The organism is Streptantibioticus silvisoli, from assembly GCF_027947535.2.
Lineage (GTDB): Bacteria > Actinomycetota > Actinomycetes > Streptomycetales > Streptomycetaceae > Streptantibioticus_C > Streptantibioticus_C silvisoli.
This window is the reverse complement of sequence record NZ_JAAGKO020000017.1, coordinates 57672-115342: the sequence shown is the minus strand read 5'-3', so window position 1 is coordinate 115342 and position 57671 is coordinate 57672. Positions and strand designations below refer to the sequence as shown.

Genomic DNA, 57671 nt, shown 5'->3' with positions numbered 1-57671 from the left:
GCTGACCGAGTGCAGCGACATCCAGCCGGTGTAGAGCAGCGGGAAGATGCCGAAGGCGGCGAACAGCAGGAAGAACGGCAGGATGAACAGGTACGGCGAACCCTTGACGTCGAGCCGGTAGAGCCGGCCGCGCCGGGCCCGGCGGCGCGCTTCGGCGCCGTCGGGCCCCGGCGCCGCCCCGGGCGGCCGGGTCGGGGATGCGGTGGTGGAGGCGGTCACCGGGTGGCCCTTCGTGACGTGGTGCGGCGGTGGAGTCGGCGGAACGGGAACGGCGGGCGGCCGAGCGGCGCGGCGGGCGTCAGCCGGTGGTGTCGGTGGTGATCTGCTGGAGGGTGGCCTTCCAGGCGGCGGAGGCGCTCTCGTGCTTCTGCTCCATCAGCAGGACGCCGTTGCCCATGTCGTTGCGGATCACCCCGTCGTACTGGCCGATGGGCGCGGCGGGGATGCGGCGGGCGGCGGCGGAGAAGATCTTGCCGATCGGGGCGCCGGACAGGAAGGCGTTCTTGGCGCCGGAGACCCGCGGGTCGGCGTAGGCGGTGACGTTGGAGGGGAAGTTGCCGACGTCGGGGGTGGAGAAGACGGTGATCTCCTGCTGGGCGCGGGTCAGCCACTGCACGAGGGCCTGGGCCTGCTTGACGTGGTGGCCCTGGGCGGGGACCGTCAGGTAGGAGCCGCCCCAGTCGGAGGCCTGCGGGGCGGTGGCGACGTTCCACACGCCGGCGTTCTTCTTGCCGGAGTCGTTGACGATGTTGGCCATCTGCCAGGCCGGGCAGATGGTGGTCGCGAAGGAGTTGTTCGCGAAGCCGGAGGCCCACTGGGTGGAGAACTGGGCGATGCCGGGGGTCTCGCCGGCCGCCACCGCCTGGCTCGCCAGCTTCCAGGCGGCCTTCACGGAGGGGTTGCTGGCGTAGACGGCCTTGCCGCTCGCGTCGTAGTACTGCGTGGCGCCGCTGCCGACGACGCTGTTGAACAGGCCCTCGCCGCTGTCGAGGAAGTACGTGCCGTGCGGTGCGTGCTGCTGGTATGCGGTGCCGACGGTGTTGACGAAGGTGTCCCAGCTACCGCCCCACAGCTTGGCGACCGCGGCGGGGGAGGTGGGCAGCCCGGCCGCCTTGAACAGCTTGGTGTTGTAGCAGACGGCCTCCGGGCCCAGGTCGGTGCCGAGGCCGACCACCGCGCCGCTGCGGGCGGTGCCCTGGGACCACTTGACCGGCGCCCAGTCGGCCTTCGCGACGCCGGGCACCTTGGACAGGTCGGTGAACCGGGAGGCCAGCGTGGTGGTGACCTGGCCCATCCGGGAGACGTCGAACGCCTGGATGTCGTCGGCACCGGAGCCGGCCGCCAGGTGGGCCTGGGTGGCGTTCCAGTAGTTCTGCTCGTTGGCGTTGTTGTCCTCGACGATCTTGATGTCGGGGTGCAGCTTCATGTAGGCGGCGAACAGGTTGGCGCCCTTGGCGTTGTAGCCGAACGTTCCGAAGTCGCCGACCTTGAGGGTGACGGTGCCGCCGGACGACGCGGTGTCGCTGCTGCCGCAGCCGGTGAGCAGGCCCGCGGCCAGCAGGACGGCGGCCGAGGCGGCGGCCAGGACGCGCGGACGGCGGCGCGATCCGGACCTGAGGGGCGATGGGCGCATGGCGGGACTCCTTGGAATGCGGCTCACGGGACAGCTCGGCAACGCGGCGATGCCGACGCTAGGATGGAGGCGGTGGGAGCGCTCCCATCCCGGCGTGTGGTGAAGCGTGGCCGTTTGACCGGGTGATGTCAAGGGAATCGACGGCGAACAATCCGGTGCTACGCCACGGTTCCTGGGCGCGCTTCCAGCGAGTGCCGTACATCCCGACGACCGGCACCACCCGCCGCGGCGACCGCCCGGCAGGGCATGATGGCGGCGACGAGACCCTGGAGGCGATCATGCAGACCCACCGACGGCAGACCGGCCGGCCCACGCTCGAACAGGTCGCCGCCCGGGCCGGCGTCGGGCGCGGCACGGTCTCCCGGGTCATCAACGCCTCGCCGTCGGTCAGCCCGCAGACCCGGGCGGTCGTCGAGCAGGCCATCGCCGAGCTGGGCTACGTGCCCAACCGCGCCGCCCGCGCGCTGGCCGGCAACCGCAACGACGCCATCGCGCTGGTCGTCCCGGAGGCGGAGACCCGGCTGTTCGCGGAGCCGTACTTCTCCGACATCATCCGCGGCGTCGACGCCGCGCTCGCCGACACCGACATGCAGCTGCTGCTGACGCTGAGCCGGACGCCGAAGGAACGCAAACGGCTCACCCAGTTCCTGACCGCGCACCGGGTCGACGGGGTGCTGCTGGTCTCCGTGCACGAGGACGACCCGCTGCCCGACCTGCTGGTCCGCGTCGGCATGCCCGCGGTGCTCGGCGGCCGGCGCTCCGGGCGCGAGTCGGTCAGCTATGTCGACTCCGACAACACCGGCGGCGCCCGGCAGGCCACCGCGCACCTGCTGGCCCCGGGCCGGCGGGCCGTCGCCACCATCACCGGCCCGTCCGACATGTACGTGGCCCGCTGCCGGCTGGACGGCTACCGCGAGGCGATGGCCGCCGCCGGCGCCGCGCCGGACGAGGCGCTGGTCGGCGCCGGGGACTTCACCGAGGAGGGCGGGGCGCTGGCCATGCGCGAACTGCTGCGCCGGCGCCCGGACATCGACGCGGTCTTCGCCGCCTCCGACGTGATGGCGGCCGGCGCGCTGCGCGTGCTGCGCGAGGCCGGCCGCCGGGTGCCCGACGACGTGGCGCTGATCGGCTTCGACGACTCCGTCATCGCCCGGCACACCGACCCGCCGCTGACCAGCGTCCGCCAGCCCATCCAGGACATGGGCCGCACCATGGCCCGCCTGCTGCTGGACCACATCCGCGACGCCACCACGGTCCGCCGCCACGTCATCCTCGACACCCAGCTGGTCCACCGCGCGTCGGCCTGACGGGGGCGCCGACCGGACCGGCCGGCCCCGACACCGGGCGCGGCGCCGCACGAGGACCGCACGTGCGGCGGTGCGCCGGGCGTGCGGTCCGCCGACGGTACGCAGGACGCCGCGGCGGACGCGGCAGGCGGATCAACGGGCGCACACCTCTGGACGCGCGCGGAGGTGACGTCATAGCCTCCGGGCATCCGCAGGGCGAGTGACGACGTCCCGCGGCGCGGGAATGAAACGTTTCATCACCCGGTCCGGCCGGTCCCCGAGCAGTACGCCCCTCCCCCGGCCCCGCCCGACGAGCTACGGAGAACCATGCCCCCGGAAGACGAACTGCGCCGCCGTACCTTCATCCGGACCTCGCTCGCCGCCGCCGCGGTGGCCGGCACCGGGTTCGCAGCCGCCGGGGGCGCGGCGCCGGCCGCGTCGGCGGCCGGGCGCCCGACCGCGGGCCCGGCGCCGGCGCCGTCCGGTCCGTGGGACGCCTTCAACCTCTCCCCCGCGTCCCGCACGGTGCGGCCGGTGGCGGTGCGCACCAGCACCGGCTCGGTGCGGCGCGGCCGTGCACCGCGCGGCGGCGGGGTGGGCACCGTGCGGCTGAGCGGCACGGGCGCCTCGGTCACCCTCGACTTCGGCCAGGAGGTCGGCGGATTCGTCACGCTGGCGTTCGGGGCCGGCACCGGCGCGGACCAGGTGGTCGCGCTGACGTACGCCGAACTGTCGACCTACATCAGCACCACCGCCAGCGACGCGTCCAACGGCGGCACGAACGACGAACCCGCCGTGCGGTACGCGGCCACCCCCGGCGGCACCGTCGACACCCGCACCGACGTCCCGCTGGCGGGCGCGGACCCGGTGGCGTCGGCGAACCCGGCGAGCCAGCTGCGCGGCGGGTTCCGGTACCTGACGGTGGTCAACGACACGTCCGGCACCGTCGAGCTGACCGGGGTGACGCTGGCGGTCGGCTTCGCGCCGAACGCGGCGGACCTGCGGGCGTACCCCAACTACTTCCACTGCGACGACGACCTGCTCAACCGGATCTGGTACGCGGGCGCCTACACCGTGCAGACCAACATCATCGCGGTCGGCCAGGGCAGGACCTGGGGGCCGCCGGCCGTCGGCTGGGACAACTCGGCCCCGGTCGGCGAGGCCGGCACCACAGTGCTGGTGGACGGCGCGAAGCGGGACCGCACCGTGTGGCCGGGGGACCTGGGCATCTCCGTGCTGACCGACTACGTCTCGCTCGGCGACCTGCTGACGGTGCGCAACTCGCTACAGACCCTGTACAACCACCAGGACCCGGCCACCGGCGCGCTGCCCTACGCCGGTCCCGCGGTGGACTTCGTGGGCAACTCCGACACCTATCACCTGTGGACGCTGATCGGCACGGCCGCCTACCTCCAGTTCAGCGGCGACACCGACTGGATGCGCGGGATCTACCCGCAGTACCGCAAGGCGGTCACGTACATCACCGGCAAGATCGCGGCCGACGGACTGCTCGACGTCACCGCGAGCGCGGACTGGGCCCGTACCGACGCCGACGGCAAGAACATCGAGGCCAACGCCATCATGTACCGCGCCCTGCGCACCGCGGGGGCGCCGGCGCGGGCGGCCGGCGACAGCGCGTCGGCGGACGCCTGGGCGGCGCTGGCCGCCACGCTGAAGTCCGCGATCGCGGACGGCGGTTACTGGGACGAGGCGGCCGGGCTGTACCGCGACAAGCCCACCGGGGACGGTGCCGCGCTGTATCCGCAGGACGGGAACGCGCTGGCGGTGTGGTTCGGCCTGGCCGACGACGCGGACCGGGCGCGGACCGTCAGCGCGTCCCTGGCGAAGCGCTGGACGGCGGTGGGCGCGCTCACCCCGGAGAAGGGCGACGGGTCGGTGCACCCCTTCCCCGGCGGCATGGAGGTGCACGCGCACTTCACCGCGGGCCGGGAGGCGACCGCGCTCGACCTGATCCGGCGTGAGTGGGGTTACATGCTCAACGCCCCGCAGGGCACGGCCAGTACGTTCTGGGAGGGCTACCGCAGCGACGGCACCTCGGACTACAGCGGCTCGTACATGAGCGCCTCGCACGGCTGGTCGACCGGGCCGACCTCGGCGCTGACCTTCCACGTCCTGGGCATCGCCCCGGCCGCGGACGGCGGTCCCGGCTGCACGGTGGCCCCGCACCCCGGCGGTCTGCGGTCGGCGCAGGGCCGGCTGACCACGCCGTCGGGCCCGGTCGACGTCTCCTGGCAGGCCGGTCCCGGCGGCCGGTTCGACCTGCGGTTCAGCGCCCCGGCCGCAGTGGTCGGCCAGGTCGAGGTACCGGTGCCGGACGGCGCCGGCCACACCGTGCTGTTCGACGGCGTGCCGGTGTGGGACGGCGCCGGGCGCTCGCACGGCGCGCGGCGCGCGGGCGACCGGGTCCGCTTCGACGTGCGGTCCGGCGGAGCGCACACGGTGAGCGTGCGGACCCGCTGACCCCGCGACGACCGCGCCCCCGGCGGGTTCGCCGGGGGCGCGGTGGGGGTTCGCGGGAGCGCGGGGTTCGCGGTCAGCGGGGCCGGAACGTGGAGTCGCGCACCACGAGTTCGGGTTGCAGCACCACGCGCTGGTGCCGGTGGCGGCCCGCGTCCTCCCCGGACTCCTGGAGCAGCATGTCGGCGGCCATCGTGCCCATGGTGGCGGCCGGCTGGCGCACCGAGGTCAGCGGCACGGTGGCCGCGGCGGCGAACTCGATGTCGTCGTAGCCCACGATGGCCATGTCCCGCGGCACGCTGAGCCCGGCCGCGTACATCGACTGGAGCACGCCGAGCGCCAGCAGGTCGTTGGCGCAGAACACCGCGGTCGGCCGGTCGGCCAGGCCCAGCAGCCGGGCGCCGGCGTCGCGGCCGCCGGCCACGTCGAGCCGCTCGGTGGGGATCTCGCGCAGCGCCGACGGCGGCAGTCCGGCCTCCGCCAGCGACTCCAGCGCCCCCTTGCGGCGGTCGCGGATCTGCTGGAAGCCGGCCGGGCCGCTGATGAACGCGATCGAGCGGTGGCCGCCGTTGAGCAGGTGGCGTACCGCCATCGCGCCGCCGACCACGTCGTCCACCGACACCGAGCACTCGGCGGTGTCGGCCGCCACCCGGTCGACCAGCACGAAGGGGATGCCGTGCCGGCGGAAGGCGTCGAGGTTGCGGCCCGAGGCGTCGGCGGGGGTGATCAGCACGCCGCGCACCCGCTGCTCGGCGAAGAGCGACAGGTATTCGGCCTCCTCCTCGGCGCTCTGCGCGCTGTTGCAGACCATGACCCGCATCCCGGCCCGGCGGGCGGCGCGTTCGGCACCGCCGGCCAGGTCGACGAAGAACGGGTTGCCCATGTCGAGCACGAGCAGCGCCACGATGCGGCTGCGGCCGGCCCGCAACTGCCGGGCGGACTCGCTGCGTACGTACCCCAGCCGGGTTATCACCGACTGCACCCGGGTGCGGGTCTCCTCCGAGACCAGGTCCGGCCTGTTGATGACGTTGGAGACAGTGCCCACCGAGACGCCCGCCTCCAGGGCGACGTCCTTGATCCCCACCATATGTCCCACCTGGGCGGCTCCTGTGCCCTTCGCCGCCGGCCGCTACGGCCGGCGGATCACCATCCTATGAGGTCCGCCGGGGTGTGCCGGACGAGGTGGAAGACCTCGCCCGGCACAGCGGGACGGCGTTCGCGGCCGGCGCCGGTCCGGTCAGAAGTGGAAGTTCGCGATGTTGGACTTGTTGAAGACGGTGGGCTTGCCGAGCACCACGACGCTGTTGGCGCCGATGGTGTACTTGCCCATGTCGCCCGCGGTGAAGGTCTGGCCGGGGGCGCCGCTGATCTGACCGGACGCCAGGGCTATCGCGGCGTACCCGGCGAGGGCGCCGAGCTTGGCCGGGTCCCACAGCTCGAAGGCCTGCACGGTGCCGTTGGCGACGTAGGAGCGCATGTCGTTGGGCTGGCCGAGGCCGGTCAGCTTGACCTTGCCCTTGTACTTCGAACCGCTCAGGTACTGGGCCGCCGCCTTGATGCCGACGGTGGTCGGGGAGATGATCCCCTTCAGGTTCGGGTACTGCTGGAGCAGGCCCTGGGTCTGCTGGAAGGACTGCTGGGCGTCGTCGTTGCCGTACGCGATCTTGACGAGCTTGACGTTCTTGTACTGCGGCTTCTTCAGCTCGTCCTTCATGTAGCCGATCCAGGTGTTCTGGTTGGTGGCCGTCTGCGCCGCCGACAGGATCGCGATCTGCCCCTTGTCGCCGATCTGCTGGGCCATCAGCTGGACCTCGGTGCGGCCCAGGTCGACCGAGCTGGCCTGGGAGATGGCGACGTCGCGGCAGCCGGGGTTGGTGTCGGAGTCGTAGGTGACGACCTTGATGCCGCTCTTGCGCGCCTGGTTCAGGCCGGTGCACAGCGCGCCCGGGTCCTGCGCGGACACCGCGATGGCGCTGACCCGCTGCTGGGTGAGGGAGTTGACGTAGGAGACCTGCCCGGCGGTGTCGGTGCCGCTGCTGGTGCCGACCTCCTTGTACTTCTCCCCCAGCGCCTCGACGGCCTTCTTGCCGCCGTTGTCGGAGGTGGTGAAGTACGGGTTGTTGACCTGCTTGGGCAGGTAGGCGATGGTCAGGCCCTTGCGGGTGGCCGCGTTCGGGTTCGCGGAGGCGGTGTTGCCGGCGGTGGGGGTGCTCTTGGCGACCGAGTTCTTCGTGGTGCCGCCGCACGCCGCGATGCCCAGGGCCATCACGGCGGTGGCGGCTGTCACGGCGGTGACGCGGCGGACGGTGCTGTTTCCGAGGGACATGCGGAGGTTCCTTTCGGTGCCGCGGGGCGCGGCTGAAGGCACGGGGTCGGGCCGGAACGGGCGGGGGTGGACGGCGGGGAGGGTCACGAGGGGGGGGGGGCCGCCGGCGGCGGGTCCTCGGCGGCGTTGCGCCGGGCCCGGGCCTGGGCGACCTGGCGGCCCACCCGCGGTGCCAGCACGGAGATGACCAGCAGGGCGCCGGTGACGACGATCTGGGACTGGGCGGAGACGTTGACCAGGCTCATGACGTTCTGCAGCGCGCCGAGCAGGAAGACGCCGGCGATCGCGCCGCCCAGCGTGCCCTTGCCGCCGTCGAAGTCGACGCCGCCGAGCAGTACGCCGGCGATGACCGACAGCTCCAGGCCGGTGGCGTTGTCGTAGCGGGCGCTGGCGTAGTGCAGGGCCCAGAAGACGCCGGTGAGCGCGGAGACGGTGCCGGTGGCCACGAACATCGACAGCTTCAGGCGCTTGACCCGGATGCCGGCGAAGCGGGCCGCCTGCTGGGAGGCGCCGACCGCGAACAGCGACCGGCCGACCGGGGTGGCGTGCAGCACCAGGACGGCGACCAGGGCCAGCACCGCCCACGGGACGGCGGCGTCCGGGATGAACGTCCCGCCGATCCGGCCGGAGCCGAAGTCCAGGTACTGCTGGGGGAAGTCGGTGACCGAGTTCGACCCGAGCACGATCTGCGCCACGCCGCGGAAGGCGGCCATGGTGCCGATGGTGACCGCCAGCGACGGCAGGCCGAGGCGGGTGACCAGCAGGCCGTTGATCAGCCCGCACACCACGCCCAGCAGCACGCACAGCGGGATGATGACCTGGATGGCCAGGCCGTCGTTCCACAGCGCGCCCATGACCGCGCCGGACAGGCCGGCGGTGGAACCGACCGACAGGTCGATCTCGCCGGCCACCACCAGCGCCGTCATGGGCAGCGCGATCAGCGCGACCGGCAGGGCGTTGCCGATCAGGAACGAGATGTTCAGCGCGTTGCCGAAGTTGTCGACGAAGGAGAACGAGCAGATCAGCAGGACGACCAGCAGCGTGCCGACCGCGGTGTCCCAGCGGATCGCGCCGGACAGCCGCGGCCCGGGGCGGCGCGATCCGGTGGCGGGGGCGGCGGGGGGCTTGACGGTGGTGTCAGGCATGGCGGGCACTCCTTGTCTCTGCGGCCCTCTTGCGCAGCAGGTCGGCGACCCGGAGTGCGACGACCCGGTCGACGGCGATGGCGAGCAGCAGCAGGAAGCCGTCGATGGCCTGCACCCACACCGAGCTGACCCCGATCGAGGGCAGCACGCTGTTGATCGAGGTCAGCAGCAGCGCGCCCAGGGCGGCGCCGTAGACGGTGCCGGAGCCGCCGGTGAAGGCGACACCGCCGACCACGACGGCGCTGACGACGGTGAGTTCGTAGCCGGTGCCGGTGCCGGAGTCGACGTTGCCGAACCGGGCCAGGTACAGCGCGCCGGCCAGTCCGGCGAGCGCGCCGCAGACCACGTACGCGGTGAGGATGCGGCGGCGGACCGGCACACCGGCCAGCCGGGCGGCCTCGGGGTTGGAGCCGAGGGCGTACAGGTCGCGGCCGCCGCGGTAGGCGCGCAGGTAGTAGGCGACGCAGACCAGGACGGCGGCGGTCAGCAGCGCCAGGTAGGGGATGACGGACAGGCCGTCGTGCCCGAACCCGGCGAAGCCGGACGGCAGTTGGCTCGCGGTGATCTGCCGGGAGCCGACCCAGACGGAGTCCAGGCCGCGGATGATGTAGAGGGTGCCCAGGGTGACCACCAGCGCGGGCACCCGGCCGAGGCTGACCAGCAGCCCGTTGACCGCGCCGAGCGCGGCGCCGAGCAGGACCGCGAGCACCACCGCGACCAGCGGGTTGCCGCCGCCGCTGAGGTAGTCGCCGGCCGCGAACGCCGAGATGCCGAGGGTCGATCCGACCGACAGGTCGACGTTGCGGGTGATCACCACCATGGCCTGGCCCACCGCGACCAGCACCAGGATGGTGGCGTTGAGCAGCAGGTCCTTGATGCCCTGCTGGGACAGGAAGTCGGAGTTGTCGAGCTGGGTGGCCAGCAGCATCACCACCAGCACCGCGCCGATGGCCAGTTCGCGGACCTTCAGCACGGTGTCGAGCAGCTTGCGCGAGCCGCTGCCCCCGGCCGGGCGGGCCCGGTGTTCCTGATCGGTGGTCACCGTCATGCCGCGCTCCTTCCGCGACCGGTGGCCGCCGCCATCACCGATTCCTCGGTGGCCTCGGCCCGGGTCAGGTCGGCGGCGAGCCGTCCCTCGTGCATCACCAGGACCCGGTCGGCCATGGCGAGGACCTCCGGCAGGTCGGAGGAGATCATCAGCACCGCCACGCCGTCGGCGGCGAGCTGCGACAGCAGCCGGTGCACCTCGGCCTTGGTGCCGACGTCGATGCCGCGGGTGGGTTCGTCGACGATCAGCACTCCGGGGTCGGTGGCCAGCCACTTGGCCAGGACGACCTTCTGCTGGTTGCCGCCGGACAGCGTGCTGACCGCGTCGGCCAGCCGGGCGTACTTCACCTGGAGGCGGACCGCCCAGTCGACGGCCCGGCTGCGTTCGGCGCCGCGCCGCATCACCCCGGCGCGGGAGGTGCTCGCGAAGCCGGTGAGGTTGATGTTGCGTTCGATGGACATGTCCATCACCAGGCCCTCGGCACGGCGGTCCTCCGGCACCAGGGCGAGCCCGGCGGCCATGGCCAGGCTGGGGGCGCCGGGGGGCAGCGGCCGGCCGTCGACCTCGACCTCGCCGCCGTCCCAGCGGTCGACGCCGAAGACCGCGCGGGCGACCTCGCTGCGGCCGGCGCCCACCAGTCCGGCCAGGCCGACGATCTCACCGTGCCGTACGTCGAAGGAGACGTCGGTGAAGACCCCTTCGCGGGTCAGCCGGCGCACGCTGAGCGCGACGCCGCCGATCTTCGCGTCCTGCTTGGGGTACAGCTCGTCCAGGTCGCGGCCGACCATCCGGCGCACCAGGTCGTCCTCGGTGAGGCCGTCGACCGGTTCGCTGGCGATCAGCGCGCCGTCGCGCAAGGTGGTGACCCGCTGGCACAGGGCGAAGACCTCGTCGAGCCGGTGCGAGATGAACAGCACGGCCGCGCCCTGTTCGCGCAGCGCCCGCACGACGCCGAACAGCCGGGCGACCTCGCTGCCGGTCAGGGCGGCGGTCGGCTCGTCCATCACCAGCACGCGGGCGTCGAACGACAGCGCCTTGGCGATCTCGACCAGTTGCTGGTCGGCTATGGACAGGCCGCGGGCGGGCTGGTCGGGTTCGAGGGCGACGCCGAGGCGGCGGAAGAGGTCGGCGGCGGCCTGCCGCACGGCGCGGTGGTCGACCCGGCCGAACGAGCGGCGCGGCTGGCGGCCGACGAAGATGTTCTCGGCGACGGACAGGTCGGGAAAGAGCGTGGGTTCCTGGTAGATGACGGCGACTCCGGCGTCGCGCGCGTCGGCCGGGCCGTGGAACTCGACCGGTTCGCCGTCCAGCAGTACGACGCCGGTGTCCGGGCGGTGGACGCCGGCCAGCGTCTTGATCAGCGTGGACTTCCCGGCGCCGTTCTCGCCCGCCAGGGCGTGTGCCTCGCCCGCGTGCAGCCGCAGTGACACCCCGCGCAGGGCGTGGACGGCTCCGAAGGACTTGCTCACCCCCTCGAGAGCGAGGACCGGAGGAGTCTCCGGTGCGGCCTGGGTCATGGGGCTCTCCTGGGTTTGACGGCAGGGAGTGAAATGTTTCAATGGGATTGCGGGGAAGTTAGCCGCGCCAGAAGTGAGCGTCAAGGGGTTGCTTCGCGGCAGTTGGGGACGATCCGCCGGTCCGCGGCGGCCGGTCGGCGCCAAGCCCCGGCGCCAGCAGCGTCGTCGGCCTCGGTTCCCCGCTCTGACACGATTCAGTAACGGCGGTGGTGGCGGGGCCTCCCGGCCCGGGGTACCGGCTCCCACGTGGTGCCGGTGCCGGGGCGGTCGCGCTGAATTGATTCACCGCCGGTGCGGGCCGCCCTCTTGACGGACCCTTGGGCCTTGGTTACGGTCCCGAGGAACCATGAAACGATTCACTCACTGGCCGGCGCTCCGCAGGACCCGCCCGCCGGGCCGCGGACTCAGAGGTGGACATGGCTGACCTTGCTGCCGTGAAGGCGGCGCTGACGTCGCAGGTGATCGAGACGCCGTCGTGGGGGTACGGCAACTCCGGCACCCGCTTCAAGGTGTTCTCGCAGGCCGGGGTACCCCGGGACCCGTACGAGAAGCTGGACGACGCGGCCCAGGTGCACGCGGCGACCGGAGTGGCGCCGAAGGTCGCGCTGCACATCCCGTGGGACCGGGTCGACGACTACGCCGCGCTGGCGCGGTACGCCCGGGACCGCGGTCTGGTGCTGGGCGCGATCAACGCGAACGTCTTCCAGGACGACGACTTCAAGCTGGGCTCGGTCACCCACCCCGACCCCGGGGTGCGCCGCAAGGCGGTCGGCCACCTGCTGGAATGCGTCGACATCATGGACGCCACCGGCTCGCGGGACCTGAAGCTGTGGTTCTCCGACGGCACCAACTACCCGGGCCAGGACGACATCACCGCCCGGCAGGACCGGCTGGCGGAGGCGCTCGGGGAGGTCTACGCCCGGCTCGGCGACGACCAGCGCATCCTGCTGGAGTACAAGCTGTTCGAGCCGGCCTTCTACACCACCGACGTGCCGGACTGGGGGACGTCGTACGCGCACTGCCTGCGCCTGGGCCCCCGGGCCCAGGTGGTGGTCGACACCGGCCACCACGCGCCGGGCACCAACATCGAGTTCATCGTGGCGTTCCTGCTGCGCGAGGGGAAGCTCGGCGGTTTCGACTTCAACTCCCGCTTCTACGCCGACGACGACCTGATGGTGGGCGCCGCCGACCCCTTCCAGCTGTTCCGCATCCTGCACGAGGTCGCCAAGAACGGTGGCTTCGACCCGGCGACCGGGGTGGCGTTCATGCTGGACCAGTGCCACAACATCGAGGCGAAGATCCCGGCGGTCATCCGCTCGGTGATGAACGTCCAGGAGGCCACCGCCAAGGCGCTGCTGGTCGACCTCGACGCACTGCGCGCGGCGCAGCGTGACGGGGACGTGCTCACCGCCAACGCGGTCCTGATGGACGCCTACAACACCGACGTGCGCCCGCTGCTGGCCGAACTGCGCGGGGAACTCGGCCTGCCCGCCGACCCGGTGGCCGGCTACCGGGCCTCCGGCTGGCAGGAGCGGATCGTCGCCGAGCGGGTGGGCGGCTCCCAGGCCGGCTGGGGCGCCTGACCCGGCACGCGGCGGCCCGCGGCGCTTGCAGCCGTTCACCGCACGCACCGGCCCGCGGCGCTTGCAGCCGTTCACCGCACGCGGCGGCCGGCGGGGGCACGGGATTCCGGTGCCTTCGCCGGGCCGGCCGTCCGGTGCCGGGTGGGTGCCGTCGGCGGCGGTGCCGATGGGTTCGGCCGGTGCCGGTCCCGGTGCCGATGGGTTCCGCCGGTGGCACCGGTGCCGGTGCCGTCCGGTGCCACCGGTGCCGGTGCCGTCCGGCGGTGCCGACCGGTCCCGCCGACCGGTGCCGGGCGCACCGGCGCCGCGGTGTTCCGCCGTAGCCCGGCCTCCTCGACCGTTTTCGCCGGGGTCCTGGCCGATCCCGACCGGCCCTGGCTGATCCCGAACGATCCCGACCGCCCCCGACCGGTTCCGTCCGTTTCCGCCCGACTTCCGCTTCCGAGCGACCAGAAGGACTCGCCATGGCCTCCGCCACCCCGCCCGACGTCACCGCGCTGCTGGAGCGCGCGCACCGGCTCGGCTCCGATCCGCGCAACACCAACTACGCGGGCGGCAACGCGTCCGCCAAGGCCGTCGCCGCCGACCCGGTCACCGGGGGCACCACGGAGCTGATGTGGGTCAAGGGCTCCGGCGGTGACCTGGGCACCCTGACCGAGGCGGGGCTCGCGGTGCTGCGGCTGGACCGGGTGCGGGCGCTGCGCGCGGTCTACCCGGGCGTCGAGCGTGAGGACGAGATGGTCGCCGCCTTCGACTTCTGCCTGCACGGCCGGGGCGGCGCGGCGCCGTCGATCGACACCGCGATGCACGCGCTGGTCGACGCGGCGCACGTCGACCACCTGCACCCCGACTCCGGCATCGCGCTGGCCTGCGCGGCCGACGGCGAGGCGCTGACCAAGGAGTGCTTCGGCGAGCGGGTGGTGTGGGTGCCGTGGCGCCGCCCGGGGTTCCAGCTCGGCCTGGACATCGCCGCGGTCAAGGAGGAGAACCCTCGGGCGATCGGCGTCGTCCTCGGCGGGCACGGCATCACCGCCTGGGGCGCGACCAGCCAGGAGTGCGAACGCAACGCGCTCGACATGATCCGTACCGCGGAGGAGTTCCTGGCCCGGCGCGGCCGGCCGCAGCCGTTCGGGCCGCCGCTGGAGGGCTACGGGCCGCTGCCGCGCGAGGAGCGCCTGGAGCGGGCGGCGGCGCTGGCGCCGGTGATCCGCGGGCTGGCCTCGCAGGACCTGCGGCAGATCGGCCACTTCACCGACGCGCCGGCGGTGCTGGACTTCCTGGCCGCCGCCCAGCACCCCCGGCTGGCCGCGCTCGGCACCTCCTGCCCCGACCACTTCCTGCGTACCAAGGTCCGCCCGCTGGTGCTGGACCTGCCGCCGGCCACGCCGCTGGAGCGCGTGGTGGAACGGCTGCGGGAGCTGCACGCCGCCTACCGCGAGGAGTACGCGGCCTACTACGCCCGGCACGCGGACGACGCCACGCCCGCCATGCGCGGCGCCGACCCGGCGATCGTGCTGGTGCCCGGGGTCGGGATGTTCTCGTTCGGCAAGGACAAGCAGACCGCGCGGGTCGCGGGCGAGTTCTACCTCAACGCGATCAACGTGATGCGCGGCGCCGAGTCCGTCTCGACCTACGCGCCGATCGAGGAGCGGGAGAAGTTCCGCATCGAGTACTGGGCGCTGGAGGAGGCCAAGCTGCGGCGGATGCCGAAGCCGAAGCCGCTGGCCACCCGGGTGGCGCTGGTGACCGGTGCCGGCTCGGGCATCGGGCGGGCCATCGCGCACCGGCTGGCCGCCGAGGGCGCGGTCGTGGTGGTCGCCGACCTCGACGCGGACAGCGCGCAGCGGGTCGCCGCCGAGCTGGGCGGTCCGGACACCGCGGTCGCGGTGACCGCCGACGTCACCTCCGAGGAGCAGATCGAGGCGGCGTTGAAGGCCGCGGCGCTGGCCTTCGGCGGGGTGGACCTGGTGGTCAACAACGCCGGCATCTCCATCTCCAAGCCGCTGCTGGAGACCACGGCCCGCGACTGGGACCTCCAGCACGCCATCATGGCCCGCGGCTCCTTCCTGGTCTCCCGCGAGGCGGCCCGCATGATGGGCGCGCAGGGCCTGGGCGGCGACATCGTCTACATCACGTCCAAGAACGGCGTCTTCGCCGGGCCCAACAACATCGCCTACGGCGCCACCAAGGCCGACCAGGCGCACCAGGTGCGGCTGCTGGCGGCCGAGTTGGGCCCCCAGGGGATCAGGGTCAACGGCGTCAACCCCGACGGTGTGGTGCGCGGCTCGGGGATCTTCGCCGGCGGCTGGGGCGCGCAGCGCGCGGCGGTCTACGGCGTGCAGGAGGAGAAGCTGGGCGAGTTCTACGCGCAGCGGACCCTGCTCAAGCGCGAGGTGCTCCCGGAGCACGTGGCGGCGGCGGTCTTCGCACTGACCGGCGGCGACCTCAGCCACACCACCGGACTGCACATCCCGGTCGACGCGGGCGTGGCCGCGGCGTTCCTGCGCTGACGATCCCGGGCCGGCGCGGGAACGCGGGGGCGGGTGCCGGTGCCGGGTCCTCTCCGGTGCCGGGTCCTCTCCGGTGCCGGGTGGCCTCCGGTGACGGGTGGCCTCCGGTGCCGGTCGCCTTCGGCCGCCTTCGGCTTCGGCCGTCGTCGGCCGTCGTCGGCCGTCCCCGGCTTCGACCGCACGCCGGTGCGGCTGGTCGGGCCACGTCCCGCCGCACCGGTTTCCGCCCCTCCGGCCGGGGCCACCCCGCACCGGTTTCCGTCCTCACCCGGGGTCCGCCTCGCACCGGCGTCCGCCCCTCCGGCCGGGGGCACCCCGCAACCGGCGCCCCTTCCTCCGTCCGAACTCCACCCCCGCACCGGTCCCCTCCCTCCGGGGCCCGCCCCACTCCCCCGGGGTCCGCCCCCTCCGTCCCGCCGCCGGACCCGTTCCGCGGCGCAACCGCCGAGGTGTCCCGTCGTGACGTCGTCCGCCCGCTCCTCCGTCTCCCCCGCCGGGTCCGCGTTCGCGGCGGCGGACCTCGGCGCCACCAGTGGCCGCGTCGTGCTGGGCCGGGTGGGCGCCGGCACGCTGGACCTCGTCGAGGCGCACCGGTTCGCCAACACCCCGGTGCGGCTGCCCGGCGGTCTGCACTGGGACATCCTCGCCCTGCACCAGGGCGTGCTGGACGGCCTGCGCGAGGTGGCCCGGCTGGGCGGCGCGGACTCGGTGGGGATCGACAGCTGGGCGGTGGACCACGGGCTGCTGGACGCGGACGGCGAACTGCTCGGCAACCCCCGGCACTACCGCGATCAACGCTTCGAGGGCGCGGTCGGCGCGGTCCTGGACGTGGTCCCGGCGGCGGAGCTGTACCGGGTCACCGGGCTCCAGCACCTGCCGTTCAACACCGTCTTCCAGCTGGCCGCCGCCCGCGGAACGGCCCAACTGGCCGCCGCGCGCCGGATGTTGCTCATCCCCGACCTGCTCGTGCACTGGCTGACCGGTTCGGTCGGCGCCGAGGCGACGAACGCCTCGACCACCGGGCTGTTCGACGCCGCCGCGGGCACCTGGTCCGGGGAGCTGCTGGAACGCCTCGGCGTCGCGCGCGACCTGCTGCCCCCGCTGCGCTTCCCCGGCGACCCGGCCGGCACGCTGCTGCCCGACGTCGCCGCGTACACCGGCCTGCCGCCGGCGACCCCGGTGGTGACCGTGGCGTCGCACGACACCGCCTCCGCGGTCGCGGCGGTGCCCGCGACCGGGCCCGGCTTCGGCTACATCTCCTGCGGCACCTGGTCGCTGGCCGGGCTGGAGCTGGACGCCCCGGTGCTGACCGAGCAGTCGCGGGCCGCGAACTTCACCAACGAGCGCGGCGTCGACGGCACGATCCGCTACCTGCGCAACACCATGGGGCTGTGGCTGCTGTCGGAGTCGCAGCGGACCTGGGCCGCGGCGGGGCGGCCGGTGGAGCTGGGGACACTGCTGCGCGAGGCGGCCGCGGCACGCCCGTTCGCCGCCCTGATCGATCCGGACGCCCCCGAGTTCCTGCCGCCCGGTGACATCCCGGCCCGGATCGCGGACTTCTGCGTGCGCACCGGCCAACGGCCCCCGGCGGACCGGGGGGCGCTGGTGCGCTGCGTGCTGGAGAGCCTGGCGCTGGCCCACCGCGCCACGCTGCGCCGGGCGGCGGAGCTGGCCGGCCGCGACCTCGACCGCGTGCACCTCGTCGGGGGCGGCAGCCGCAACGAGCTGCTGTGCCGGCTGACCGCCGACGCGACCGGCCTGCCGGTGATCGCCGGCCCCACCGAGGCGACCGCGCTGGGCAACATCCTGGTCCAGGCGCGGGCGCACGGCCTGGTCCGCGACCTGCCCGCGATGCGCTCGCTGGTCGCCGCCACCCAGCCGCTGCGGCGGTACGAGCCGGGCGGCGACCGGAGCGCCTGGCGGTCGGCCGCCGCCCGGGTCGGCCTGGCCTGAGCCCGGCCGCCCGGGACTCCACCGCCCGCCCGCCGAACGCACCAGTTCCCCCGCCGAACGCCTACGGCGGGGGAACCGGGCGGCCTCACGACCGCGTTGCGCGCGACGACGACATCGGCGGTGGCGAGCCCGTACGGGCGCCGTCCGCCCTACCGGTGTCCGGCCGGGTGCACGGTGACCGTGTGGCGGCCGGGGCCGAGGTCCGGCAGCAGCAGGCGGCCGTCGTCGAGGCGGGCACCGCGGACGGCGGCCCGGGTTCCGTCCCAGGCGGTCCGGCCGTCGAGGCGGACGGTGAACCGCTGCCCGGCCGCCGGGACCGGCACCGCGACCGTGCCGGTCGTACCGTGCGGGGCGTCGACGTCCAGCGTGAACGCGCCCGAGCCGGGGTTGTCCCAGCTGACCGTCAACGGACCGTGCGGCGTGGGCAGTCGGCCCTGCGCCCAGGCGACCGTGCCGGGGTGGGGAGTGACCTGCCAGGTGGTGAAGCCGGGCGCCGTCGGCTCGGCTCCGAGCAGGTCGCGGGTCAGCGCCGGCAGCACGCCGGTCGACCAGCCGTGCGCCATGCTGGTGTATGCCTGCTCGTAGGGCGTGCCGTCGGGGCCGATGCCCTCCCAGTTCGTGGTCCCGGGGTCGTGGGCGTCCATCCATCCGTAGGTCCGCTTGATCTGGTCGACGGCCGAATCGGCCTGGCCGCTGCGGAACCTGGCGACCAGTTCGGGGTAGGAGGTGAAGGCGTAGACCCGTTTCGAGGCGTCGGCGAAGATCGTGTCGTTGTCCATGAAGGCGTTGCCGTAGGGCAGCTTGGTGGTGGCGTCCAGGTGGGCCAGCGCCGAGGCGGCGCGGGTCGGGTCGGCCACTCCGGCGGTGATGGCGATGGAGTTGCCGTCCTGGGCGTGCCGCACGTCGCCGGTGGCGCTGTCGAGGTAGGCGCCGGCCGAGGCGTCCCACAGGTGGGCGTTGATCGCGTCCGCCACGCTCCGGGCGCGGGCCGTCCAGCGGTCGGCGTCGGCGGTGTGGCCGAGCCAACCGGCCAGCGCCGCCGCGTCGTTGAGCGCCTGGACGTAGTTGGCGTTGTAGTAGGTGATCTGTCCCGAGCGCGGCAGGAAGGCGTAGTCGCCGTACCCGGACGTGCCGTTGAGGCCCTTGTTGAGCAGGCCGTCGCCGTCGGTGACACTGGGATACCAGGAGTCGAGCAGCTTGCCGAGCGCCGGGTAGTAGCGGGTGGCGTAGTCGTGGTCCCCGGTGTGCAGCAGGTAGTCCCAGCTGCACGTCACCCACCACAGCGGATAGTCGAACAGCGGCAGGGTGTAGCCGTTGATGGAGGCCGGCGGGATCCAGCCGTCGTCGCGCTGGTGGTCGGCGAGGTCGGCCAGCACGTCGCGGGCGGCGGCCGAGGCGTCGGGGTGGGTGAGGTAGAGCGTGCGGGCCGAGACGGCCAGGTCGCCGACGTAGGGGTCGCGGTCGCGCTTGGCGCCGTCGTGCAGGACGAGCTTGCCGTCCAGCGTGGGCGAGTCCGCGCCGCGCGGGTCGACGTCGTCGGTGCGGAAGGTGTCGGTGACCAGCTCGTTGGTGTAGGCGGCGCCGTACCAGTACCGGTTGAGGTCGTCGTCGCTGGACAGGAACCAGCCGGCGAAGGTGTCGGGCGTGCCGAGGTAGCCGGTGAAGTCCAGCGACACGGTGTCGACGGCGACCTTGCCCCAGGCCCGTGCGGCGGGGGCGTCGGCGGCGAGGGCGTCCAGGGTGATCCGCAGGTAGCGGAAGCCGTGCAGCCCGTCGGCGTAGACCTGGTTCCCGCCGCTCCGGTAGCCGCGCCGGTCGTCGGTCCAGGTGGCCCCGGCGGACGGCACGGCGAACTGGTCGGTGCCCTGCCCCTGGCCGCCCGACTGGTCCGAACGGGTGAAGTCGGAGCGGTCGGTGAGGTACTCCAGCGTCTCGGAGAACGCCAGCCGCACCCCGGGGTTGCCGCTGGAGGCCCAGGCGAAGCGCACGGTGGGGAATCCGACGACCACCTGGCCGAAGTCCACCAGCACGCCGGGCGCCGCGACCGGGTCGACGACGCCGGGGTAGACCTCGTTGACGCGGGTGAACTCCCCCGCGGACGTCTGCTGGTCGCCGGTGACCGTGATGCGCACCCGGGTGGTGGAGACCGGCGAGGCGAACGGCACCGGCCGCTGCACGTCGCTGTTGCCGGTGACGGTGGCCGCCGTCCGCCACGCCGTGCCGTCCCAGGTGTCGACGGTGAAGTCGGTCGGCACGCCGTCGGAGCCGGACAGCAGCGTGACGCCGGGCAGGCTGACGGCCTGCGGGGCCGTGATGGTCAGGGTGTCGGGGTAGACGCCGATCGTGTCGTCGTTCCAGAACGTGCCGGGGTCGCCGTCGATGGCGTTCGACGCGTCGTAGGTACGCGGCGTGCCGTCGTCACCGCTGTTCGGCGCGTGCGTGGAGGAGGCCGCGGCGGTGGTGCCCTGCGGCCAGGCGGGCGGCGCGACCGGGGCCGGCCGGGTGAGCACGGTGACGCCGCCGCCGGGCTTCAGCAGCGCGTCGGCGTCGGTCACGTCGCCGGTGGAGCTGACGACCCGCACCGGGCGCACCGTGCGCCCGGCGGGGGCCCGCACGTAGGAGCGCCAGTCCTTGCCGTCCCGCCGGCCGGCCGCGAGCGGCGGCAGCTCGGCGGCGGAGGCGGGCCGCGCCGCGACCGTCCCCAGACCGGTGACGGCCAGGGCCGCGCCGCCGATCCCGGCCTTGAGCACGGCGCGGCGCTCGGGCCCGGTGCCCGCGTTCTCGCTGACCGACATGCGCGGCCTCCTTCTCGACTGGCCTACCGGCCTGGGTGTTTGAAACGATTCATTCCATGAAGGCGAGGTGACGCTATCCGAGCCGTTCCCACCCTGTACAGGGGCGCGCACCGGGAAATCCGGCCGTGCGGCGCCCTGCTGAGCGCCCGCGCGGCGCCTGCCATCGGGACCGGACCGACCGCTGCCCGCAGGGCAACGGCGTCGCGAACCGGTCGACGCGGCACTGACGCGTTGTCAGCGGACGCTGTACGGCTGGCGGTTGACGTGGGCGGCCATCGCGTGCGTGAGCGGTGGACGGGCGCGGTGGCCGGCCGGGGTGCGTCGTGCCGGTCGGCGGGCCGGGTCGGGGGCGGCTTCCGGTGCGGTAAGGCGCGGCGCGGCGAGCGTCGCGGGGGTCGCTTCGGTGCGGGGCGCGGCCGTCGGTTCGGGCGAAATCCCGGCAGCGGGTGCCGTCGGGGCGTTCGGCGGCGCGGCGAGGGGCCGGGTCGGCCGGCGGCGTTCCAGCGGCCGGCGCGACCCGTAGGACACGCCCCGAGGTCGTCGGGGACACCGGCGGCGAGGCGCCGGAAACGGGGGGCCGGGGCGCCGGGCCGCCGGGGGGCGTTCGCCGGCGGAAAGGTGAGGTCGCGCGTGGTCCGTCGGTCCAACAGCCTGGTCGGCGTCTGGGCGGAGGCCCGGCGCCGCGAACAGCGCCAGCGTGAGGCGGAGCACCGCGAGCAGGTGCGGAAGCGGCAGGAGGCCGAGCGGGCGCGGCGGACCGCCGAACGCGAGGCGGCCCGGTCCGACCGGCGGCGGAACACGGCGTACAAGCGGCAGCGGGGGGCCGCGACTGAGCCTGCCGGGCGCCACGCCGCGCGTCACGGCGCCCGGCACCGACGCGGAGGACCGGGCCCGAGCGGTGTCGCCGCTCCGGGCGCCGCGGACCGGGCCGAACGCTTCAGCCGCGGGTCAGGTCCTGGAGGCCGACCACCCGCAGCAGCTCCAGCCGTTCGTAGGATCTACTTCCCGGGCGGGCGGTGTAGACGACCAGCCGCTGGTCGTGCTCCGGGTTCAGCAGCACCTCGCAGTCCAGTTCCAGCAGACCGACGACCGGGTGCAGGAAGCGTTTGGTGTCGGCGCGGCGCACGGCCACGTGGTGGGCGTCCCACAACGCCGCGAACTCCGCGCTGCGGGCCCGGAGCCGGCGTACCAGGTCGGCCAGCCGCACGTCGTCCGGGCGGCCGGCGAACGTGGCGCGCAGATCCGCCACCGCCAGACGGGCGGCCCGGTCACGGTCCTCGGCCGGGAAGAGCTCCCGCACGGCGGGATTCGTGAAGTAGCGCCAGACGATGTTGCGCTCCGCCTCGGGGCGGGCGGACACGTCGCCGTGCAGCGCCTTGGCCATCGCGTTGCGCGCGAGGATGTCGCCGCGGTCGCTCACCACCTGGGCGGGGGTGTCGGTCAGCCGGTCGAGGACGAGCAGCAGGCCGGGGCGGACGTGCTCGGTGATCAGCCGGTCGCGCGGGGGCTCCTCGCCGGCCAGGTGGAACAGGTGGTCCCGTTCGTCGCCGGTCAGCCGCAGCGCGCGGGCGACGGCGGCCAGCATCTGGCGCGACGGGCGCGAGCCCCTGGCCTGTTCCAGCCGGGTGTAGTGGTCGGTGGACATGCCCGCCAGCTGCGCCACCTCTTCACGCCGCAGTCCCGGGGTGCGGCGCCGCGCGCCCTGCGACAACCCCACGTCGGCAGGGGTGAGCCGGGCACGGCAGCGGCGCAGGAAATCGGCCAGTTCGGTTCTGTCCACGCCTCCACCATGCACCGGGACGCCGGGCACATCCAGGGACAGCCCGTCCCCGGACAAGGACGGCTCTCCCGCCGCCGCCCGCACCGCCGCACGCTGGAAACCGGCCCGGCGAACCGGCGGCGCCCGCGCGGGTACGGCGGGCTCCGCGGGTACGGATGGGCTCCGCAGGTACGACGGGCTGCCGCTGGCGCGGAGGGGCCGGACAGCACGGGGCGCGCGGCGCGGAGTGGTCGACCGGCACGGAGGCGTTGTCGCGCATCCCGCGCGGCCTTCCGCACGCCAGCTCCATCCGTGTCCGCGGATGCGCCGGTATTACCGGCTAGCCATACTTTTCACAGGGAACGGGAGATTCCACATGCAGTACCGCACGCTCGGCCGGACCGGCATCAAGGTCAGCCCCTACGCGCTCGGCGCCTTGATGTTCGCCACGTCCGTCGGCAATCCGGACCCCGGTGACTCGGCCCGCATCATTCACAAAGCGCTGGACGCGGGCATCAACCTCATCGACACCGCCGACGCCTACGGCGACTCCGAAGAGGTCGTCGGCAAGGCGCTCAAGGGGCGCCGGGACAACGTCGTCCTCGCCACCAAGGTGAGCCGTCCGATGGGCGACGACCCCAACCAGCAGGGCACCTCGCGGCGCTGGATCGTGACCGCGGTGGAGAATTCGCTGCGCCGCCTTCGGACCGACCACATCGACCTCTACCAGGTCCACCGCCCGGACCCCGCCACGGACGTGGAGGAAACGCTCTCCGCGTTCTCCGACCTGATCCGCAGCGGGAAGGTCCGTGCGATCGGCACGTCCTCGATGCCGGCGTCCGACATCGTCGAAGCCCAGTGGGTCGCCGAGCGGCGCGGACTGGCCCGGTTCCACACCGAGCAGCCGCCGTACTCGCTGCTCAACCGCGGCGCCGAACGCGAGGTGCTGCCGGTCGTCCAGCGCCACGGGATGGGCACGCTGGTGTGGGGCCCGCTGGGGCAGGGGCTGCTCACCGGGCGCGTCCGCAAGGGCCGGCGGAACGAACTCCGCCGCGCCGGCTTCTTCAAGCACCTCAACGACGAGCGCCGCCTCGACACCGTCGAGCGGTTCATCGCGCTCGCCGAGGAGGCGGGCCTGCCGCTGACCCACCTCGCCATGGCGTTCGCGATCACCCATCCCGGCGTGACCAGCGCGATCGCCGGACCGCGCACGATGAGCCACCTCGACGACCTGCTCGCCGGCATCGACGTGGCACTCACCGACGACCTCCTCGACCGGATCGACGCCATCGTCCCGCCGGGCACCGACGTCGGCACGCTCGACCAGGCCTACGTACCGCCCGCCCTCCAGCAGCCGAGCCTCCGCCGCCGCCCCGCCGGCGAACGCACCGCCGCCTGACCCGCCCCCGCCACCGCCACGCCAACCCCGGAGACCGGAGGATCAGGCGCTGCCTCAGGGGGCGGAGGCCCGCACCACCAGGTGGGTCGGAAGGAGCAGGGGGGTGGGCTGTTCGCCGGCCATCAGTGCGATGAGCATCTTGGCCATCTCCTGGCCCAGGGCCTGGACGGGCTGGTGGACGGTCGTGAGCGCGGGCTCCGTGGTCAGGGCGACCGGCAGGTCGTCGAACCCCGCGACGGCCACGTCGCCGGGCACCGACCTGCCGGCCGCCTTGAGCGTGCGTACGGCGCCGGCGGCCATGTTGTCCGACTGGGCGAACACCGCGTCCAGGTCGCCGAACCGTTCGAGCAGCCGCCGCATCGCCTCCGCGCCGCCCGCCTCGGTGAAGTCGGCGGCCTCGGTGCGCGAGCTGTCCAGCCCCGCGACGGCCATGGCCTCCCGGTGGCCCCGGTGGCGTTCCACCCCGGCCCGGGTGTCCTGGCGCCCGGTGATCGCCGCGATCCTGCGGCGGCCGGACGCGATCAGGTGCTCGGTCGCGAGCCTGGCGCCGCCGCGGTTGTCCGCGTCGACGTACCAGGACGGTTCGCCGTGCAGCGGGCGCCCGCCGAGCACCACCGGCAGATCGAGGCGCTGGGCGAGGTGGTGGAGCGGGTCCTCACCGTGCAGCGCGAGGAGCATGATGCCGTCGGCCCGCCGCGAGCGCAGCACCCGTTCCAGCCGCTCACGGCCGCGCTCGGAGTCCGCCAGCAGCAACATCAGCACCAGGTCGGTCTTCTCCAGCGCCGCGTTGATCCCGACGATGACACGGGCGAAGAAGGGGTCCGCGAACAGGCCGGGCTCGTCGTGCGAGACGGCGAGCAGCACGGTGCCGGCCTGGGAGGTGGCCAGCGCCCTGGCCGTGGGGTTGGGCACGTAACCCAGCTCCCGCACCGCCTTGTCCACCGCCTCGCGGGCGGCGCGGCTCACGTCGCGGGTGTTGTTGATCGCCCGGGAGGCCACCGAACGTGAGACCCCGGCCCGCAGCGCGACCTCGTCGAGCGTCGGACGCCGTCCGGTCCGTGCCTCCATCGGCTGTCCGGTCCCTTCTCCCGCTGCCACCGTCGAACCCGCCCGTCCCGGTCGAACCCGCCTGCGCCCGCCACCGTCGGCTCCTCCGCCACGGCGATCACGGTGCTGCCGGCCTCGGCGGGCGCGCCGCCCCCTGACGGCGGGCCCGCCTCGGCCTGCGAGGCATCGTAACTCCGTCGCGGCGGAACCGGAAGCGCTTCCAGTCATATCCGGTACCGGCCCGTCAGCGCGGCGGGCCGCCGGCTCCCACCGCTTCGCCCAGGCGTTGCGCAAACCCTTGACACGTACGCGGCCGGGGTTCACGATCCCCCCAAGTCTCTGCGCCGCACCTCACCGGAAGCGCTTCCAGTCACCGGCTGGAAACGCCTCCTCAGCCCCCCACTCCACCCGCGCGAAGAGGAAGTGACCCGCATGCGACGACGCCTGCGCACCCTGGCCCTGCTCACCGCCGGCGGCCTGGCCGCCATCGGTCTGATGGGCGCCCCGTCCGCCTACGCGGCCGGAAATCCGATCAGTATGACCAACGGGTTCTACGTGGACCCGGGCAACAGCGCCGCGGTGTGGGCCGCGGCCAACCCCGGCGACGGCCGAGCGGCGGCCGTCGCGTCCTCCATCGGCTCGCAGCCGGCGGCCAAGTGGTTCGCCAGCTCCAGCGGCGACACCGGCCAGGAGACCGGCTCCTACGTGGGCGCGGCCGCGGCCAACGACAAGCTGCCGGTGCTCGTCGCCTACAACATCCCCGACCGCGACGTCTGCGCCGGCCAGTCCGCCGGCGGCGCCGCCTCCGACGCCGCCTACGACACCTGGATCGGCGCCTTCGCCGGCGGCATCGCCGCCCGCCCGGCCCTGGTCATCCTCGAACCCGACGCGCTCGCCGACGAGAGCTGCATGAACGCCTCGCAGATCTCCGACCGCGACGGCCTGCTCCAGAACGCCATCACCCAGTTCACCAACCAGGCGCCGAACAGCTGGGTCTACCTGGACGCCGGCAACCCCGGCTGGATCGCGGCCTCGACCATGGCCGACGACCTCAACGCGGCCGGGCTGAGCAAGGCGCACGGCTTCTCGATCAACGTGTCGAACTTCTACACCACCGACCAGAGCGTCGCCTACGGCAACGCGGTCAACGCGGACCTCAGCTCCCGCTACGGCTACACCAAGCCGTTCGTCGTCGACACCAGCCGCAACGGCAACGGCACCAACGGCAGCGAGTGGTGCAACCCGGCCGGCCGCAAGCTCGGTGCCACCGACCAGCAGGGCGGCGGCGCCGAAATGCTGCTGTGGATCAAGAGCCCCGGTGAGTCCGACGGCAACTGCGGCACCGGCCCGAACGACCCGGCCGGCCAGTTCGACCCGCAGCTCGCCTACGACCTCGTCTACGGCTACTGATACGACTACCGACCCGGCGTCCCCGGGACGGCGCCCCGCCGGACGAAGCACCGCGCGAGGCCGCCGACCAGCGGGAGCGAGCGTCCTCCCCGACCATCGCACCGCTCCCGAGGCACCGTTGAACGGCTGATCCGCTGAACGGCTGATCCGCTCAACCGTACGACCCGCCCCGCGCACCCCGGTCATCGCGACGGGTGCGCGGGGCGTCCGGCCGACCGGCCGTCACGTCGAACGGTCGCCGGCGCCTTCGTGCGGAAGGGCCGCCGCGCCGGCCCGGGCGGACCGGCGGCGCAGTGCCCGTTCCAGCAGGACCACGTCCACGATCGCGGCGAGCACCAGGGCGACGACGTTGAGCGTGGCGCTCGCGGTGGTGAGCCAGGCGGCGTCGCTGCCGTCCGGGCGGGTGGCGGGGGTCCAGATGCCGCCGACCGCGGCGATCAGCGGGTAGCCGCCGTAGATCACCACGACCGCCGCGATCCCGGCGGGCAGCGTCAGGGCGATCGCCACCAGGTAGAAGACGGCCTTCTGCTCGACGGCGCCGGCGACGGCGAGGCCGGCGACGACCATCGGGTAGCCGACCTCTGCCAGCCTGCGCGCCCTGCCGTGCATCCCTGGCCTCCCCCGTGCGGCACTTCCCGGTCCCGCCGCCCGATCGCGCCGTCGGCCCCTGCGCCGGCGGGTACGCGGTCCTGGTACGGATCTCCGGACCCTACCCGTTTCGTGCCGGCCGCAGCGTCGGATTCCGGCCCCGGACCGCGCGGGCCGCGTCTCCCACCGCGCGGGGCTCGCTTCCCGCCGCGTGAACGACCGCGGCCGGCCGATCGTGGTCCAGGGTCAGGCGACGGCCTCGTACGCCTTGAGGATGACGTCGGTGACGGCCTTCGGCTGGGAGATCATGATGACGTGTGATCCGTCGATCTCCGTGATGTCGGCCCCGGCGCGGCGGGCCATCGACCGGACCGCGTCGGCCCCGGCGGCCTTGTCCCCGGTGCCGACGGCGGACCAGACCGGCAGTTTCTTCCACGCGGCGGGGCCGTTGACCTCCGCGAAGGCCGAGGCGGCGATGGGGCGCTGCGAGAGGCCGTAGACGTCGGACTGCGCCTGCGACAGGTCGGCCGTGAAGACCTCGCGGAACCTGGCCGGGTCGATGACCACCTCGGTGGCCGTCTCGGACCCCTGACCGGTCGGGTACTGCTCCTCCTGGAGCGCGGACGTCAGAGCGCTGTCCTGGGAGCCGGCGACGATGTCGCCGAGTTTCTCGCCCTCGTCGGGCGCGAAGGCGGCCACGTAGACCAGCCCGGCCACGTTGTCGGTCTGCGGGACGGCGTTCGTGATGACCGCGCCGCCGTAGGAGTGGCCGACGGCCAGCACCCGGCCGGGGGTCTGGTTGATGACGCCGGCCACGTAGGCGGAGTCGGCGGCGACCCCGCGCAGTGGGTTGGCGATGGCTCGCACCGGGACGCCTGCCGCGACGAGGCGTTCGGTGACGGGCGCCCAACTGCCCGCGTCGGCGAACGCGCCATGGATGAGAACTACGGTCAGGTCGTCACTGTGGGAAGCCACGGTAGCTCCTTCGTCGATCGCAAGATGCCGGATTTCATGAGATAAAAGGCGTTTTGCCCCACCGTCGATGCTACGCCCCACCCGGCGGATCCACCGGCCCCGCGAGGGTGACGAGAACTCCCATCCCCGAACGCCGGCAAGGCCGTTGCCCGCGGCTACGAGTTCGCTCCGGGCCACCGCGGGGCCGGCCGGGGCGAGTTCACCCCGGCCCGTCGCAGGACCCGCCGCCTCGATCACAGGGCGCCACCGAGCCGCGAGGGGAGGGGTGGAGCGATTTTCTGTGGCGCGAAAAATTTTCACGCAGCTGAAAATCTGCCCCAAAATGCGGACCCGTCGGACCTCTTGACGCCGCCATAGGTGCCACGTAGGGTCCGATCGCATCACAGCTGTTCACGTCCCTGTAACTAGTTCATGTTTATGAAAGCGACGGGAGTGCCATGACGGCTCGAGGAACTGGCACCGGGCGCCGCCGGATGACGGGCATCGTGGTGGTGAGCGCGCTGTCGGCCGGTCTGCTGGCCGGCTGCGGATCCCACTCCGGGTCGTCGGCCGACAGCACCGGCCCGCTGAAGGTGTGGGTACGCGGCTCGGGGGACTCCCTGAAGGCGTACGACAAGATCTTCGCGGCGTTCACCGCGAAGACCGGTATCAAGGTCCAGCCGTACATGACGCTGACCGACTTCGAGACCAAGCTGTCCGCCTCCGCCTCGGCGCACAGCCTGCCCGACATGGTCATCGACAACGCCTCGCAGCTGGGCGACTTCGAGAGCCAGGGCATCATCCAGAAGGTCGACGCGTCGTCGGTCCCCGGGCTGAGCGCGCTCAGCCCGCAGGCCCTGTCCTCGGTGAAGGACCCCAAGGGAGCCACCTACGCCATCCCGTTCTCCGCGCAGGCCAACGTCCTGCTGGTACGCAAGGACTGGCTGGCGAAGCTGCACCTGAGCCCGCCGAAGACCTGGGCCGACGTGGAACGGGTCGCCAAGGCGTTCACCCGTGACGACCCGGACGCCGACGGCAAGAACGACACGTACGGCATCGACGTGCCGGGGACCACGGCCAACGGCTACATCTCCTGGTGGTGGTCCTCGCTGCTCTGGCAGGCGGGCGGCGACTACGTCAAGAGCGACGGCGGCGGCAAGTACACCGCCACCCTCGACTCGCCGCAGGCGATCAGCGCCGCCCAGGAGTTCGAGAAGCTGGCCTGCACCGACAAGGTCGTCCAGCCCGGCATGCTCAACGACGACACCACGGCCGGCAACAAGGCGTTCCAGACCGGCCTGACGGGCATGTACCTCACCGGTCCCTACGCGTTCGCCACCATGGACGCCAGTCCCGTGAAGGGCAAGTACGTCGCCGTCGCGCCCCCGGCGGGACCGGGCGGATCGCAGACCCTCGCCGAGGGCACCAGCATGTACCTGATGCAGGGCGCCAAGACCGACGAGGCCGAAAAGCTCGCCGGGTTCATGATCACGCCCACAACGCAGCAGCTCGGCATGACCGCCGTGCCGACCGCCACCGTGGTGCGGCTGCCGGTCACCCCCGGCCTCAACGCCGCCACCGCCCACTCCGACGACCCCCGCTGGGGCCTGGCGGCGACCGTCTACCAGAAGGACGGGCACTACGAGTACGACTCGCTGCCCAACTGGACCGCCCTGCGCCAGCTGACGTCCGACGACCTCAACGGCATGATCGCCCAGTGCGCGCCGCCCGCCGCGGCGATGAAGAAGCTGAACTCGCAGTTCCAGGCGGCGCTGGCCGCACAGGGCGTGGCGGGCTAGTCGAAGGATGGCCATGACCACCGAAACCCGCGCGCCCGCGCCGACCCGTACGGTCGCGGCGCCCCGGCGCGGCCGCGGCCGGCGGGCGCTCGTGCCCTGGCTCTACCTCGCGCCGGCCCTGCTGTTCTTCGCCGTCTTCCGCTTCTGGCCCACCGCCTGGGGCATCTACCTCAGCCTGTACAAGGTGCGCCCCTACCTGGGCAACCAGTGGGTCGGCGCGGACAACTTCGTCCGCGCCCTCCACGACCCGGCGCTGCGCTCGGCGGTCTGGCACACCGTGGTGGACGCGCTCGCCACCGTGGTCGGCTCGGCGGTGGCCGGGTTCGCCCTCGCGCTGCTCCTGGAGGGCCCGGCCCGGCTGCTGAAGCTCTTTCGCACCGCGGTGTTCCTGCCGGTGGTCGTCTCCATGGTGGCCATCGCCGAACTGTGGAGCTCACTGCTGTTCCCGGGCCGGTACGGCGCCGCCAACAGCGTGCTGCACCTGGCCGGCGTCGGCCCGCTGCCGTTCCTCAGCAGTCCGCACTCCGCGCTGGTGTCGGTGATCCTGGTCCAGGTGTGGAAGTCCGCCCCCTACGACATGATCATCTTCGTCGCGGGTCTGGCGGGCATCGACCGCGAGCTCTACGAGGCCGCGTCGCTCGACGGGGCCGGGCTGCTCCAGCGGCTGCGCTACGTCACGCTGCCGGCGCTGCGCCCCACCACCACCGTGGTGCTGACGCTCGGGGTGATCCGCGGCATGCGGGTGTTCACCGAGATCTACGTGCTGACCAACGGCGGCCCGAACGGCGCCTCGCAGACCGTCGTGCCCTACGACTACCTCCAGGCGACCACCAACAACGACATCGGGTACGCCGCGGCGATCTCCACCCTGTTCCTGCTCATCACCGTCGCGCTGACCCTCCTGGTGCAGCGGTGGCGCGGCCGAAGGGAGAGCTGAGATGGCACTCGGCGGATCGGCGTCCACCGCTTTGGGGCTGCGTGCGCCGCGCGCCCTGACCGAGGGTCCCGGCGCGCGGCGGGCCGGGCGTGCCGCACGCGTGGTCGTCTGCCTGATCGTGGTGGCCGTGTTCGTGCTGCCGCTGTGGTCGATGATCGCCACCGCCCTCAGCTCCGGCACGTCCCGGCTGGGGCAGATGCAGCTGATCCCGCAGGACTTCGGGCTGGGCAACGTGGAGACCGCGTGGCGCGAGGGGATGGGCAAGGGCCTGTTCAACTCGGCCGTCATGGAGGTCTTCGGGCTCAGCCTCCAGCTCGCGGTCTCCTCGATGGCCGCCTACGCGCTGGCCCGCAAGCGCTTCCGCGGGGCCGCGGCGGTCATGGTGCTGATCATGGCCACGATGATGATGCCGGACGAGGTCATCGCGATTCCGCTGTACCTCATCATCGGCAAGATCCCCCAGCCGTTCGGCGGCGGCACCCTGCTCAACTCCTACGGCGGGCTGATCCTGCCGCTGGTCGGCTGGGCGCTGCCCATCTACATCCTCACCGCGTTCATGCGGCAGATCCCGCTGGAGCTGGAGGAGGCCGCCCGGGTCGACGGCGCCGGGGACGTGTGGATCTTCCTGCGGATCATCGTGCCGCTGTGCAAACCGGCCCTCGCGACCTGCGCGGTCTTCGGTTTCCTGATGATCTGGGACCAGTACCTGCTGCCGCTGCTGGTCGTGCAGTCCCCGTCGCTGGACCCGCTGACGGTCGTGGTGACGTCGCTCCAGTCCAGCGAGGAGCTGGGCGACGGCGTCAAACTGGCCGCCGCCACCATCCTGATGGTGCCCAGCGTCCTGTTCTACCTGTGTCTCCAGCGCCTCTTCGAACGCGGCATGCTCAGCGGCTCGCTCAAGGGCTGACCCCGGTCGCCCCGCCCCGCCCGACGACCCCGAGAGGGAACGCATGAAACCGCCCCGGATAACCGGCGTCACCATCACCCCCGTCGCGGTACTCGACCCACCGCTGCTCAACGCCTCCGGTGTCCACCAGCCCTACCAGTTGCGCGCCGTCATCGAACTGCACACCGACGCCGGGATCACCGGGCTCGGCGAGGCGTACGGCGACGACCCGACGCTGGCCAACCTGCGGGCGGCCGCGCCGGTCCTGGAGGGCCTGAGCGTCTTCGACCTCAACGGCCTGACCGCGCGCACGGCCACCGCCCTGGGCGCCGCGGCCCCCGGCAGCCCCACCGACCTGATCGGCGCGGCCTCCCGCGAGAAGACCATCGCCCAGACCGTCGGCGCCCTGGAGGTGGCCTTCTACGACGCGCAGGGCAAGGCGACCGGCCTGCGGGTGTGCGACGTGCTGGGCGGCGCGGTCCGCGAGGCCGTCCCGTACAGCGCCTACCTGTTCTACCGCTGGGCCCGCCACCCGCAGGGCGCGACCGGCCCGGACTACCCGGACGACGACTTCGGGGAGGCGCTGGACCCGGCGGGCATCGTCGCGCAGGCCAAGCGCCTGGTGGACGTCTACGGCTTCGGCTCGCTCAAGCTCAAGGGCGGCGTCTTCGCCCCCGAGGAGGAGGCCGAGGCGATCGCCGCGCTCCACGAGGCGTTCCCCGGCCGCCCGCTGCGCCTGGACCCCAACGCCAACTGGTCGGTGGAGACCTCGCTGCGCGTCACGCCGCGGCTGGAGGGCCTGCTGGAGTACCTGGAGGACCCGACGGGCGGCAACCCCGGCATGGCGCGGGTCGCCGCGGGCACCTCGCTGCCGCTGGCGACCAACATGTGCGTGACCTCCTTCGCGGAGATCCCGGAGGCCGTCCGGCTCGGCTCGGTCTCCATCGTGCTGTCGGACCACCACTACTGGGGCGGCATGCGGGCCTCGCAACGGCTGGCGGGGCTGTGCGCCACGTTCGGCTGGGGCCTGTCGATGCACTCCAACACCCACCTGGGCATCTCGCTGGCGGCCATGACGCACCTGGCCGCCGCCCTGCCCGAGCTGACCTACGCCTGCGACACCCACTCGGTGTGGCAGCGCGAGGACGTGGTGCGGCCCGGCGCCCTGGTGTGGTCCGAAGGATCGCTCGCCGTGCCGGCCGGCCCCGGCCTCGGTGTCGAGCTGGACCGCGAGGCGCTGGCCCGGCTGCACCAGCAGTACCTGGACTGCGGGATCAGGTCCCGTGACGACGTGAGCGCCATGCGGCTGGCCGATCCCTCCTGGGAGCGCCGCAAGCCGCGCTTTTGACGGGCGCCGGGTGCGGTCCTCGCGGCGGGTGCCGCGGGGACCGCACCGCGCCGTCGTCAGGCGTGCGGGGCGAGCGCCGCCAGGTCCGCGGCGGTCGCCAGGCCCGCGTGGTAGTAGCGCAGCTCGGTCGCCCCGGCCGCACCCAGGTCCGCGCTCCAGGCGGCCAGATCCGCCAGGTCGGCGCCCATCCCCGAGACGATGGACACCGTCGCGGCCACCGCCTGCCCGGCGGTGGCCCGCCCGGCGTACGCGCGGACCGCGTCCAGCCCGGCCTCGGAGCGTTTCTGGCAGGCCAGCACCACCCCGTCCGCCCCGCCGGGGGCGAACAGCGCCCCGGGGGCCACCCCGACGTTGGCGCCGGTGACCAGCGGGTCGGGGTCGGCGTGCAGCAGGACCGGCAGGTCCGGCCGGACCTCGCGGACCGCGGAGAGGGCCGCCTCGCGCAGCCGGTCGGCCGCCGCCACGCGCATCGCGGCGACGGCCCCGGCCACCGCGTCCTCCAGCGGCGGGACGGGCCGCCCGGCGAACAGCTCCTCCAGCCGCCGCCGCACCCCGGCGCGCAGCTCGGGCACGTCCAGGCCGGCGCCGCGGTAGCCGCTCGCGCACGCCGGGCAGAAGCACAGCGACAGCAGCAGCCTGCTGTACGGATCGGGTGCCGCGCCGCCGGTCTTGTCGTGGGCGTGCAGGTGGCCGAAGCCGTACCAGCCGCACGACTCCAGCTCGACGCCCGCCACGTGCGGCTGCCGCGCGGCCTCGGCGGCCAGGGTCGCGCAGTACGCGATCACCTGCTCGGAGGAGATGCACAGCGCCCACGGGTAGGGGTCGCCGAACGCGTTGACCACGGCGTGTGCGGGCAACAGCGTCCCCAGCCGCTGGTTGTGGGCCAGTACGACCCAGGCGTAGACCCGCAGGCCCGCCCGGTCCAGCTCGGCGGCGGCCGCCCCGAAGGACGCGCCGCCGCCGTCCACCTGGACGGGCCGCAGCGCGGCGTCGCGCCAGCGCCGCTCGTCCGGGGGGAAGAAGACGGCCGAGTGCGGGGTCGTCACCACCTTGTGCCGCGGATGGCGCGGGGTCAGGGCGCGCACCGTGTGGTAGGCGGTGGCCAGCACGACCCGGTCGATGCCCAGCCCGGCCAGCAGCGGCGCGCAGTCCGGGTCGCCGACGACGTCCCACGGGTAGAGGTTGGCCCCCTTGAGGGGCGTGGTGGTCATCGGCCGCTCACCCGAGCAGCCGGCGGGCCGCGTCGGCCAGCGCCAGGACGGTGTCCACGTGCTCGGGCGCCGGCTCGGTCAGCGGGGCGCGCACCCCGCCCACCCGGTGTCCGACGGCCCGGGTCGCGGCCTTCACCAGCGACACCGCGTAGCCGGGCCGGCCGGCGCGCAGTTCGACGTAGGGCCGGAAGAAGGTGTCCGTCAACGTGTCGAGGACCGCGGTGTCCTTGTTCTCCAGCGCCTCGTGGAAGGCGAGGGCGAGGTCCGGGGCGAAGCAGAAGACCGCGGAGGAGTACAGGGGGACGCCGATGGCGCGGTACGCCTGCTGGGTCATCTCCGCGGTGGGCATGCCGTTGAAGAAGCGGAAGCCCGGCACGTTGGCGGTGCGCACCGCGCTGACGACGCGCAGCATCAGGTCCAGGTCGCCGAGTCCGTCCTTCAGGCCGACGATGTTGTCCACCGTGGCCAGTTCGGCGACCGTGGCGGGGGCGAGGCGCACCTGGTCGCGCTGGTACAGGATCAGGTCGAGGTCGGTGCTCGCGGCGAGGGCGGAGTAGTGGGCGAACAGCCCGTCCTGGCCGGCGTCCGAGGCGTAGGGGGGCAGGACGAGCAGCCCGTCGGCGCCGGCGCGGCCGGCGGCCTCGGCGTACGCCTGGGCGAGCGCGGTGCCGTAGCCGCAGCCGGCCACCACCGGGACCCGGCCGCCGGCGACGTCGACGGCGGCCGCGACGGCGGTCTCGTACTCCGCCAGCCCGAGGGCGGGGAACTCGCCGGTGCCGCAGGCGGCGAAGACCGCCGCCGGGCCGGACTCCAGCCGGTCCCCGATGTGCCCGCGATAGCCCTCGACGTCCAGCGCTCCGCTGTCGTCGAAGGAGGTGACGGGGAAGAACAGCAGGCCGTCGAGGCGTTCGGCCAAGCGGCGAGCGGCGTGGGGAGGGTGCGTGGACAAGGTGGCGACCTCCGGTCCGTGTTCATCAGGGTGAACACTTTTCATACCAGCGAACATCGCCTACCCTAAGAGCGGTACGAAACGGCAGTCAAGGCCCGTGCTAATCTCATATGTGAATAGACATCCACAGATGAGAATACGTCGGGACCTTCGCGCACACCGGTACGAAACGGCGCCCCGGGAACCGTTCCCCACCCCTCCTCCCCGAGAGAAGCTCCCATGGACGAGTTGGAAGAGCCACAGCAGGTCTCCCCACGGCGGCAGTCCCCGGGGCGCCCGGCCTCCACCTCCTCCTCGTCGGCCGTGAAGTCCGCCGACCGCACGGTGGAACTGCTCGAACTGCTGGCGCGCGTGCGCGACCCGCTGACGCTGAGCGAGATCCACCGGGAACTCGGGTACCCCAAGTCGTCGCTCTTCGTACTGCTGCACACCCTGGTGGCGCGCGGCTGGGTGGAGACCGACCGGCGCGGCACCGGGTACTTCATCGGCCTGCACGCGCTGCTGGTCGGCACCTCCTACCTCGACCGCGACCCGGTCATCCGGGCGGCCACCCGCACGCTGGAGCAGCTGCGCACCGAGGTGAACGAAACCTGCCACCTGGCCAGGCTGGAGGGGCCGGACGTGGTCTACCTGGCCAGCCGGGAGTCGGCGCACCACCTGCGCCTGACCTCCAGGGTCGGGCGCCGGCTGCCGGCCCACGCCACGGCGCTGGGCAAGGCCCTGCTGGCCCGGCGCTCCGACCAGGAGGTGCTGGAGCTGCTGCCCGAGACGCTGGTGCCGCTGACCGCGCACACGATCACCGACCGGGACGCGCTGCTGGCGGAGCTGGCCGAGACCCGCGCCCGCGGCTACTCCGCCGAGCAGGAGCAGAACACCGAGGGGCTGGGCTGCTTCGCGGTGGCGCTGGACCACGGCGGCCCGGTGGTGGACGCCATCAGCTGCTCGGTCCCGCTGGCCCGCCTGAAGGAGGGCGACCACGCGGCCCAGGTCCTCGACGCCGTCCAGCGCCACGCCGGCGAGCTGTGCACGCTGCTGCGGATGGTCTGAGCGCGGCCCGCCGACAGCCGGCGGCGGACCGCGCCGCCGGGTGTGCCGTACCCCGTGCCGCCCGGTCCCTGTGCTCCCCGCGCTCCCGTCCCCCGGCGGGAGCCGGCGAGCCGCGTACGCCTTGAGGAACCCGAAGAGCGAAGGAGAACGAGGACGTGTCACGGATCCTGATCACCGGCGCCGTCGGCGGTGTGGGCACCATCCTGCGGCCCCAGCTGGCCGCCCCCGGGCGCACGCTGCGCCTGCTGGACATCGCGCCGCTCGCCGACCTGCCCGCGATCCCCGCGGCGGCGGCCGGCCGCACCGCGGACGGGGAGGAGTACGTCCAGGCGTCGGTGACGGACGCGGCCGCCATGGAAAAGGCGTGCGAGGGCGTCGACGCGATCATCCACCTGGGCGGCATCTCCGTGGAGGCCCCCTGGGAGCGCATCCACGAGGTCAACATCGGCGGGACCTGCACGGTCTTCGAAGCGGCCCGCCGCACCGGCGTCCCGCGGGTGGTCTTCGCCTCCTCCAACCACGTCGTCGGCTTCCACACGCCCGACGAGTACCCGTTGCCCGAGACCGTGACGCCGCTGCCCGACACCTACTACGGCGTCTCGAAGGTGGCCGGCGAGGCGCTGGGCGCCCTGTACGCGCACCGCTACGGGCTCGACGTGATCTGCGTGCGGATCATGTCCTGCTTCCCCGAACCCGCCAACCCGCGCATGCTCGCCACCTGGCTCTCCCCCGACGACGCGGGCCGGCTGTTCGAGGCCTGCCTGACCGCGGAGAAGCCCGGTTACCGGGTGGTCTACGGCGTGTCCGACAACACGCGCGGCGGGTGGGTCTCCCAGGAGGGCGCCCGCGCACTCGGCTTCGAACCGCGCGACAACGCCGAGGCGTACGCCTCCCAGGTGCGCGAACGCGCCGGCGAGGTCGCCGACGACGATCCCGTCCTGGCCCACCTCGGCGGCCAGTTCTGCTTCCCGAACCTCGACGCCGATCGGCTGGGTGCCTGACATGACCGACTCCGACGCCACCCCCGGCTTCGTCCAGGGCCACGACCCGCGCACCGGCAAGCCCACCGGGCAGCCGGTACCCGTCACCCCGGCGGACGCCGTCGACCGGACCGCGGTCGCCGCCGCGGCCGCCTTCCCGCGCTGGCGCGACACCGCGCCGGCCGCCCGGGCCGCCGCCCTGGAGGCCGTCGCCGACGCCCTCGACGCCCGGGCCGCCGACCTCGTCGCCGTCGCCGACGCCGAGACCGCGCTCGGCGAGGTCAGGCTGACCGGCGAGGTGGCCCGCGCCACCGGCCAACTGCGGCTGTTCGCGCGGCTGTTGCGGGACGGCGGCCACCTGGACGTGGTGATCGACCCGCCGGGCGGCCCGGGCCCCGACCTGCGCCGCACCACCCGTCCCACCGGGCCGGTCGCCGTCTTCTCCGCCTCCAACTTCCCCTTCGCCTTCTCCGTCGCCGGCGGCGACACCGCCTCCGCGCTCGCCGCCGGCTGCCCGGTCGTCGTCAAGGCGCACGAGGCCCACCCGGGCACCTCCGAGCTGACCGCCACCCTCGTCACCCGGGCGCTGGCGCGGGCGGGCGCGCCGGACGGGGTGTTCGCCGTCGTGCACGGCTTCGAGGCCGGCCCCGCCCTGGTGCGGCACCCGGCGATCACGGCCGTCGGCTTCACCGGCTCCTCCCGCGGCGGCCTGGCCCTGTCCGAACTGTGCGCGCGGCGTGCGGTGCCCATCCCCTTCTACGGTGAGCTGGGTTCCGTCAACCCCGTGCTGGTGCTTCCCGGCGCCGCCCGCGGCCGCCGCGACGACGTCGCCACCGGTTACGCCGCCTCCCTCACCCTGGGCGCCGGCCAGTTCTGCACCAACCCGGGCGTGCTGTTCGTCCCCGACGACCAGCCACTGGTCGAGGCGCTCGGCGCGGCGGTCACCCGCAGCGCGGGCGCGCCCATGCTGTCCGAACGCATCCACGCCGGGTACCAGGAGTCCCTCGACCGCCTCGACCGGCGCGCCGACCTCACCCTGCTGGCCCGCGGCGTCCCCGGCGACGGTCCCTGGGCCGCGACGCCCACCGTCTACCGCACCACCGCGGCCGCCGTAGCGGCGGCGCCCGACCTGGTCACCGAGGAGCACTTCGGGCCGATCGGCATCGTCGTCACCGGCGCCGGCCCGGCCGAGGCGGCCGACCTGCTCGATCGGGCCGGCGCCGGCCAGCTCACCGCAACCGTGCAGCTGGACACCGGGGACGCCGACGACCTGGCCCTCGCACGCGACGCGCTGGCCCGGCTCGCCCGGCACGCCGGACGGCTGATCGTCAACGGCTGGCCCACCGGCGTCGCCGTCACGGCCGCCCAGCACCACGGCGGCCCCTACCCGGCCACCACCGCCCCGGCCCACACCTCCGTGGGCGCCACCGCGATCCGCCGCTGGCTCGTGCCCGTCGCCTACCAGGACGTCCCGTCCGAGCTGTTGCCCCCGGAGCTGCGCGACACCACCGTCTGACGCTCGCACCGCACCACCCGACGCCGAAGCCGCCGCTCCCCCGTGGAGCGGCGGCTTCGAGCGTTTGCGGGTGACGACTTCGCCGGTGGGGGTGACGACTTCGCCGGTGGGGGCGTTGGCTTCGCCGCTGGGAGCGGTGGCTTGGCCGTTGGGGCAACCGATCTTTTATTCGCATTCGTGAACACATTTCACCCTTGGGAAACTTTGCCGTTTCATGGCTTACCGGGCCACCGCGTCCGTGTGACCGTATGAAGTGCCCCAGCGCCTGAGGGGCCGTCGGATCCGGCTCCGCGGTGACGCGTCCGCTCCACCTGCCCGGCCGTCACCGCACCGCCTCACCCCCGGACCAGGTCCACTGCCGCGAAGTCCGCCGGCACCCCGGCACCCCTTCGCGGGAGCTCCGCCGCGTCCCCGCCCGGCTCCGCCGTTGCCCTGCTCCGTCCGTACCCGGCTCAGCTGCCCGGCTCAGTCCTTGCCGGGCTCAGTCGTCACCCGAAAGCCGGCTTGTCCGGAGGCCGGCTCGCCCGCGAAAGCCTCCGCTCCGCCGGCGGCCCCACCCGCCGCCACCGCTCCCCACAGATTGGTGAATCCCATGACCACCCGTACGCGCCGGATCAGCCTGCTCGCCACCGCGGCCCTCCTCCCCCTCGGCGTACTGGCGGCGACCGGCGCCAGCGCGGCCACGCCCGCCGCGTCGGGAACCACCATCGCGGTGTCGACCTCCGCCGAACTGACCAGCGCCCTGGCCTCGGTGAAGGCCGGCGACACGATCTCGCTGGCCGGCGGCGTCACCTACTCCGGTGCCTTCGACGCGACCACCAGCGGCACGTCGAGCGCGCCGATCACCCTGACCGGTCCGTCCAGCGCGATCCTCACCAACTCCGACAGCAGCGGCGACCTGGGCACCGGCTACGGCTTCCACCTGGAGGCCGGTTACTGGAACCTGACCGGCTTCAGCGTCGACGACTCGGCCAAGGGCGTCGTGCTCGACGGGGCCGACCACGACGTCCTCGACGGCCTCACCGTCCACGACATCGGCGACGAGGGCATCCACCTGAGGGCGTTCAGCAGTGACGACGTCGTCGAGAACAGCACGGTGCACGACACCGGCCTGAAGGACGCCGGGTACGGCGAGGGCGTCTACATCGGCAGCGCGAAGAGCAACTGGAAGACCTACACCGACGGCAACCCCGACCTCAGCGACGACGACCGGATCACCGGCAACACCTTCGGGCCGAACGTCGCCGCCGAGAACATCGACGCCAAGGAGGCCACCGTCGGCGGGACCATCAGCGGAAACACCTTCAGCGGCAAGGGGGAGAGCGGGGCCAACTCCTCCACCGACGTCGTCGCCGTCAAGGGCAACGACTACACCGTGTCCGGCAACACCATGAGCGACGGCCTGGTCGACGGCTTCGAGGTCGAACAGCTCGTCGACGGCTCCGGCTGCGGCAACGTCTTCACCCAGAACGACATCGACCTCGGCGCGTCCGGCTACGGCTTCAACGTCAAGGACCAGAAGAAGTGCGCCTCCGACCCCAACGTCGTCGGAACGTCCAACACCGTGACCGCGGCGGGCGACGGCGCGGCCTCGATCCCCGAGACGTCGGGCGAGTGACGCCCTGACACATCCGGGCTCGCGTCGTACGTCGCCCCCGGCGCACGGCGGAGCCCGGTGCCGGACGGCGCGTCGGGCCCGCCCCGCATGCGGCGGCGGGCCCACGGGGTAAGGAACAGGCGCGGAGGAACGGCCGGCGACCCCTCGCGCGTTGGTGAGCCGCCCTCGTACGGTACGGGGACGGACGGCACCGTCACGAGCGACCGGCCCGCCGGGCGCGGGCGTTCGGTGCCGCCGCGCGATGGACCGCCCGCCGGGACACCGCCGTCCGAAGCGCTTCAGGCCGACCGGAAGGACGCACAGTGACCGACGACCAGCACGCCCGCCCCACCGCACGACCATCGGCACCGGCCGGGATATCCCGGCGGCTGCTGCTGGGCGCCGCCGCGACCGCCGCGCTGTCCGCCACGGCCGGTACCGCCCAGGCGGCCCCGCGCACCGCGGCGGCCCGATCGCCCCGGGCGGCCGGAGCGGACGCCCGGGCGCTCTATATCGGCACCTACAGCTCCTCCGGCGGGCCCGGCCTCGGGCTGGCCACCTACGACCCGGCCACCGGGGCGGTGACCGGCACCGGTTCGGTCGCGGTGGCCGACCCCTCGTTCCTGGCCGTCGGGAGCGGCGACCTGCTGTACACGGTCAACGAGTACGAGAACACCGTGTCCGCCCTGTCCACCTCGGGCGGCCCGAAGGTGCTCAACAGCAGCGACACCGGCGGCTCCGGCCCCTGCCACCTGACGGTCCACGCGGCCGGCGGCCACCTGCTGACCGCCAACTACGACTCCGGGAGCGTCGCGGTGCACGCCCTGGCCGCCGACGGCACCCTCGGCGACCGCACCGACCTGGTGCAGCACACCGGGTCCGGCCCCGACCCCAGCCGGCAGAGCGGCCCGCACGCCCACATGGTGCTCAACGACCTGGCGGGCTCCTTCGTGCTCGCCATCGACCTGGGCACCGACACCATCTACACCTCCACGCTGGACACCGGCACCGGGAAGCTCACCGCCGTCTCGCAGGCCGCCACCGAGCCCGGCGCGGGCCCCCGGCACGGCGCCTTCCACCCCTCGGGGCGGTACCTGTACGTGGCCAACGAACTCGGCAACACCCTGACGGTGTGCGCCTACGACCCGGCCACCGGACTGGTCACGCCCGGCGCCTCGCTGCCGACGGTGATGCCGGGCGACACCGGCACCGAACGCAACTACCCGGCGGAGGCGGTCGTCTCACCGGACGGCGCCTTCCTCTACGTCTCCAACCGCGGCGACGACAGCATCGCGCGTTTCTCCCTGGACGGCGACGGCGGGCAGCCGACCCTGCTCGACACCGTGCCGGCCGGCGGCGCCTACCCGCGGCACATCGCCCTGGCCCCGGGCGGCGACCTGCTGTTCGCCGCGAACCAGAACTCCGGCACGGTCACCGCCTTCACCCGCGACGCGACCACCGGCGCGCTCACCTCGGCCGGCGCCCCCTTCGCCGCGACCGCGGCCGTCTGCGTCCTGCCCCGCTGATCCCCGCCCCGCCGCCCCGCCGAGCCCCCCGGCTCGGCGGGGCGGCGGCGCGTTCGCCTCCGGTCCCGACGATGCCGCCGCCCCCGGTACGCGCCGGCGGCGCGGACTTCCCCGGTCCGGTTCGCGGGAGGCGGTCCGCTGTCCGGCGAGGCGTTGCTCGGGGATCACAACCGTATGATGTGCCGTCACATAATAGGAAGACAAGGTGAGTCATGAGGGGATGAGGATGACTGTGGAGATTCAGGTACGGATAGCCCGGACGATGGACGGGGACGACCTGCGGGCCGTGCGGCGGCTGATCGAGGCCGAGTACGCGGTGGACTGCGCGCTCACCCCCGTCGAGTCCGACTCACCCACGCTCGGGGTCTCCCACGACCTGCTGACGTTCTTCCTCAGCACCTCCGGGACGTACGCCGTCAACGCGGTCCTCGACCAGGTCAGGAGCTGGCTGCACGAGCGGTCCCAGCGCTACGGCACGCCCCCCGAGACGGACGCCCGGGCCGTCGGACGGGCCGAGAACGCACCGGACGCACCGGACGCACCCGCCTCCAACGCCCCGGCCCCCGCCCCGCGTTCGGCGCCCGCCGCACCGTCGGCCCCTGTCGCGCGATCGGCCCCCGCCGCCCCCGCCACGCGGTCCACCCCCGCGGCGGAACCCCCCGCCGCCCGTACCGCCGGATCGCCGGCCGGCGATGACTGAAGCCCGCGGGGAGCGGCAGGCGATCATCATCAGCGTCGGGCGGTACGCGGCGGGGTCGGGGCTCACCGGCTACGACAGCGTCGACGCGACGGCGCGGCGGCTGACGGAGCTGCTGGAGCAGGACGGCCGACCGTTGTGGGACCGGGTGGTGCGGGTGGTCGACCCCGAGTCGCCGCACGGGATCATCGACACCATCGCGCGGGGGATGCAGGCCGCGCGCGGCGGCGGACGGCTGCTCGTGCACTACATCGGACACGGCGAGGTGCTGACCGTGGGCAGCGGTGAGACCTACAAGTACACCGGTCTGGCCCTCAGCACGTCGCGGACCCGGGCGCCGTGGAGCTTCCTCGCGCTGGACGTCGTGCAGGAGGAGATGCGCGTCCACCACGACTGCGCGCGGGCGCTGGTGCTGGACTGCTGCAACAGCGCGGGCGCCGGGGCGCTCGGGGTGCCGGCGCTGGAGTTCGGGGAGCCGGACGGGCGGCGCGACCCGTTCGGCGCGCGGCCGGCGGCGGACGCCTGGTCGGCCCGCGACCCGAACACCTGCGTGCTGACGGCCGTCTCCCACGGGTCGCGCAGCCAGCTGACCGGCGCGATACGGCCGGACGGCCTCACCGAGTTCAGCGGGCTCATGATCGACGTGCTGGAGAGCGGGATTCCGGGTGCCGGGGCCGTTTTGAACATCCGCGACCTCTACCAGGGGATGAAGGACAGCCCCCAGGGCAAGGACGTGCGGCCGGGCCTGATCCAGCGTGGCCCCTATCCGCTGGACGTCTTCCCCAACCGCGCCGCGCCGGACCACGCCGCCCGCGGCGGTCCGCCGGACACCCGCGAGCAGGACCGGCGGCTGGCCGCGGCCGATCCCAGGGAACTGGTGGCCGCCTGGATGCGCCGCCAGGGACCGCTGGCCGACATCGACACCGACCGGGTCGTCGCCTGCGTGCAGCGGCGCATGGCCGGGGCGCCGGCCGCCCACGTCGCCCACATCGTGCACCTGACGCACGGGTACGAGGAGGGCACCGTCGAGTGGCTGCGCGACACGCTGTCGCGGCCGCTGCTGGGCCGGGACGCGTGGGACAACGGCACCGTCATGCGGGCGCTCGCCGCCCACGGCTGCCCGGACTGCCTGCTGTTCGGCCGCTGGATCGGCGACAGCGTCGTCAAGCACGGCGGCCCCCAGGACGCGCTGCGGCTGATGGCCGGCCGCCGGCACGATCCGCTCTCCCCCGGCCCGGGCGGTGGTGGGACACCGTGACGCCCACCGCCGACAACGCCGCACCGGCGCCCTGCGGCGGCCCGGAACCCGGCCACCCCGGCCCCGGCGCCGGGCACGACGGCCCGGCTCCGGCCCGGCACGACGACCGCGCCCTCGCCGCGGGTGCGGCCACCGCCGGCGACCGCACGCACCCCGCGGTCACGCCCGCGGCGGCGGACCGCACCCACCCCTACGACCCGGCGTATCCGCCCGACGCCACGTACCCGTACGACGCGACGCTGCCCCACGCCCCGACCGGCGGCGGCGGTCCGCGGGCCGACCTCGCGGGTGACGAGGACCTGCGCAACCTGGTGCAGTTCGCGAAGGAGAAGTCCGCCGGCGAACTGGTGGAGTTCGCGGGCGGGTTGCGCGACGGGGTGGGCAGCGGGACGCCGGGACGGGCGCCGGTGGGCGACTGCGAGGGCGCGCTCACCGTGCTGGAGGAGTTCGCCGAGGAGCGGACGCCGCACGAAGTGGCCCTGCTCGTACAGCGGTTGGCGGACGGCGGACAGCCGTACGACGTGCGCGCGGTGCTGGAGGCGGCGGCCCGGCACAAGTCGCCGCAGGAGATCGTGGAGTTGCGCGGCCTGCTGCCGGAGCGGGCGGCGGACCGGCTGGTGGAGCAGTTCACCGCGCACCGCCGGCCGCGTGACGTGGCGGCCCTGCTGCGGGTGCTGGCCGGACCGCGCGACGGCGGCGTGCAGGACGCGCGCCCGTGGGCCGACGCGGTCGCCCACCAGGTGCTGGCGCTCTACGTGGCGGCCGCCGCCCCGTCCGGCACGCGGGCCGGCGCGGCGCCGGACGGGCTGCGCGGGTACCCGGTCGCCCGGCTGCTGATGCTGATGTGGCACCACCGGCTCGACGCCTGGGCGCAGTGGCTGATCGAGCACGCGACGCCGGCGCGGCGGCCGGCGGAGGCGCTGCTGGGGCTGGACGCGGCGCTGGAGGCGTTCCGGCCGGGCGGCCACGCGCTGCCGGACAGCATGTGGGCCCGGCTGGAACCGGAGGATTTCGTCACGTTGCTCGTCCGCACCTGGCCGGACCCCGGTCCCGCCGGGGCGGCCTCGCCCGACCGGGACCGGATTCTCGGCGGCGCGCTGGAGCGCCGGCCCGCCGAGGTGCAGGCGATCCACGCCGGGCTCTCGGGGCGAGCGCCGCACCTGGCCCGGCCGCTGATCGTCCGGATCGCGGCGGCCAAGGAGCCGCGCTACATCACCGAGTTCGCCCGGTGCCTGCCCCGCGAGGACGCCGCCGCCCGCGCGGAGCTGCTGCTGGAGGCGGCCGGCCGGCGCACCGGGGAGGTGCTCGGCGACCTGGTGCAGCGGTGGAAGGGGCAGGTGCGCGACGAGCAGGGCTGGCGCGAGCTGCTGACCGCGATCGCCGGGCGGGCGGCCGGGCCGGTGATCGTGGAGACCGTCCGCGAACTGTGCGACCACAACAACCACGACCTGGCCGCCGACCTGGTGGAGGAGGCCGTCGGCAGTCCCCCGCGGCTCACCGGTTCGGAACTCGCCGACCTCGTCACGCTGGTCAGGCCGCCGCGCCGGCGGGTCAGGACGAACCGCACGGTCGCCCGCTACCTCGGCGACGCCTACCGGACCCGGTCGGCCGGCGCCGTCCTGCTCGTCGACTACGTACAAACGCTGCGCGGCGCCTTCCCGGAAGGCATCCGGGACGTGGACGACGCGGTGGTCAGCATCGGCGTGTCGCGGCCGGTGCGGGAGTACGCGGCCGAACTGGGCCGGCGCGGCGAGCACGGCCACGAGCGGCGGGTGCTGGACCGCGCCCCGGACTGACCCGTGCGCGGGGGCGCCGCGCTACGCCGGGTCCCGCCACGCCGCGGCGGGGCCGTCGTCCAGCGTGCGCAGCTCCTGCTTGTAGCGGCACGACTGCGCGACGCCCAGGTGGTACGCGCCGAGGCCGAGCGCGGCGACGAGGCAGATGCCCGCGGCCTGCGGCAGCAGGAGGTGGCCGCCGGGGCTCCACGAGCCGAGCAGCCGCAGCCCGTACAGGAGGGCGAAGTAGCCGATGAGCCAGCCGGCGCGGCGCTGGTGCAGGCGCCGGCGGACCTCGACGGCGTTGCGCGCGAAGACGAACGCGAGGATCGCCACGCCGAACATGAACGCCAGGGCGACGCTGAGGTTCTTCGTCCCGGCGGCGTAGGCCAGGACCGTGGCGAGGGTGAAGCTCAGCGGCGCGAGGAGCGCGTACGTGCGGCGGAACGGGTTCTCCGCCTCGCCGTCGCCGTCGCCCTGCTGCCAGGTGCGGCGGAAGACGGTGTAGCTGACGGCGGTGTAGGAGTAGACGAACAGCGCGATGACCCCGGTGGCGGAGACGATCGACTCCCAGTCGTGCAGCAGGAGCAGCATCAGCATGCCGAGGGCGAAGTTGGCGATGAGCGCGACGCGCGGTACCTGGCGGCTGCCGTACGTTCGGCTCAGCGACAGCGGTTTGACCAGGCCCTGTTCGGCGGCGGTGCGCAACTCGGCGGCGACGAAGGAGGCGAAGACCAGCGCGGTGGCGAACGGTGAGGCCATCCCGTCGACGAACAGCGCCGCCGCCAGCCACGGCAGCATGCTGCTGCGGGCGATGCTCATGTACGGCGTGTCCATGCCGTGGGCGACGCCGCCGAACGGCAGGTGCCCGATGTAGGCGACCTGGAGGGCGGTGTAGAGGACGGCGGGGATGCCCAGGCCGATCAGGACCGCGCGGCGCAGGTGGCGGGGGTTGGCCTCGCCGGCGTGGTCGATCGGCCCCTGGAAGCCGGTGAAGCCGAAGACCACACCGGCCACCGTGACCGCCTTGAGCACGCTGCCGAGACTGCTGGACGTGCCGCCGTGCGGGGCGGTGTCGAGCGGATTCCAGTGGAATTTGAAGCAGAACAGCAGGACGGCCGTTCCCAGCGGAATGAAGAACTTGGCCACCGTGAAAGCCACGTTGACCTTGGTGACGACCGTGAGACCGAGCCAGTTGATCGAGAAGACCAGGGTCATCACGGCGGCCGCGAGCAGCACTCCGGTCCAGGTGAGCCGGTGGTCGGACGAATCCGGGGTGCTCGTGCACAGCGAGTGCACCTGGGGGCACAGGCCGCGGACGACGGCCGCCGCCTCCGTCGGCATGTTCGCCGCGAACGTGACCACCAGGCCGGCGCCGATGATCGTGCCGACGCTCTTGCCGCTGCTCTCGGTGGGCCAGCGCACCAGGGCGCCGTTGTGCGGGCGCCGGGTGGCCAGCGCGACCATGACCAGGGCCATGCAGCCCAGGGCGGCGGCGCCGATCACCCAGGACACCCACGCCCAGTCGCCGGCCATGTTGAACGCGTCCTGCCCGGCCAGCAGCCAGCCGGAGCCGATCACGCCGCTCATCGCCATGCTGATCAGCCCGAACTGACCGATCAGCGGCCTGCCGCCCCGGCCCGGCGCGGTGCCGTCCGCCGATTCCCCGGCCGCTCTGCTGCCCGCCGCTGTGACCATGCTTCTCCGCAACCCCGTTGAACGCCTGGCCCATTGTGTTTTCCGGAGCTTACGCACCGCAACGCGTTCGGGAGCCTTTACTTCGTCAACCGGCAAAGGGCGCAAGGAATCAACGCAGCGGTGGACGCGAACCGCCGTAATTCTCGCGGGAGTTGCTGTTGCCGGCGGCCGGGAAGCGGGCTGCGGCACCGGTGTTGGAGCTGCCGCTCCCCGCCGGACCCGGCCGCCGCGCTCCCCGGCCGGGGGTCAGTCCAGGGTGAACTTCTGGGCGGCGGAGCCGTTGCAGTCGTAGATCTGGAGCGCGGTACCGTTGCCGGTGGCGCCGGACGGGGAGTCCAGGCAGCGGCCGGACTGCGGGTTGAGCAGGCTTCCGTCGGACTGCTGGCGCCACACCTGGCCGCCGACGCCGTCGCAGTCCCACAGCTGGACCTTCGTGCCGTTCGCCGTGCCGTTGCCGGCGATGTCCATGCAGCGGCCGAGGGTCTCCAGCGAGCCGTCGGCGTTGTGCGTCCAGTGCTGGTCGACGGAGCCGGACTGGCAGCCCCACAGCTGGACGGCGGAGTGGTCGGTGCCGGTGTCGTCGCCGTCGACGTCCACGCACGTGCCGCCCGGGCCGGAGATGGTCGCTCCGGTGATGCCGGAACTGCCGGAGTAGCCGGCCGCCACGATGTTCGCCTGGACGGCGTTGTCGGCCGCGTCGGTGGAGTAGCCGGCCGTCATCACCCCCTCGAAGAACGATCCGGCGGAGGCGTTGCTGTTGTCGCCGCCGGTGCCCAGGACGATGGAGCCCTCCTGCTGCATGGGGGTGTAACCGCCGGTGGGCAGCGCGCCGTTCCACCAGGTGGACAGGCTTCCGGACTGGGCGTTGCCGCCCTTGAGCGCGAAGGCGGTCTGCCCGTTGTTCTTCAGCAGCGCGGTGACGAACGGGCTGGCGTTGCCCTGGTCGGCGGGGTTGTTGCCGCTGCCCTGGAACAGGCCGTTCTCCAGGTCCGCCGCGACCCAGGGGCCGTTGCCGGTGCACGGCGGGAGGTGGCAGCGGGTGCCGATGTAGACCGCGTCCATGTGGCCGTTGCCGGTGTCGGTGATGGTGTGTTCGGCGTTGCCGTAGTCGAAGCAGCAGCCACCGTTGACGTGCGTGCCGCTGGCCACCATGTACATCGACTCCGGCTGGCCGCCGACCGCGACGCCGGCCGCGTCGGTGTGGCGGTACCCGGTGCCGGGGGTGACGAGGACGCCGTAGACGGCGTGGCCGGCGACGGTCATGGGCAGCGCGGAGGCCACCGCGCCGTGGTCGGCCGCGCCGGCGGCGCCCGCGCCTTCGACGGTGAGGTCGTTGTGCCGCGGGGACTGGTCGTAGATCTTGCTGATGACGCAGGTGGTGCCGGCGCAGAAGGTGTCCTGCGCGGCGGCGTCGGCGTAGCCGCCGGGGGCCAGCAGGCCGATGTCGCGGGTGGCGTTGTCCGAGACCCGGGTGACCTGGTACAGGCTGCCGTCGTAGCCGGAGTACAGCGCGCGGACCGTGCTGTTCGCGGCCACGCACGGGGTGCCGGCCGCGGCGTAGATGTCGCACGGCAGGGAGCCGGCGGCCTGGGAGGTGCCGGGCAGGGCGACGAGGGCGCCGACGACCAGGACCAGGCCGGCGCCGAAGGCGAGCAGGCCCCGCAGCCAGCGGTGCCGGGAGCGGGCGGTGAGCGGGGAGGCAGCGGGGGGCGGTGCGGCAGGAACGCGGTTTCCGCGCATGCTGATGTGCTCCTGTGAGGAGTGACCGATGAGGAGTGCGGACCAGGGGGAGCGGGAGGCGGAAGGGCCGGGGAAGGGTCTCGCTACTGCGCCGTGATCGGGCGGACACCCGTGGTCGGGCTCCGGCCGCAGAAGCTACGCACACTGGTCAGCCACGTCAAGGTTCGGTTAGGTTTTTCGCTTCTGACCTGGCACGACGTTGGATTGCGGCGTTTTTCGCCGCATCTGCCCCTGTCCCGGGCGCCGCGCGCCCCCGAACAAAACCGGAGACATCGCATGAACGCAACGCAACCGGGCGCGAGTTGCTGCGCGCCGGGCCGCGGCGGCGGCACCGGGCCGGCCGACGGGTCCGGCGCGGTCCGCCTCCCCCCGGCGCCGGGAACCGCCCCCGGCGGCGCGGACCGTGCGGCGGACGGCCGCGCCGCACCGGCCGGGGGCGAGTCGCACGGGACGCTGGTGCCGCTGCCGGGCGGGACGTTCCTGATGGGCACCCAGGACGCGGAGGGCTTCGCGGAGGACGGCGAGGGGCCGGTGCGGCCGGTGACGCTGCGGCCGTTCTCGATCGACGCGTACGCCGTGAGCAACGAGCGGTTCGCCCGGTTCGTGGCGGACACCGGCCACGTCAGCGAGGCCGAACGCTTCGGCTGGTCCTTCGTGTTCGCCGGCTTCCTGCCCGCCGCGCTGCGGCGCGGCGCGGCCCGGCCGCCGCAGGCGCCGTGGTGGTGCGGGGTCCCCGGCGCCTCGTGGCGGACCCCGTTCGGCCCCGGCAGCGGTCTCGACGGGCTGGCGGACCACCCGGTGGCGCACGTGTCGTGGGCGGACGCCGCCGCCTACTGCCGCTGGGCGGGCGGGCGGCTGCCCACCGAGGCGGAGTGGGAGTACGCGGCGCGCGGCGGCCTCGACCAGCGGCGCTACCCGTGGGGCGACGAGCTGACGCCCGGCGGCGAGCACCGCTGCAACATCTGGCAGGGGCACTTCCCCACGAAGAACACCGCGCTGGACGGCTACCCGGGCACCGCGCCGGTGGACGCCTTCGCACCCAACGGCTTCGGCCTGTTCAACATGGCGGGCAACGTCTGGGAGTGGTGCGCCGACCGGTGGACCACCGACCACACCGCCCGCCGGCGCACCGACCCGGCCGGCCCGGCGAGCGGCGCGAACCGGGTGATGCGCGGCGGGTCCTACCTGTGCCACCGCTCGTACTGCAACCGATACCGGGTGGCCGCCCGCACGTCGAACACCCCGGACAGCACGACGGGCAACCTCGGCTTCCGCTGCGCCCGCGACGCGTGACTCCGCTGCGCCCGCGACGCGTGAGGTGAACGGCGCCGCCGGGCCGTACGGCAGCGGTGCGGCGGGAGCCGGTGCAGTGGCCGAAGCGGTCCGTCGCGGGCGGCGGTCGTGGTGGCCGAAGGCCGGTCCCGGTGGCCGAATATGAACGCGTGTGACGGGAGCGCAACGTGTGTGCGAAGGATCGGCGGGAATCCGCTGCCGCGCACCGCCCCGGTAAAGCGGTTGTGAGCTGCGGTGATGGCGCCGAGGCGGTCCCGGACGCCGGCGGAATTGTTTTTTTCCGGGCCATTGACGAAAAAACTCCGGGCTCCGCATCCTGTCGGCATGCAGCAACACGACGGCCCGCTGGCGCGGCTCCGCAGGGGGCACGAGGAACTCGTGCTGGACCTGTTGCGCAAGCACGGGCCGCTCAGCCGCGGTGAGTTGGGCGCGCGCTGCGGACTGTCGCGCACCACGCTCTACGACATCGTCGCCGCGCTGGTCGCCAACGGCGCGGTGGTGGCGTCGGCTCCGCAGGCCGGCCCGCGGCGGCGCGGCCGGCCGGTGGAGCGCCTCGCCCTCAACCCCGGTGCCGGACAGGCCATCGGCGTCGACTTCGCCCGGCGGGCGGTGCACGTCGCCGCGGTGAACGTGGCGCACGAGGTCGTCGGCACCGCGAGTCACGCGCACGGCCCGGACCTGTCCTGGCCGCAGCGGATCGAACTGGCCGAGCGGCTGATCGGTTCGCTGGCCGGTGACTCGCTGCGGCTGGACGCGCTCAGCGCGATCGGGGTCGGCGTGGTCGGCCCGGTCGCCTGGCAGCCGGCCGACGACATGCCGGGACCGCCGGCGGAACTGGTGCCGTTGCTGCGCCGGAAGTTCGCGGTGCCGGTGCTGGTGGACAACAACACCCGGCTCGCGGCGCTCGCGGAGTCGACGTGGGGCACGGCCGCCGGCGAACAGGACGTGCTGTACCTGCGGTTGTCGCACGGCGTCGGCGGCGGGCTGGTGGTGGGCGGCGCGCTGCACCGCGGCGCGTACGGGCTGTCCGGCGAGTTCGGCCACATCACCGTCGACCCGGACGGCGGACCCTGCGAGTGCGGGGGCACCGGCTGCCTGGAGACGGTGGCGTCGGTCGGCGCGGTGCTGGAGGCCTACCGGGCGGCCGGCGGCGAGGCCGCCGACATCGCCGGGCTCACCGCGGCCGCCCGGGCCGGCGAACCGGTGGCGGCCGGTGTCCTCGCCGCGGCCGGCCGCCGGGTCGGCGCGGTGCTGGCCGCGGTCTCCAACGCCGTCGGGCCGGGAGTGATCGTCATCGGCGGCGAACTGGCCGCCGCCGGCGAGGCGTTGACCGGCCCGGTCGAACGGGAGCTGTCGCGCCGGCTGCTGCCCGTCTCCCGCCACCGGCTGGACCTGCGGCCGGCGGCACTGGGCGAGGTGGGCGCCGCGCTCGGCGGCATCGCGCTGGTCCTGCACCAGTCACCGCTGCTGTCCCGCTACCCGGGGCGGCCACGAATCGGGGAGGACGGATGAACCGGACGAGGCCACGATGGACATAGGGGTGCCGGGAGAGTCGAAGGCCGCCGGCGGGACCGCGACCGGTGCGGCCCGGGCCACGGCACGGCCGGCCGGGCGCCGCAAGGGCCGGTCGGTCCCCGCGCCGGTGCTCAACGTGATCGCGCTGGTGCTGGGGCTCGCGGTGTGGGCCCTGCTGGCCTGGCGCGGGGTCGGCGGTCTGCCGGGACCGCTGGCGGTGGCCCGGCGCGGCGGCGACCTGCTCAGGGACGGCACGCTGGAGGGCGACATGGTCGCCAGCCTGCGCCGGGTGCTGATCGGCTTCGCGCTCGGCACGGCGCTGGCCGTCGTGGTGGGCTTCCTGATGGGCTGGTACCCGGTGGTGCGCGGGCTGTGCGAGCCGTACATCCAGTTCTTCCGCGCCGTGCCGCCGCTGGCGCTCATCCCGCTGGCGATCGTGCTGATGGGCATCGGTGAGACCCCGAAGATCTTCGTGATCTTCCTGGCCGCGTTCCTGTCCAGCGTGGTGGCCACCCTCCAGGGGGTGGTGGGCGTGGACCGCACGCTCATCGACGCGGCGCGGGTGCTCGGCGCCCGGGACCGCACGATCTTCCTGCGCGTGGTCATCCCCGCCTCGGCGCCGTTCATCCTGGTCGGGATGCGGGTCGGGCTGGGGTCGGCGTGGGCGACCGTGGTGGCGGCGGAGCTGATCGCCGCGCAGGAGGGCCTCGGTTTCCGCATGCAGCACGCCGAGACCTACTACGACCTCGACACCATCTTCGTGGGGGTGATCGCCATCGGCGTGCTCGGCCTGGTCATGGACCGGCTGCTGCTGCTCGCCGAACGGCGGATCACCCGGTGGCAGGAGCGCCGATGACCAGCAAGATCTCCTTCCGGGACGTCACCAGGACCTTCCCGGTGAACAACGGCGCGTTCACCGCGCTCGACGGGGTGTCGCTGGACATCGGCGAGCGGGAGTTCGTCACCGTCGTCGGGCCGTCGGGCTGCGGCAAGAGCACGCTGCTGGCCCTGGCGGCCGGGCTGGACGAACCGACCTCGGGCGAGGTGACCGTGGACGGCGAGCGGGTCACCGGGCCCGGGCCGGAGCGCGGGATGATCTTCCAGCAGTACGCGCTCTTCCCGTGGCTGACGGTGCGCCGCAACGTCGAGTTCGGGCTGCGGCTGACCGGGCTGCCCGCCGCCGAGCGCCGGGCCCGCGCGACGCACGCGATCGAACTGGTCGGGCTGGCCGACTTCGCGGACGCGCTGCCCAAGACGCTGTCCGGCGGCATGAAGCAGCGCTGCGCCATCGCCCGCGCCTACGCCGTCGATCCCGAAGTGCTGCTGATGGACGAGCCGTTCGGCGCCCTCGACGCCCTGACCCGGGTGCAGTTGCAGGACCAGTTGCTCCGTACCTGGAGCGCGCAGCGGCGGACCGTGCTGTTCGTCACCCACGACGTGGAGGAGGCGGTCTACCTCGCCCGGCGGGTGGTGGTGATGGCCGCCCGGCCCGGCCGCGTCCAGGAGGTGGTCGACATCGACCTGCCCTATCCCCGTACCGAGCAGATGCGGCTGTCCCCGCAGTTCGCCGCGCTGCGCAACCGGGTCTGGAACGCCGTCTACCACCAGCCGCCGGCCGCGGCACGTCCCTGAAGCCGCACCTGAGCCGCGGCTGATCCCCCAGCCGCACCCGAGCGGGCCCGCCCGGCACCGGCGGCGGGCCCGCCCGCCCTCCTGCCCACCCCCCGAAAGGACCTCCGCCATGACCTCCTTGAACCGACGCGCCTTCTTGTCGACCCTGTGCGCGACGTCCCTTTCGCTCACCGTCGCCGCCTGCTCCTCCTCCGGCGGGTCGAGCGGCACGAAGGTGCGCTTCGGGTACATCGCCGACTTCAACGGCTCCAGCCTGCTGGCGATCGCCGCCCACCAGGGGCTGTGGAAGAAGGCGGGCCTCGATCCCAGCGTCAAGGTCTTCACCAACGGGCCGATCCAGATCGACGCGCTGGGCGCCGGCGACCTGGACTTCGGCTACATCGGCCCCGGCGCGATGTGGCTGCCCGCCAGCGGCCGGGCGAAGGTGATCGCCATCGACACCCTGACCTTCGCCGACCGCGTCATCGCCCAGCCCGGCATCACCTCGATGCAGGCGCTGCGGGGCAAGAAGGTCGGCGTCCCGGAGGGCACGTCCGGGGAGATGATCCTCAACCTGGCGCTGAAGAAGGCCGGGATGACGATGTCGGACGTGCAGAAGGTGCCGATGGACCCGGCCACCATCGTCTCCGCGTTCTCCGCCGGGCAGATCGACGGCGCGGGCTTCTACTACCCGCTGATCGACACCATCAAGAAGCGGGTCCCCAAGCTCCAGGAACTGGCCGCCGACCGGGACTTTCCCGCCGACGCCTTCCCGACCGCGTTCGTCAGCGGCCCGAAGACCGATCCGGCGCTCACCGCGAAGGTGGTCTCCGTCCTGCAGCAGGCCAACGACTGGCGTGCCGCGCACCGCGACCAGGCGATCTCACTGGCGGCCGGGCTGCTCCAGGTCACCGACGCCCAGGCCCGGCAGGACGCGTCCAACGTGCAACTGCTGACCACCGCGCAGCTGGTGGCCAGGACGAAGGACGGCACGGTGGACAAGTGGCTCAACGGGCTGGCGGACTTCTTCGTCGGCACCGGGCAGCTGAAGAAGGCCCCCGCGCCGCAGGCGTACTACGAGGGCGCCGCGTTCATCAAGGCGGCCGGCAAGTGAACTTCCTCTTCCTGATGACCGACCAGCACCGGGTGGACACCCTGGGCTGTTACGGCAACCCGCACGTGGCGACCCCGAACCTCGACCGGCTGGCCGCCACCGGCACCCGCTTCGACCGCTTCTACACCCCCACCGCGATCTGCACGCCGTCCCGGGCCAGCCTGCTCACCGGCCAGGCGCCCTTCCGGCACCGGCTGCTGGCCAACCACGAGCGCAACGTGGGCTACCTGGAGGACCTGCGCGAGGACGTCTTCACCTTCCCGCAGGCGCTGGCCGAACGCGACTACCAGCTGGGGCTGATCGGCAAGTGGCACGGCGGCACCGAGCGCAACGCCGCCTCCTACGGCTTCGAGGGCCCGGACCTGCCGGGCTGGCACAACCCGGTCGACCATCCCGACTACCTGTCCTACCTCGCCGAACGGGACCTGCCGCCGTACCGGATATCGGACCCGGTGCGCGGCACCATGCCGAACGGCAACCCCGGCAACCTGCTGGCCGCCCGGCTGCACCAGCCGGTGGAGGCCACCTTCGAGCACTACCTGGCCACCCGCGCCATCGAGCACCTGGAGCGGTACGCCGGCACCGGGCGGCCGTTCTACCTGGCCACCCACTTCTTCGGGCCGCACCTGCCCTACCTGCTGCCCGACGCGTACTACGACCTCTACGACCCCGCACTCGTCGAGCTGCCGGCCTCGATCGCCGAGACGTTCGAGGGCAAGCCGCCGGTGCAGCGCAACTACAGCGCACACTGGACGTTCGACACCATGCCGATCGAGGTCACCCGCAAACTCATCGCCGTCTACTGGGGGTACGTCACCCTCATCGACGAGCAGATCGGCCGGATCCTCGACCGGCTGGACGAACTGGGCCTGGCCGACGCCACGTCGGTGTTCTTCACCGCCGACCACGGGGAGTTCACCGGCGCCCACCGGCTGCACGACAAGGGCCCGGCGATGTACGAGGACATCTACCGCATCCCCGGCATCATCCGGGTACCGGGTCAACCACCGCAGGTGCGGCGGGAGTTCGCGACCTTGATGGACTGCACCGCCACCATCTTGGACCTGGCCGGCGCCGACGCCTCCCGGGCGGTGGACGGCAGCAGCCTGCTCCCGCTGGTGCGCGGCGAACAGCCGCCGTGGCGCGAGGAGTTGCTGGCGGAGTTCCACGGCCACCACTTCCCGTACCCGCAGCGGATGATCCGCGACGACCGCTACAAGCTCGTGGTCAACCCCGAGTCGGTCAACGAGCTGTACGACCTGGCGGCCGACCCGCACGAGCTGACCAACGCGCACGACGACCCGGCGCTGCGCCCGGTCCGCGCCCGGCTGACCCGCAGGCTGTACGACCTGCTGCGGGACCGGGGCGACAACTTCTACCACTGGATGACGTCGATGTCCGACATCGGCAGCTCCGACTACGACGTCACCCTCAGCGCGTTCGAGCCGGCCGGCGCCGACCCGGCCGCGCCGCACGCCTGACCGGCCCGGGCGGCGTGCCGGCGGGCGCGGGGTCGGCGACGGCTCACCCCGCGCCCGCTCCCGGCGCGGTCGCCCGGTCCGCGGTCGCCCGGTGCGGGATGCGCGGTCGCGGGGTGCGGGGTCGCGGGAGCGGGTGGCCGGCGTGGCTCAGCAGTTGTCGAGGACGCCGTACAGGGCGCTCTTCTCGGCGCTGTCGACGGTGAGGCCGTAGTAGTGCTTGACCTGGACCCAGGCGCGGGCGTAGGTGCACTGGTAGGAGGTCTGCGGCAGCCATTCTGCGGGGTCGTCGTCACCCTTGGAACGGTTGCTGGAGGCGGAGACGGCCAGGAGTTGGGGCCGGGTCACGTCGTTGGCGTAGGCCTGCCGCTGGGCGGTGGTCCAGGCCCAGGCACCGGAGTCCCACGCCTCGGACAGCGGCACGAGGTGGTCTATGTCGAACGTCGACGCGTCGGTGGTGGTGACCCCGTCGTAGGGGCTGGTCCACTTCCCGCTCGTCGCGGTGCACGCGGAGTTGGTGACGACGCCGGTGCCGTCCCGCTCGATGATCGTCTCCCGGGTGTCGCAGGTGCCCGATATCGTGATCCAGGTCGGGAAGAGCGACCGCTCGTAGGTGGAGGCGTGCGACTCGTCGGCGACGGTCAGTTCGGACAGGTAGGTGCGGGCGGTGGACGCGGCTATCGTCACCGGCAGCGCGGCACTGGCCGGCGTCCCGGTCGCGAGGAGCCCGCCGGCCGCGAGTGCGAGCGCGGCGAACGCGGTGACGGTCCGGCGGAACCGGGTCAGGCGGGATCTGGACATGCGGAACCTCTCCCGTTGCGTGGGGTGTTGGGGTGTGCGCCGCAACAGGATGACGGTCCGTTGTTCTATGCGGGTAGATTCGCGCGGAGAATCCTTTGTGACAACTTGATGTCGGGTTCATGTCATAACCGGCGCCAACGATGCCGCACCGGGACAGAACACCCTCCCGTCCCCCGCGCCCGGCGCTTGCGCGTGAACCGCTCTTGAGCCTTTCCGGGCCCGCCGTTGGGCACCGCTTGGGCCGTCCTTGGCGCTCACCGGCCGACCGCGCCGGCGCCGGGCGGACCGGGCGGGGTCACCTCTCGCGGCACGATCCGCGGTACCCGGCGCCGGGTGGGCGGCGGTCCGGTGCCCCGCCGCCAACCAGCGCCACGGATACGGGCGTTGACGTGGACGCCGCCGCCGGCCCGCGCCTCAGGGCCGGGCGACGGACGGCAGGCTGTCGCAGTCGTTGGTCCCTCTTCCCCACAACGCCTGGCAGAAGCGGGCGGGGAGCAGCGCCATGACGGTCGTACCGACGTCCGACGTCCCGACCCGGCCGTCGCGTTCGCCGTTGCTCACTTCCTGACATCCCGTCAGGCTCTGTGTGAGCTCGACCTCGTGGACGCCGTCGGTGAAGATCTCCAGGACGAATCCCCCGATGTCGTCCGGGCAGCTGACGGCACCGCCGGGCGGTTTGCCCAGCTTGTCGAGCGCGGCGCGGAACCGGTCGAGCTGCCCCCGGTCGGTGACGAGGGCCCGTCCCCTGATGTGCTCGGTACGGTGGTTGATGCCCACGTCCGCGTAACCGCACAGCAGCAGGCGGTCGGCGACGAGCGGTTCCAGGCTGTCGCCGCCGACGTCACGAGCCTGACGGGTCGGCAGGGAGGCGGGGCAGCGGGAGGTTCTGACCGCCTTCAGGGCGGCGGCGACGGCGGCGCGGTCGTGCGTCGCGGTGGACGGTTCCGTGTCGCATCCCGCCACGGCGACGCCGAAGGTCAGGACACAGGCGATCCAGGCCGCCGTGCTGGTGCGAACGCTCACGATTTCCCCCCGGAGTCCGACACGGGCTTGGACGCGGACGGCTCGCGATCCGTTCCGGCCGGGGGGCGCGCGGGCTCCGGCCGAGCACACGCCGGCGCACGCGTGGGCCGGGCGCGGCCGGCCACCCGGTGAGGGCTGCTCGCTCCACGCGCCGGGCTCGCGCGGGGCCGGCCGAGTGCGGGCCGGGGCGGGTGTTACCGCTGGGCAGGGGCGGTTTCGTGGCCTGTTCGGCATCGTTTCCGTCCGGCGGATCAGAGCGTAGAACAAAGGGACGCGCCCGCCGTTCGGGACGGCCGGCCATGCGCCGTCCCGGAATCGCCGGAGCCCAACGCGCCGGCTGCGACAGGCCCGGCGGGCACGGCGAACCCCCTGTGTCCGCCTCCACCGAGATGAGCATCGATGTCGTCCTCCGCACCCCGCCGCTGTCCCGTCCTCGATCCC

The 57671-nt window shown here is 73.6% G+C and carries 44 protein-coding genes (2 of these 44 cut by a window edge); 26 read left to right on the top strand and 18 right to left on the bottom strand.

All coding sequences use genetic code 11. The annotated features are described in order from the left end of the window. Both POF43_RS13985 and POF43_RS13980 read right to left on the bottom strand, forming a co-directional pair. On the bottom strand, positions 1–219 hold the 5' portion of the coding sequence (locus tag POF43_RS13985) for a carbohydrate ABC transporter permease (RefSeq protein ID WP_271322611.1). 777 nt of this gene lie to the left of the window's left edge; the window shows 219 of its 996 coding nt (coding positions 1–219); the start codon lies at positions 217–219; its stop codon lies off the left edge, out of view. 79 nt (positions 220–298) lie between these two features. After that, positions 299–1633 carry an ABC transporter substrate-binding protein gene (locus POF43_RS13980; RefSeq protein WP_271317336.1) on the bottom strand — a complete coding sequence of 445 codons (1335 nt, stop codon included), beginning with the start codon at positions 1631–1633 and terminating at the stop codon, positions 299–301. 278 nt (positions 1634–1911) lie between these two features. Here POF43_RS13980 and POF43_RS13975 point away from each other — a divergent pair, with 278 nt between their 5' ends. Together POF43_RS13975 and POF43_RS13970 are read left to right on the top strand one after the other, a co-directional pair. Then, positions 1912–2940: a LacI family DNA-binding transcriptional regulator gene (locus POF43_RS13975; RefSeq protein WP_271317337.1), complete on the top strand. Its 1029-nt coding sequence runs from the start codon at positions 1912–1914 to the stop codon at positions 2938–2940. 306 nt (positions 2941–3246) lie between these two features. Next, positions 3247–5400: an alpha-L-rhamnosidase-related protein gene (locus POF43_RS13970; protein ID WP_271322612.1), complete on the top strand. Its 2154-nt coding sequence runs from the start codon at positions 3247–3249 to the stop codon at positions 5398–5400. A 73-nt stretch (positions 5401–5473) separates the two neighbouring features. Here POF43_RS13970 and POF43_RS13965 read toward each other — a convergent pair whose 3' ends face one another. The 5 genes from POF43_RS13965 to POF43_RS13945 all read right to left on the bottom strand — a co-directional run bounded on the left by POF43_RS13965 (position 5474) and on the right by POF43_RS13945 (position 11433). Then, the gene (locus tag POF43_RS13965; protein ID WP_271317500.1) at positions 5474–6493 is read right to left on the bottom strand and encodes a LacI family DNA-binding transcriptional regulator; all 1020 of its coding nucleotides are present in this window, start codon (positions 6491–6493) and stop codon (positions 5474–5476) included. A gap of 141 nt (positions 6494–6634) precedes the next feature. Next, positions 6635–7723: a rhamnose ABC transporter substrate-binding protein gene (rhaS, locus tag POF43_RS13960; RefSeq protein ID WP_271317499.1), complete on the bottom strand. Its 1089-nt coding sequence runs from the start codon at positions 7721–7723 to the stop codon at positions 6635–6637. Between the two features lie 83 nt (positions 7724–7806). Then, entirely contained in the window at positions 7807–8868 is a 1062-nt protein-coding gene (locus POF43_RS13955; protein ID WP_282704575.1) for an ABC transporter permease, read from the bottom strand. After that, positions 8861–9916, bottom strand: coding sequence for an ABC transporter permease (locus POF43_RS13950; protein WP_271316086.1), 1056 nt, complete (start codon positions 9914–9916; stop codon positions 8861–8863). Before POF43_RS13950 ends, POF43_RS13955 begins: the two co-directional genes overlap by 8 nt. After that, positions 9913–11433, bottom strand: coding sequence for a sugar ABC transporter ATP-binding protein (locus POF43_RS13945; protein WP_271324598.1), 1521 nt, complete (start codon positions 11431–11433; stop codon positions 9913–9915). Before POF43_RS13945 ends, POF43_RS13950 begins: the two co-directional genes overlap by 4 nt. A gap of 416 nt (positions 11434–11849) precedes the next feature. Between POF43_RS13945 and rhaI the strand changes: the two genes are divergently transcribed. From rhaI to POF43_RS13930, 3 genes are all read left to right on the top strand, one after another. Beyond that, entirely contained in the window at positions 11850–13016 is a 1167-nt protein-coding gene (gene rhaI, locus POF43_RS13940) for an L-rhamnose isomerase (protein WP_271316084.1), read from the top strand. Between the two features lie 464 nt (positions 13017–13480). Further along, complete coding sequence (locus POF43_RS13935; protein ID WP_271324599.1) at positions 13481–15526, top strand: bifunctional aldolase/short-chain dehydrogenase; 2046 nt, start codon at positions 13481–13483, stop codon at positions 15524–15526. A gap of 459 nt (positions 15527–15985) precedes the next feature. Further along, positions 15986–17479 carry a rhamnulokinase gene (locus tag POF43_RS13930; RefSeq protein ID WP_271324476.1) on the top strand — a complete coding sequence of 498 codons (1494 nt, stop codon included), beginning with the start codon at positions 15986–15988 and terminating at the stop codon, positions 17477–17479. 149 nt (positions 17480–17628) lie between these two features. Here POF43_RS13930 and POF43_RS13925 read toward each other — a convergent pair whose 3' ends face one another. Beyond that, complete coding sequence (locus tag POF43_RS13925) at positions 17629–20274, bottom strand: alpha-L-rhamnosidase-related protein (RefSeq protein WP_271324477.1); 2646 nt, start codon at positions 20272–20274, stop codon at positions 17629–17631. Positions 20275–21211: 937 nt separating this feature from the next. Further along, positions 21212–22054: a helix-turn-helix transcriptional regulator gene (locus tag POF43_RS13920; RefSeq protein WP_271315327.1), complete on the bottom strand. Its 843-nt coding sequence runs from the start codon at positions 22052–22054 to the stop codon at positions 21212–21214. Between the two features lie 355 nt (positions 22055–22409). Here POF43_RS13920 and POF43_RS13915 point away from each other — a divergent pair, with 355 nt between their 5' ends. Then, positions 22410–23432: an aldo/keto reductase gene (locus tag POF43_RS13915; protein WP_271324478.1), complete on the top strand. Its 1023-nt coding sequence runs from the start codon at positions 22410–22412 to the stop codon at positions 23430–23432. Between the two features lie 54 nt (positions 23433–23486). Here POF43_RS13915 and POF43_RS13910 read toward each other — a convergent pair whose 3' ends face one another. Further along, a complete protein-coding gene (locus POF43_RS13910; RefSeq protein ID WP_271315325.1) occupies positions 23487–24500 on the bottom strand; it encodes a LacI family DNA-binding transcriptional regulator in 1014 nt (337 codons plus the stop codon). 411 nt (positions 24501–24911) lie between these two features. On the opposite strand from POF43_RS13910, the gene POF43_RS13905 reads away from it, so the two are divergent. Continuing rightward, on the top strand, positions 24912–25889 hold the full coding sequence (locus POF43_RS13905; protein WP_271315324.1) for a glycoside hydrolase family 6 protein: 978 nt from the start codon (positions 24912–24914) through the stop codon (positions 25887–25889). A 222-nt stretch (positions 25890–26111) separates the two neighbouring features. On the opposite strand, the gene POF43_RS13900 is transcribed toward POF43_RS13905, so the two are convergent. Together POF43_RS13900 and POF43_RS13895 are read right to left on the bottom strand one after the other, a co-directional pair. Next, positions 26112–26498, bottom strand: a complete 387-nt coding sequence (locus tag POF43_RS13900; protein WP_271315323.1) for a hypothetical protein — start codon at positions 26496–26498, stop codon at positions 26112–26114. A 225-nt stretch (positions 26499–26723) separates the two neighbouring features. Next, positions 26724–27452 carry an alpha/beta fold hydrolase gene (locus POF43_RS13895; RefSeq protein WP_271315322.1) on the bottom strand — a complete coding sequence of 243 codons (729 nt, stop codon included), beginning with the start codon at positions 27450–27452 and terminating at the stop codon, positions 26724–26726. Between the two features lie 437 nt (positions 27453–27889). Between POF43_RS13895 and POF43_RS13890 the strand changes: the two genes are divergently transcribed. Genes POF43_RS13890 through POF43_RS13875 form a run of 4 tightly spaced genes read left to right on the top strand, consistent with a single transcriptional unit; the run spans position 27890 to position 32401 of the window. Continuing rightward, positions 27890–29230: an ABC transporter substrate-binding protein gene (locus tag POF43_RS13890; protein WP_282704574.1), complete on the top strand. Its 1341-nt coding sequence runs from the start codon at positions 27890–27892 to the stop codon at positions 29228–29230. A gap of 13 nt (positions 29231–29243) precedes the next feature. Beyond that, positions 29244–30167: a carbohydrate ABC transporter permease gene (locus POF43_RS13885; protein WP_271315320.1), complete on the top strand. Its 924-nt coding sequence runs from the start codon at positions 29244–29246 to the stop codon at positions 30165–30167. 1 nt (position 30168) lies between these two features. After that, positions 30169–31074, top strand: a complete 906-nt coding sequence (locus POF43_RS13880) for a carbohydrate ABC transporter permease (RefSeq protein WP_271315319.1) — start codon at positions 30169–30171, stop codon at positions 31072–31074. 43 nt (positions 31075–31117) lie between these two features. Then, a complete protein-coding gene (locus POF43_RS13875) occupies positions 31118–32401 on the top strand; it encodes an enolase C-terminal domain-like protein (RefSeq protein WP_271315373.1) in 1284 nt (427 codons plus the stop codon). Between the two features lie 56 nt (positions 32402–32457). On the opposite strand, the gene POF43_RS13870 is transcribed toward POF43_RS13875, so the two are convergent. Then, positions 32458–33612, bottom strand: coding sequence for a hypothetical protein (locus POF43_RS13870; RefSeq protein ID WP_271315372.1), 1155 nt, complete (start codon positions 33610–33612; stop codon positions 32458–32460). Between the two features lie 7 nt (positions 33613–33619). After that, on the bottom strand, positions 33620–34528 hold the full coding sequence (locus POF43_RS13865; RefSeq protein WP_271315371.1) for a 5-dehydro-4-deoxyglucarate dehydratase: 909 nt from the start codon (positions 34526–34528) through the stop codon (positions 33620–33622). A gap of 252 nt (positions 34529–34780) precedes the next feature. On the opposite strand from POF43_RS13865, the gene POF43_RS13860 reads away from it, so the two are divergent. From POF43_RS13860 to POF43_RS13825, 8 genes are all read left to right on the top strand, one after another. Further along, positions 34781–35608 carry an IclR family transcriptional regulator gene (locus POF43_RS13860; RefSeq protein ID WP_271315370.1) on the top strand — a complete coding sequence of 276 codons (828 nt, stop codon included), beginning with the start codon at positions 34781–34783 and terminating at the stop codon, positions 35606–35608. 155 nt (positions 35609–35763) lie between these two features. Further along, positions 35764–36609 (top strand): NAD-dependent epimerase/dehydratase family protein, encoded by an 846-nt coding sequence (locus tag POF43_RS13855; protein WP_271322880.1) that lies wholly within the window; start codon positions 35764–35766, stop codon positions 36607–36609. A 1-nt stretch (position 36610) separates the two neighbouring features. Then, positions 36611–38104 carry an aldehyde dehydrogenase (NADP(+)) gene (locus POF43_RS13850; protein WP_271322881.1) on the top strand — a complete coding sequence of 498 codons (1494 nt, stop codon included), beginning with the start codon at positions 36611–36613 and terminating at the stop codon, positions 38102–38104. A gap of 592 nt (positions 38105–38696) precedes the next feature. Beyond that, positions 38697–39722, top strand: coding sequence for a right-handed parallel beta-helix repeat-containing protein (locus POF43_RS13845; RefSeq protein WP_271315367.1), 1026 nt, complete (start codon positions 38697–38699; stop codon positions 39720–39722). A gap of 302 nt (positions 39723–40024) precedes the next feature. Continuing rightward, on the top strand, positions 40025–41227 hold the full coding sequence (locus POF43_RS13840) for a lactonase family protein (RefSeq protein ID WP_271322882.1): 1203 nt from the start codon (positions 40025–40027) through the stop codon (positions 41225–41227). A gap of 226 nt (positions 41228–41453) precedes the next feature. After that, complete coding sequence (locus POF43_RS13835) at positions 41454–41927, top strand: hypothetical protein (protein ID WP_282704573.1); 474 nt, start codon at positions 41454–41456, stop codon at positions 41925–41927. After that, positions 41920–43182 (top strand): hypothetical protein, encoded by a 1263-nt coding sequence (locus tag POF43_RS13830; RefSeq protein WP_271323776.1) that lies wholly within the window; start codon positions 41920–41922, stop codon positions 43180–43182. Before POF43_RS13835 ends, POF43_RS13830 begins: the two co-directional genes overlap by 8 nt. Then, the gene (locus POF43_RS13825; RefSeq protein WP_271323775.1) at positions 43179–44978 is read left to right on the top strand and encodes a hypothetical protein; all 1800 of its coding nucleotides are present in this window, start codon (positions 43179–43181) and stop codon (positions 44976–44978) included. The genes POF43_RS13830 and POF43_RS13825 overlap by 4 nt, the downstream gene beginning before the upstream one ends. 21 nt (positions 44979–44999) lie before the next feature. On the opposite strand, the gene POF43_RS13820 is transcribed toward POF43_RS13825, so the two are convergent. Next, a complete protein-coding gene (locus tag POF43_RS13820) occupies positions 45000–46655 on the bottom strand; it encodes an APC family permease (RefSeq protein ID WP_271323774.1) in 1656 nt (551 codons plus the stop codon). Between the two features lie 246 nt (positions 46656–46901). Continuing rightward, positions 46902–48395, bottom strand: coding sequence for an arabinofuranosidase catalytic domain-containing protein (locus POF43_RS13815; protein WP_271323773.1), 1494 nt, complete (start codon positions 48393–48395; stop codon positions 46902–46904). A 276-nt stretch (positions 48396–48671) separates the two neighbouring features. On the opposite strand from POF43_RS13815, the gene POF43_RS13810 reads away from it, so the two are divergent. The 6 genes from POF43_RS13810 to POF43_RS13785 all read left to right on the top strand — a co-directional run bounded on the left by POF43_RS13810 (position 48672) and on the right by POF43_RS13785 (position 55409). Next, on the top strand, positions 48672–49688 hold the full coding sequence (locus POF43_RS13810; protein ID WP_271323772.1) for a formylglycine-generating enzyme family protein: 1017 nt from the start codon (positions 48672–48674) through the stop codon (positions 49686–49688). Between the two features lie 324 nt (positions 49689–50012). Further along, positions 50013–51200 carry an ROK family transcriptional regulator gene (locus POF43_RS13805; protein ID WP_271323771.1) on the top strand — a complete coding sequence of 396 codons (1188 nt, stop codon included), beginning with the start codon at positions 50013–50015 and terminating at the stop codon, positions 51198–51200. A gap of 16 nt (positions 51201–51216) precedes the next feature. Continuing rightward, positions 51217–52059, top strand: a complete 843-nt coding sequence (locus POF43_RS13800; RefSeq protein WP_271323770.1) for an ABC transporter permease — start codon at positions 51217–51219, stop codon at positions 52057–52059. Beyond that, positions 52056–52835, top strand: coding sequence for an ABC transporter ATP-binding protein (locus POF43_RS13795; protein WP_271323769.1), 780 nt, complete (start codon positions 52056–52058; stop codon positions 52833–52835). Before POF43_RS13800 ends, POF43_RS13795 begins: the two co-directional genes overlap by 4 nt. A 109-nt stretch (positions 52836–52944) precedes the next feature. Next, positions 52945–53928, top strand: a complete 984-nt coding sequence (locus tag POF43_RS13790; RefSeq protein ID WP_271324918.1) for an aliphatic sulfonate ABC transporter substrate-binding protein — start codon at positions 52945–52947, stop codon at positions 53926–53928. Then, positions 53925–55409, top strand: a complete 1485-nt coding sequence (locus tag POF43_RS13785; protein ID WP_271318287.1) for a sulfatase family protein — start codon at positions 53925–53927, stop codon at positions 55407–55409. The genes POF43_RS13790 and POF43_RS13785 overlap by 4 nt, the downstream gene beginning before the upstream one ends. A 147-nt stretch (positions 55410–55556) precedes the next feature. On the opposite strand, the gene POF43_RS13780 is transcribed toward POF43_RS13785, so the two are convergent. Both POF43_RS13780 and POF43_RS13775 read right to left on the bottom strand, forming a co-directional pair. Further along, positions 55557–56207 carry an HNH endonuclease family protein gene (locus POF43_RS13780; RefSeq protein WP_271324917.1) on the bottom strand — a complete coding sequence of 217 codons (651 nt, stop codon included), beginning with the start codon at positions 56205–56207 and terminating at the stop codon, positions 55557–55559. 414 nt (positions 56208–56621) lie between these two features. Then, complete coding sequence (locus tag POF43_RS13775; RefSeq protein ID WP_271324916.1) at positions 56622–57230, bottom strand: hypothetical protein; 609 nt, start codon at positions 57228–57230, stop codon at positions 56622–56624. Between the two features lie 399 nt (positions 57231–57629). On the opposite strand from POF43_RS13775, the gene POF43_RS13770 reads away from it, so the two are divergent. Further along, positions 57630–57671, top strand: the beginning of a protein-coding gene (locus POF43_RS13770) for a cytochrome P450 family protein (RefSeq protein WP_282704572.1). It continues 1209 nt past the right edge of the window; 42 of the gene's 1251 nt are visible here — the first part of the coding sequence; it begins with the start codon at positions 57630–57632; its stop codon lies beyond the right edge, outside the window.

What these genes read in the sequence shown, in the direction of transcription:
- POF43_RS13945 (WP_271324598.1), bottom strand. Translation starts at nt 11,433, where the DNA reads ATGACCCAGGCCGCACCGGAGACTCCTCCGGTCCTCGCTCTCGAGGGG.
- POF43_RS13935 (WP_271324599.1), top strand. Translation starts at nt 13,481, where the DNA reads ATGGCCTCCGCCACCCCGCCCGACGTCACCGCGCTGCTGGAGCGCGCG.
- POF43_RS13975 (WP_271317337.1), top strand. Translation starts at nt 1,912, where the DNA reads ATGCAGACCCACCGACGGCAGACCGGCCGGCCCACGCTCGAACAGGTC.
- POF43_RS13805 (WP_271323771.1), top strand. Translation starts at nt 50,013, where the DNA reads ATGCAGCAACACGACGGCCCGCTGGCGCGGCTCCGCAGGGGGCACGAG.
- POF43_RS13950 (WP_271316086.1), bottom strand. Translation starts at nt 9,916, where the DNA reads ATGACGGTGACCACCGATCAGGAACACCGGGCCCGCCCGGCCGGGGGC.
- POF43_RS13800 (WP_271323770.1), top strand. Translation starts at nt 51,217, where the DNA reads ATGGACATAGGGGTGCCGGGAGAGTCGAAGGCCGCCGGCGGGACCGCG.
- POF43_RS13955 (WP_282704575.1), bottom strand. Translation starts at nt 8,868, where the DNA reads ATGCCTGACACCACCGTCAAGCCCCCCGCCGCCCCCGCCACCGGATCG.
- POF43_RS13850 (WP_271322881.1), top strand. Translation starts at nt 36,611, where the DNA reads ATGACCGACTCCGACGCCACCCCCGGCTTCGTCCAGGGCCACGACCCG.
- POF43_RS13970 (WP_271322612.1), top strand. Translation starts at nt 3,247, where the DNA reads ATGCCCCCGGAAGACGAACTGCGCCGCCGTACCTTCATCCGGACCTCG.
- POF43_RS13910 (WP_271315325.1), bottom strand. Translation starts at nt 24,500, where the DNA reads ATGGAGGCACGGACCGGACGGCGTCCGACGCTCGACGAGGTCGCGCTG.
- POF43_RS13790 (WP_271324918.1), top strand. Translation starts at nt 52,945, where the DNA reads ATGACCTCCTTGAACCGACGCGCCTTCTTGTCGACCCTGTGCGCGACG.
- POF43_RS13885 (WP_271315320.1), top strand. Translation starts at nt 29,244, where the DNA reads ATGACCACCGAAACCCGCGCGCCCGCGCCGACCCGTACGGTCGCGGCG.
- POF43_RS13915 (WP_271324478.1), top strand. Translation starts at nt 22,410, where the DNA reads ATGCAGTACCGCACGCTCGGCCGGACCGGCATCAAGGTCAGCCCCTAC.
- POF43_RS13890 (WP_282704574.1), top strand. Translation starts at nt 27,890, where the DNA reads ATGACGGCTCGAGGAACTGGCACCGGGCGCCGCCGGATGACGGGCATC.
- POF43_RS13980 (WP_271317336.1), bottom strand. Translation starts at nt 1,633, where the DNA reads ATGCGCCCATCGCCCCTCAGGTCCGGATCGCGCCGCCGTCCGCGCGTC.
- POF43_RS13780 (WP_271324917.1), bottom strand. Translation starts at nt 56,207, where the DNA reads ATGTCCAGATCCCGCCTGACCCGGTTCCGCCGGACCGTCACCGCGTTC.
- POF43_RS13880 (WP_271315319.1), top strand. Translation starts at nt 30,169, where the DNA reads ATGGCACTCGGCGGATCGGCGTCCACCGCTTTGGGGCTGCGTGCGCCG.
- POF43_RS13795 (WP_271323769.1), top strand. Translation starts at nt 52,056, where the DNA reads ATGACCAGCAAGATCTCCTTCCGGGACGTCACCAGGACCTTCCCGGTG.
- POF43_RS13815 (WP_271323773.1), bottom strand. Translation starts at nt 48,395, where the DNA reads ATGCGCGGAAACCGCGTTCCTGCCGCACCGCCCCCCGCTGCCTCCCCG.
- POF43_RS13820 (WP_271323774.1), bottom strand. Translation starts at nt 46,655, where the DNA reads ATGGTCACAGCGGCGGGCAGCAGAGCGGCCGGGGAATCGGCGGACGGC.
- POF43_RS13900 (WP_271315323.1), bottom strand. Translation starts at nt 26,498, where the DNA reads ATGCACGGCAGGGCGCGCAGGCTGGCAGAGGTCGGCTACCCGATGGTC.
- POF43_RS13870 (WP_271315372.1), bottom strand. Translation starts at nt 33,612, where the DNA reads ATGACCACCACGCCCCTCAAGGGGGCCAACCTCTACCCGTGGGACGTC.
- POF43_RS13875 (WP_271315373.1), top strand. Translation starts at nt 31,118, where the DNA reads ATGAAACCGCCCCGGATAACCGGCGTCACCATCACCCCCGTCGCGGTA.
- rhaS (WP_271317499.1), bottom strand. Translation starts at nt 7,723, where the DNA reads ATGTCCCTCGGAAACAGCACCGTCCGCCGCGTCACCGCCGTGACAGCC.
- POF43_RS13810 (WP_271323772.1), top strand. Translation starts at nt 48,672, where the DNA reads ATGAACGCAACGCAACCGGGCGCGAGTTGCTGCGCGCCGGGCCGCGGC.
- POF43_RS13845 (WP_271315367.1), top strand. Translation starts at nt 38,697, where the DNA reads ATGACCACCCGTACGCGCCGGATCAGCCTGCTCGCCACCGCGGCCCTC.
- POF43_RS13830 (WP_271323776.1), top strand. Translation starts at nt 41,920, where the DNA reads ATGACTGAAGCCCGCGGGGAGCGGCAGGCGATCATCATCAGCGTCGGG.
- rhaI (WP_271316084.1), top strand. Translation starts at nt 11,850, where the DNA reads ATGGCTGACCTTGCTGCCGTGAAGGCGGCGCTGACGTCGCAGGTGATC.
- POF43_RS13835 (WP_282704573.1), top strand. Translation starts at nt 41,454, where the DNA reads ATGACTGTGGAGATTCAGGTACGGATAGCCCGGACGATGGACGGGGAC.
- POF43_RS13925 (WP_271324477.1), bottom strand. Translation starts at nt 20,274, where the DNA reads ATGTCGGTCAGCGAGAACGCGGGCACCGGGCCCGAGCGCCGCGCCGTG.
- POF43_RS13905 (WP_271315324.1), top strand. Translation starts at nt 24,912, where the DNA reads ATGCGACGACGCCTGCGCACCCTGGCCCTGCTCACCGCCGGCGGCCTG.
- POF43_RS13860 (WP_271315370.1), top strand. Translation starts at nt 34,781, where the DNA reads ATGGACGAGTTGGAAGAGCCACAGCAGGTCTCCCCACGGCGGCAGTCC.